This window comes from Streptomyces galbus, from assembly GCF_005280195.1.
GTDB lineage: Bacteria > Actinomycetota > Actinomycetes > Streptomycetales > Streptomycetaceae > Streptomyces > Streptomyces galbus.
Genome location: NZ_SZPR01000037.1, coordinates 1 through 51,052, shown reverse-complemented (window position 1 = coordinate 51,052; position 51,052 = coordinate 1). Strand labels below are relative to the sequence as shown.

General features: G+C 73.4%; 49 protein-coding genes. 29 read left to right on the top strand and 20 right to left on the bottom strand.

Annotation, left to right across the window (positions count from 1 at the left end; genetic code table 11):
- Positions 1-370 precede the first annotated feature (370 nt).
- Positions 371-976 carry an NAD(P)H:quinone oxidoreductase gene (gene wrbA / locus E4U92_RS34060; protein ID WP_067241447.1) on the bottom strand — a complete coding sequence of 202 codons (606 nt, stop codon included), beginning with the start codon at positions 974-976 and terminating at the stop codon, positions 371-373.
- A gap of 273 nt (positions 977-1,249) precedes the next feature.
- Here wrbA and E4U92_RS34055 point away from each other — a divergent pair, with 273 nt between their 5' ends.
- From E4U92_RS34055 to E4U92_RS34040, 4 genes are all read left to right on the top strand, one after another.
- The gene (locus E4U92_RS34055; protein WP_137304316.1) at positions 1,250-2,455 is read left to right on the top strand and encodes a cysteine desulfurase-like protein; all 1,206 of its coding nucleotides are present in this window, start codon (positions 1,250-1,252) and stop codon (positions 2,453-2,455) included.
- 213 nt (positions 2,456-2,668) lie between these two features.
- A complete protein-coding gene (locus tag E4U92_RS34050; RefSeq protein ID WP_137304315.1) occupies positions 2,669-3,496 on the top strand; it encodes an SDR family oxidoreductase in 828 nt (275 codons plus the stop codon).
- Between the two features lie 82 nt (positions 3,497-3,578).
- A complete protein-coding gene (locus tag E4U92_RS34045) occupies positions 3,579-3,842 on the top strand; it encodes an HU family DNA-binding protein (RefSeq protein ID WP_137304314.1) in 264 nt (87 codons plus the stop codon).
- 46 nt (positions 3,843-3,888) lie between these two features.
- Positions 3,889-4,275, top strand: a complete 387-nt coding sequence (locus tag E4U92_RS34040; protein WP_137304313.1) for an SRPBCC family protein — start codon at positions 3,889-3,891, stop codon at positions 4,273-4,275.
- A 12-nt stretch (positions 4,276-4,287) separates the two neighbouring features.
- Here E4U92_RS34040 and E4U92_RS34035 read toward each other — a convergent pair whose 3' ends face one another.
- Positions 4,288-4,764, bottom strand: a complete 477-nt coding sequence (locus E4U92_RS34035; protein WP_137304312.1) for a hypothetical protein — start codon at positions 4,762-4,764, stop codon at positions 4,288-4,290.
- Between the two features lie 132 nt (positions 4,765-4,896).
- Between E4U92_RS34035 and E4U92_RS34030 the strand changes: the two genes are divergently transcribed.
- Complete coding sequence (locus tag E4U92_RS34030; RefSeq protein ID WP_137304311.1) at positions 4,897-5,205, top strand: hypothetical protein; 309 nt, start codon at positions 4,897-4,899, stop codon at positions 5,203-5,205.
- A gap of 33 nt (positions 5,206-5,238) precedes the next feature.
- Entirely contained in the window at positions 5,239-6,180 is a 942-nt protein-coding gene (locus tag E4U92_RS34025; RefSeq protein WP_137304310.1) for an ADP-ribosylglycohydrolase family protein, read from the top strand.
- 88 nt (positions 6,181-6,268) lie between these two features.
- On the opposite strand, the gene E4U92_RS34020 is transcribed toward E4U92_RS34025, so the two are convergent.
- A complete protein-coding gene (locus tag E4U92_RS34020) occupies positions 6,269-7,489 on the bottom strand; it encodes a chitinase (protein ID WP_174864139.1) in 1,221 nt (406 codons plus the stop codon).
- A gap of 203 nt (positions 7,490-7,692) precedes the next feature.
- Between E4U92_RS34020 and E4U92_RS34015 the strand changes: the two genes are divergently transcribed.
- Positions 7,693-8,268, top strand: a complete 576-nt coding sequence (locus E4U92_RS34015) for a hypothetical protein (protein WP_137304309.1) — start codon at positions 7,693-7,695, stop codon at positions 8,266-8,268.
- 33 nt (positions 8,269-8,301) lie between these two features.
- Here E4U92_RS34015 and E4U92_RS34010 read toward each other — a convergent pair whose 3' ends face one another.
- From E4U92_RS34010 to E4U92_RS34000, 3 genes are read right to left on the bottom strand one after another with little or no spacing between them, the layout of a single operon-like run.
- On the bottom strand, positions 8,302-8,787 hold the full coding sequence (locus E4U92_RS34010; RefSeq protein ID WP_137304308.1) for a WapI family immunity protein: 486 nt from the start codon (positions 8,785-8,787) through the stop codon (positions 8,302-8,304).
- 35 nt (positions 8,788-8,822) lie between these two features.
- Entirely contained in the window at positions 8,823-9,500 is a 678-nt protein-coding gene (locus E4U92_RS34005; RefSeq protein ID WP_137304307.1) for a response regulator, read from the bottom strand.
- The gene (locus E4U92_RS34000; RefSeq protein WP_137304306.1) at positions 9,497-10,666 is read right to left on the bottom strand and encodes a sensor histidine kinase; all 1,170 of its coding nucleotides are present in this window, start codon (positions 10,664-10,666) and stop codon (positions 9,497-9,499) included. Before E4U92_RS34000 ends, E4U92_RS34005 begins: the two co-directional genes overlap by 4 nt.
- A 262-nt stretch (positions 10,667-10,928) precedes the next feature.
- Between E4U92_RS34000 and E4U92_RS33995 the strand changes: the two genes are divergently transcribed.
- From E4U92_RS33995 to E4U92_RS33985, 3 genes are all read left to right on the top strand, one after another.
- The gene (locus E4U92_RS33995; protein ID WP_137304305.1) at positions 10,929-11,393 is read left to right on the top strand and encodes a hypothetical protein; all 465 of its coding nucleotides are present in this window, start codon (positions 10,929-10,931) and stop codon (positions 11,391-11,393) included.
- A gap of 270 nt (positions 11,394-11,663) precedes the next feature.
- Complete coding sequence (locus E4U92_RS33990) at positions 11,664-12,269, top strand: RNA polymerase sigma factor (RefSeq protein ID WP_137304320.1); 606 nt, start codon at positions 11,664-11,666, stop codon at positions 12,267-12,269.
- Positions 12,266-13,303, top strand: coding sequence for a CU044_5270 family protein (locus E4U92_RS33985; protein ID WP_137304304.1), 1,038 nt, complete (start codon positions 12,266-12,268; stop codon positions 13,301-13,303). Before E4U92_RS33990 ends, E4U92_RS33985 begins: the two co-directional genes overlap by 4 nt.
- A gap of 47 nt (positions 13,304-13,350) precedes the next feature.
- Here the strand turns inward: E4U92_RS33985 and E4U92_RS33980 are convergent, their stop codons facing one another.
- A complete protein-coding gene (locus E4U92_RS33980) occupies positions 13,351-14,277 on the bottom strand; it encodes an aldo/keto reductase (protein WP_137304303.1) in 927 nt (308 codons plus the stop codon).
- Between the two features lie 126 nt (positions 14,278-14,403).
- Between E4U92_RS33980 and E4U92_RS33975 the strand changes: the two genes are divergently transcribed.
- Complete coding sequence (locus E4U92_RS33975) at positions 14,404-14,997, top strand: TetR/AcrR family transcriptional regulator (RefSeq protein ID WP_137304319.1); 594 nt, start codon at positions 14,404-14,406, stop codon at positions 14,995-14,997.
- Positions 14,998-15,125: 128 nt separating this feature from the next.
- Here the strand turns inward: E4U92_RS33975 and E4U92_RS33970 are convergent, their stop codons facing one another.
- Positions 15,126-15,329, bottom strand: a complete 204-nt coding sequence (locus E4U92_RS33970; protein ID WP_067241459.1) for a cold-shock protein — start codon at positions 15,327-15,329, stop codon at positions 15,126-15,128.
- Positions 15,330-15,536: 207 nt separating this feature from the next.
- Entirely contained in the window at positions 15,537-16,349 is an 813-nt protein-coding gene (locus tag E4U92_RS33965; protein WP_373311759.1) for a phytanoyl-CoA dioxygenase family protein, read from the bottom strand.
- A gap of 162 nt (positions 16,350-16,511) precedes the next feature.
- Between E4U92_RS33965 and E4U92_RS33960 the strand changes: the two genes are divergently transcribed.
- Entirely contained in the window at positions 16,512-17,522 is a 1,011-nt protein-coding gene (locus E4U92_RS33960) for a LacI family DNA-binding transcriptional regulator (RefSeq protein ID WP_137304301.1), read from the top strand.
- Positions 17,523-17,558: 36 nt separating this feature from the next.
- Here E4U92_RS33960 and E4U92_RS33955 read toward each other — a convergent pair whose 3' ends face one another.
- The 4 genes from E4U92_RS33955 to E4U92_RS33940 all read right to left on the bottom strand — a co-directional run bounded on the left by E4U92_RS33955 (position 17,559) and on the right by E4U92_RS33940 (position 21,903).
- On the bottom strand, positions 17,559-18,605 hold the full coding sequence (locus E4U92_RS33955; protein WP_137304300.1) for a YihY/virulence factor BrkB family protein: 1,047 nt from the start codon (positions 18,603-18,605) through the stop codon (positions 17,559-17,561).
- A 41-nt stretch (positions 18,606-18,646) separates the two neighbouring features.
- Complete coding sequence (locus E4U92_RS33950) at positions 18,647-20,293, bottom strand: glycoside hydrolase family 27 protein (protein ID WP_137304299.1); 1,647 nt, start codon at positions 20,291-20,293, stop codon at positions 18,647-18,649.
- A 153-nt stretch (positions 20,294-20,446) separates the two neighbouring features.
- A complete protein-coding gene (locus tag E4U92_RS33945) occupies positions 20,447-21,043 on the bottom strand; it encodes an NADPH-dependent F420 reductase (protein ID WP_137304298.1) in 597 nt (198 codons plus the stop codon).
- 41 nt (positions 21,044-21,084) lie between these two features.
- Complete coding sequence (locus tag E4U92_RS33940) at positions 21,085-21,903, bottom strand: inositol monophosphatase family protein (protein WP_137304297.1); 819 nt, start codon at positions 21,901-21,903, stop codon at positions 21,085-21,087.
- A gap of 136 nt (positions 21,904-22,039) precedes the next feature.
- Here E4U92_RS33940 and E4U92_RS33935 point away from each other — a divergent pair, with 136 nt between their 5' ends.
- Both E4U92_RS33935 and E4U92_RS33930 read left to right on the top strand, forming a co-directional pair.
- Positions 22,040-22,945 carry a LysR family transcriptional regulator gene (locus E4U92_RS33935; RefSeq protein WP_137304296.1) on the top strand — a complete coding sequence of 302 codons (906 nt, stop codon included), beginning with the start codon at positions 22,040-22,042 and terminating at the stop codon, positions 22,943-22,945.
- A 103-nt stretch (positions 22,946-23,048) separates the two neighbouring features.
- On the top strand, positions 23,049-23,894 hold the full coding sequence (locus tag E4U92_RS33930; protein WP_137304295.1) for an RNA polymerase sigma factor SigF: 846 nt from the start codon (positions 23,049-23,051) through the stop codon (positions 23,892-23,894).
- A gap of 61 nt (positions 23,895-23,955) precedes the next feature.
- Here the strand turns inward: E4U92_RS33930 and E4U92_RS33925 are convergent, their stop codons facing one another.
- Positions 23,956-24,492, bottom strand: coding sequence for a DUF3291 domain-containing protein (locus E4U92_RS33925; RefSeq protein ID WP_137304294.1), 537 nt, complete (start codon positions 24,490-24,492; stop codon positions 23,956-23,958).
- Between the two features lie 474 nt (positions 24,493-24,966).
- On the opposite strand from E4U92_RS33925, the gene E4U92_RS33920 reads away from it, so the two are divergent.
- The 3 genes from E4U92_RS33920 to E4U92_RS33910 all read left to right on the top strand — a co-directional run bounded on the left by E4U92_RS33920 (position 24,967) and on the right by E4U92_RS33910 (position 26,304).
- Positions 24,967-25,338: a DUF8129 domain-containing protein gene (locus E4U92_RS33920; protein ID WP_137304293.1), complete on the top strand. Its 372-nt coding sequence runs from the start codon at positions 24,967-24,969 to the stop codon at positions 25,336-25,338.
- 27 nt (positions 25,339-25,365) lie between these two features.
- Positions 25,366-25,638 (top strand): hypothetical protein, encoded by a 273-nt coding sequence (locus E4U92_RS33915; protein ID WP_137304292.1) that lies wholly within the window; start codon positions 25,366-25,368, stop codon positions 25,636-25,638.
- A 207-nt stretch (positions 25,639-25,845) separates the two neighbouring features.
- A complete protein-coding gene (locus E4U92_RS33910; protein ID WP_137304318.1) occupies positions 25,846-26,304 on the top strand; it encodes an SPW repeat protein in 459 nt (152 codons plus the stop codon).
- Positions 26,305-26,385: 81 nt separating this feature from the next.
- On the opposite strand, the gene E4U92_RS33905 is transcribed toward E4U92_RS33910, so the two are convergent.
- The 3 genes from E4U92_RS33905 to E4U92_RS33895 all read right to left on the bottom strand — a co-directional run bounded on the left by E4U92_RS33905 (position 26,386) and on the right by E4U92_RS33895 (position 30,925).
- Positions 26,386-27,783, bottom strand: a complete 1,398-nt coding sequence (locus tag E4U92_RS33905; protein WP_137304291.1) for a M20/M25/M40 family metallo-hydrolase — start codon at positions 27,781-27,783, stop codon at positions 26,386-26,388.
- A gap of 116 nt (positions 27,784-27,899) precedes the next feature.
- Entirely contained in the window at positions 27,900-28,361 is a 462-nt protein-coding gene (locus E4U92_RS33900) for a hypothetical protein (protein WP_137304290.1), read from the bottom strand.
- A gap of 5 nt (positions 28,362-28,366) precedes the next feature.
- Positions 28,367-30,925: a molybdopterin-dependent oxidoreductase gene (locus E4U92_RS33895; protein ID WP_137304289.1), complete on the bottom strand. Its 2,559-nt coding sequence runs from the start codon at positions 30,923-30,925 to the stop codon at positions 28,367-28,369.
- 255 nt (positions 30,926-31,180) lie between these two features.
- On the opposite strand from E4U92_RS33895, the gene E4U92_RS33890 reads away from it, so the two are divergent.
- Positions 31,181-32,275: a carboxylate-amine ligase gene (locus E4U92_RS33890; protein ID WP_137304288.1), complete on the top strand. Its 1,095-nt coding sequence runs from the start codon at positions 31,181-31,183 to the stop codon at positions 32,273-32,275.
- A gap of 20 nt (positions 32,276-32,295) precedes the next feature.
- On the opposite strand, the gene E4U92_RS33885 is transcribed toward E4U92_RS33890, so the two are convergent.
- The gene (locus E4U92_RS33885) at positions 32,296-33,756 is read right to left on the bottom strand and encodes an aminotransferase class I/II-fold pyridoxal phosphate-dependent enzyme (protein WP_137304287.1); all 1,461 of its coding nucleotides are present in this window, start codon (positions 33,754-33,756) and stop codon (positions 32,296-32,298) included.
- Between the two features lie 334 nt (positions 33,757-34,090).
- Here E4U92_RS33885 and E4U92_RS33880 point away from each other — a divergent pair, with 334 nt between their 5' ends.
- The 6 genes from E4U92_RS33880 (at position 34,091) to E4U92_RS33855 (ending at position 41,567) form a co-directional block, all read left to right on the top strand.
- The gene (locus tag E4U92_RS33880; protein WP_137304286.1) at positions 34,091-35,575 is read left to right on the top strand and encodes a mannitol dehydrogenase family protein; all 1,485 of its coding nucleotides are present in this window, start codon (positions 34,091-34,093) and stop codon (positions 35,573-35,575) included.
- Positions 35,572-36,321 carry an HAD family hydrolase gene (locus tag E4U92_RS33875; protein ID WP_137304285.1) on the top strand — a complete coding sequence of 250 codons (750 nt, stop codon included), beginning with the start codon at positions 35,572-35,574 and terminating at the stop codon, positions 36,319-36,321. Before E4U92_RS33880 ends, E4U92_RS33875 begins: the two co-directional genes overlap by 4 nt.
- Before the next feature lie 182 nt (positions 36,322-36,503).
- Positions 36,504-37,697, top strand: a complete 1,194-nt coding sequence (locus E4U92_RS33870; RefSeq protein ID WP_137304284.1) for a hypothetical protein — start codon at positions 36,504-36,506, stop codon at positions 37,695-37,697.
- Positions 37,684-38,487: an inositol monophosphatase family protein gene (locus E4U92_RS33865; RefSeq protein WP_168725260.1), complete on the top strand. Its 804-nt coding sequence runs from the start codon at positions 37,684-37,686 to the stop codon at positions 38,485-38,487. The genes E4U92_RS33870 and E4U92_RS33865 overlap by 14 nt, the downstream gene beginning before the upstream one ends.
- A gap of 112 nt (positions 38,488-38,599) precedes the next feature.
- Complete coding sequence (locus E4U92_RS33860) at positions 38,600-41,065, top strand: ATP-binding SpoIIE family protein phosphatase (RefSeq protein WP_168725259.1); 2,466 nt, start codon at positions 38,600-38,602, stop codon at positions 41,063-41,065.
- Positions 41,066-41,141: 76 nt separating this feature from the next.
- Positions 41,142-41,567 (top strand): STAS domain-containing protein, encoded by a 426-nt coding sequence (locus E4U92_RS33855; RefSeq protein ID WP_137304281.1) that lies wholly within the window; start codon positions 41,142-41,144, stop codon positions 41,565-41,567.
- Positions 41,568-41,648: 81 nt separating this feature from the next.
- On the opposite strand, the gene E4U92_RS33850 is transcribed toward E4U92_RS33855, so the two are convergent.
- A complete protein-coding gene (locus E4U92_RS33850) occupies positions 41,649-42,056 on the bottom strand; it encodes a nuclear transport factor 2 family protein (RefSeq protein ID WP_168374877.1) in 408 nt (135 codons plus the stop codon).
- Positions 42,057-42,357: 301 nt separating this feature from the next.
- Here E4U92_RS33850 and E4U92_RS33845 point away from each other — a divergent pair, with 301 nt between their 5' ends.
- Complete coding sequence (locus E4U92_RS33845) at positions 42,358-45,573, top strand: AfsR/SARP family transcriptional regulator (RefSeq protein ID WP_137304279.1); 3,216 nt, start codon at positions 42,358-42,360, stop codon at positions 45,571-45,573.
- A 404-nt stretch (positions 45,574-45,977) separates the two neighbouring features.
- Here E4U92_RS33845 and E4U92_RS33840 read toward each other — a convergent pair whose 3' ends face one another.
- Positions 45,978-46,187 (bottom strand): hypothetical protein, encoded by a 210-nt coding sequence (locus E4U92_RS33840; RefSeq protein ID WP_137304278.1) that lies wholly within the window; start codon positions 46,185-46,187, stop codon positions 45,978-45,980.
- Positions 46,188-46,466: 279 nt separating this feature from the next.
- Between E4U92_RS33840 and E4U92_RS33835 the strand changes: the two genes are divergently transcribed.
- The 4 genes from E4U92_RS33835 to E4U92_RS33820 form a co-directional block, all read left to right on the top strand.
- Positions 46,467-47,900, top strand: coding sequence for a helix-turn-helix domain-containing protein (locus E4U92_RS33835; protein ID WP_137304277.1), 1,434 nt, complete (start codon positions 46,467-46,469; stop codon positions 47,898-47,900).
- A 52-nt stretch (positions 47,901-47,952) separates the two neighbouring features.
- Entirely contained in the window at positions 47,953-48,996 is a 1,044-nt protein-coding gene (locus E4U92_RS33830; protein ID WP_308433330.1) for a beta-ketoacyl-ACP synthase III, read from the top strand.
- Between the two features lie 324 nt (positions 48,997-49,320).
- The gene (locus E4U92_RS33825) at positions 49,321-49,584 is read left to right on the top strand and encodes an acyl carrier protein (protein ID WP_137304276.1); all 264 of its coding nucleotides are present in this window, start codon (positions 49,321-49,323) and stop codon (positions 49,582-49,584) included.
- A 36-nt stretch (positions 49,585-49,620) separates the two neighbouring features.
- Positions 49,621-51,052: condensation domain-containing protein (locus E4U92_RS33820; RefSeq protein ID WP_241681793.1), on the top strand; the 1,432-nt coding region annotated here is incomplete at its 3' end.

Below are 51,052 nucleotides of genomic sequence, written 5' to 3'. Positions count from 1 at the left end.
AGACGCAGCCTCCCGGTCGGCGCCAGAGGGGCATTACGGTGGGACACGAGGGCCTCCTGGACGTCGGTGCAGACTTCGCAATCCACACCGAACCCAGAAGGCCCTCACCTGTTCAAGCACCCAGCACGCGTGTCACCAACGTCCCGGGACAACACACCTAGGTCGTGTCCGCAAAGTCCCGTCGTCCGCCCGGAGGGCGGGCCCTGCGGCGTCCGGTGCGTGCTCTCGGCGTGCCGGGCGGACGCCCGCGTACTGGCCGTACTCGGGTGTTCGCCCGGTGCGGCGGTGGGGGCACCTCCCGCGTGAGCGAAGCCGAGCGTGGGGGAGCGTGCCGGGCGTCGCAGGGCAGGCGGGACTTTGCGGACACGGCCTAGGACATGCGCAGGCGTTCGGCGATGTCGGCGAGGTGGCGGCCCTGGTAGCGGGCGGCCTCGAGGGTCGCCTCGTCCGGCGTCTCGCCGCCGCCGCTGGCCCAGCTGGTGCCGTAGGGGTTGCCGCCGGCGGCGAACAGCAGCGGGTCGGTGTAGCCGGGCGGCACGATGACACAGCCCCAGTGGTAGAGGACGTTGTTCATCGACAGGATGGTGGACTCCTGGCCGCCGTGGCGGTTCATGGCCGAGGTGAAGCTGGTGGCGGGCTTGTTGTGGAAGACGCCGGCCTGCCACAGGCCCCCGGTGAGGTCGATGAACTGCTTGAGCTGGGACGTGACGTTGCCGAACCGGGTCGGCGTGCCGAAGGCGTAGGCGGTCGCCCACTCCAGGTCCTCCAGCGTCGCCTCCTGCACCTCGTTCTTCGTGGAGTCGACGTGCGCGCGCCAGGCGGGGTTGGCGTCGACGGCCGTGTCGGGCGCGAGTTCGTGGACGCGCCGCAGACGGACCTCGGCGTCGCGTGAGGCCGCGCCTTCCGCCACCGCCTTGGCGAGTTGGTGGACGTTCCCGGTGGCGCTGTAGTAGATCACGGCGACACGCACACTCATGACACACTCCTGGACGCATGCGGAGGAGAAACGGGATTCCCACTGTCGCGCCGACGCCCCCGATCCGCGGACAACACGCCGCCGCGGGAGCCGCAGTCCGCCGAACGCACGAGTCGCCCGTCCCCGATCGAGGCCCGGGCGGACGACGGCCGGCACGCCATCGGAGGGCGGCCCACCGGTGGCCCGTGCGTGATCAGGGAGGCGGTCTCGTCGCAGCTCGGCCCATGAGGTTGACTCGTGCCACTGGTCCGGACCTCGACAGGAGCTGAGAAGTTGCCGTACGACATCGCCTCCCTGCGCTCGCTCTTCCCCGCACTCGAGGCAGGGACCGTGCACTTCGACGGGCCCGGGGGCACGCAGACGCCGCGGCCCGTCATCGACGCGATGGCCGACGTGCTGGCGCGGCCCCTGTCCAACCGGGGGCAGTACTCGCTCGGGGAACGCAACGCCGAGAGCATCGTCGCCGGTGCGCGGCAGGCCATGGCCGACCTGCTGGGTGCCGACCCGGCGGGGATCGTCTTCGGGCGCAGCGCCACCCAGCTCACCTACGACCTCGCCCGCACCCTCGCCGCCTCGTGGGGGCCCGGTGACGAGGTGGTCGTCACCCGCCTCGACCACGACGCCAACATCCGACCCTGGGTGCAGGTCGCGGAACGGGCCGGTGCCACCGTGCGCTGGGCCGGGTTCGACCCCGCCACCGGCGAGCTGACCGCCGACGACATCCGCGCCGTCCTGTCCGAACGCACCCGTCTCGTCGCGGTCACCGCCGCCTCCAACCTGATCGGCACCCGCCCGCCGGTCGCCGAGATCTGCCGCGTGGTCCATGACGCGGGGGCGCTCGCGCACGTCGACGGCGTCCACTACGCCGCGCACACCCTCGTCGACCTGCCGGCGCTGGGGGCGGACTTCGTCGTCTGCTCGCCGTACAAGTTCCTCGGCCCGCACCACGGGGTCCTGGCCGCCCGGCCCGCGCTGCTGGAGACCCTGCGCCCCGACAAGCTCCTGCCCTCCAGCGACGCGGTCCCGGAGCGGTTCGAACTGGGCACGCTGCCGTACGAGTTGCTGGCCGGCACCCGTGCCGCCGTGGACGTCCTGGCCGGGCTCGACACGAGCGCCACGGGCACCCGGCGCGAACGCCTGGCCGCCTCCTTCGCCGCGCTCGAAGGGCACGAGGCGACCTTGCGGGCCCGGCTCGAGAAGGGACTGGCCGAGCTCCCGGGCGTGACCGTCCACTCCCGGGCCGCCGACCGCACCCCCACCCTGCTGCTGACCTTCGCGCACCACGACACCGCCGACGCCTACCGCTTCCTCGCCGCGCGCGACATCCACGCACCGTCCAGCCACTTCTACGCCCTCGAAGCCTCCCGCCATCTGGGCCTGGGCGACAGCGGCGGCCTGCGCATCGGACTCGCCCCCTACAACGACGCGGAGGACGTCGACCGGCTGCTGGCCGCGCTGGCCGAGTTCCTGCAGGGCTGAGCACGGACGGACACCCGACGGGGCCGGGCGCAGGGGCACTTGATCCCCTGCGCCCGTGCAAGGCGCGCGAACCCGGGCCGCTCCGTCAACGCCCCGAGAACAACGGCGCACAGCTGTGCGAAACCCTCCCCTGCGTCGCCGGGACCGGGTTACCTTGCCGCACGACCGCCACCACCGGGAGGCGGCCCGGCCAGCAGCAGGGGGGACCACACCATGCAGCGCTACGACGACACCACCGCACCCTCGCCGAGGCAGGGGGCGGTGCAGGCCGACCCGGCGCGGCCGTTGGAGGGGAAGACCGCCCTGGTGACCGGCGCGAGCCGCGGGATAGGCCGGGCCATCGCCCGGCGCCTCGCCGCCGACGGCGCGCTCGTCGCCGTCCACTTCCACAGCAACGAGGCCGCCGCGCAGGAAACCGCCGACCGCATCACCAAGAGCGGCGGCCAGGCCTTCACCCTCCACGCTCCCCTCGGTGTCCCGGACGACGCCGAGACCCTCTTCGGCCGCTACGACCAGGCCCTCGCCCAGCTCGGCCGGCCGGCCGAGCTCGACATCCTCGTCAACAACGCCGGTCTCAACATCCGCGGCACCATCACCGACACCACGCCCCAGGACTTCGACCACCTCATCGCCGTCCTCGCCAAGGCGCCCCTGTTCCTGGTGCAGCAGGCCCTCCCCCGGCTCCGTCCCCACGGCCGGATCATCAACATCAGCTCCGCCGCCACCCGGGTCGCCCTGCCCACGGCCCTCGCCTACACGATGGCCAAGGCAGCCCTCGAAGCGCTCACCCGCACCCTCGCGCCCACGCTCGCCCCCCGGAACATCACCGTCAACGCCATCACACCCGGCTACACCAAGACCGACCTCAACCACCACCGCTGGGACACCCCGGAGAAGGAGGCCGCGCACGCCGCTCAGTCGCCGTTCAACCGCCTCGCCGACCCGAGCGACATCGCCGACATCGCGGCCTTCCTGGCCTCCCACCACTCCCGCTGGATCACCGGCCAGACCCTCGACGCCAGCGGCGGCGTCGGCCTCTGACGGGCCGAGGAGATGCGGACGGCACGGGCCGGCGCGAACCTGGAGGGACCGACGCCCTTCGCCTGCCGACCGGGAAGTGACCATGGACAAGACGCACCTCATCGACATCACGGCGCGCCGCGCCACCGAGAGCGCCGGGGGCAGGGAGCTCACCCCCGGGGACGTCGGCCGGGTCCTGGAGACCCTCTTCGGCACGGTGGAGCACCCCGGGACCATCGCGGAGGCCCTGAAGACCGACGAGACGGTCAGCCTGGGCAGCTTCGGCAGTTTCCAGAGCGAGGACGGCAGAGCGGCGTTCCGGCCCGGCAAGGCGCTGGCGGAGTACCTCCAGGGGCAGGTGGGGTGAGCCCCCGCCGCACCGCGGGCCGCACGCGTCGGCGCACGGGGCGCCCATGGGCCGGCTGAGGCTGCGGGCCACGGGGCCGGCGCGGCCGACGACGGTGTGGCAGCGCTACGCGGACCTCGACCAGTGGGCATCGTGGTCTCCGCAGATCCGTGCGGTTCACTCGGACGGCCGCACCCTCGTCCCCGGGCTGACCGGGACGGTCGAGTCGGTCGTCGGTCTCCGTGCCCCGTTCGCCGTGGAGTCCGTCGACCACCGCCGGCACCGCTGGACGTGGTGCGTCCGGCCGGGCCCCGTCCGGCTCCGGCTGCACCACGAGGTGCACGCGCACGCCCACGGCAGCCGGACGACCCTCCTCGTGGACGGCCCGACACCCGCGGCGGCTCTCTACGCCCCACTCGCACACCTGGCCCTCCGCCGCCTCGTACGCCCCTGACCCGACGGCGGGTCAAGGCAGCAGCCGCCTCGTCCCGGTCCAGGTGACCAGTTGCTCACGCAGCGGACCTGGTGGCAGGTGGCCGACCAGCCGCTCCAGGTGCGCCGTCAGGTTCTTGTGCCGCCGGAGCCGGAGGATGTCCTCGACCGGAAGGTCGCGCCAGCCGTCGGCGAGCGCGGCCGCGCGCTCGGGCGTGAGGGTCAGCGCCGCGAGGGTGTCGGCGGCCAGCGCCCGCGGACTCCAGTCGGGGTCCGCGTCGTCGGGGCCCAGCCGGTCGATCACCCACATGCGCAACATGAAGTCCTGGTGGGCCACCCGGGTCAGCTCCGCCTCGGTGCCGTCGAGCATCCGCCGGTTCGCGAGCAACGACAGCTTGGCCCATGCGCGACGCTCCTCCTGGGGAAGGCCGCACGAGTAGGCGTGCCCCTGTGCCACGACCCGCGCCGTCTCGAGCACCATGCCGGACGTCGCGAGGACGAAGCTCCGCATCTGGTCGAGCGTCCACGTGCTGCAGGCATGACCTGGCCCGTCCTCGTACGCATCACCGCTCAAGGGACACCCCCATGTCTCCGGCCGGTACCGCAGTTGCCAAGCATTGTCGCAGTACAGCAGGATCGGGCCATGTCCCGTTCCGTCGGCCCGCGCACTGCTGATCCGTGTCCTCGGTGCTTCGTCGAAGCGGTTCGTCCGGGTGTCCCGGTGACGGTCGAGGGGTGCGACGTCGTCGGCTACCACTGCGAGCAGTGCACGCACGCGTGGAACCGGCCCGTCGAAAGCGATCTGGGAGTCCACGACATCGTCAGGGCGGACCTCCCCGACGTCACGCTCTACGGCAGTGTTCGGCAGGTGGAGGGAGACCGTGTCCAGGTCCTCGTCTCGGACAGTCGGCGGCTGCTGTGGATCGAGCGTTGGCGACTCATCGCCTACTGACCGACGGCCGACGTGCGTGACAGGGGTGTCCCGGTGAAGCGTGCTCAGCGGGCCGCTGGGGCGGTGGTCGGTTCGGCGGTGGGTGACGCCCTGGGTGCGCCCTTCGAGTTCGGCCCCGAGGGGGCGTTCTCCGCCCGGTTTCCCGTCCCGGGCGCCGGCGGGGAGATGTGCGGAGGGGGCGGCTGGGACCCCGGCGAGGCCACGGACGACACGCAGATGGCCGTCCTGGTCGCGGAGTCCCTGCTGGAGCGGGGCGGGCTGGACCTGCCGGACATCTTCGCCCGCTTCCAGCGGTGGGCGGCGGCAGACCCGAAGGACATCGGCCTGCAGACCGAGGACGTGCTGACGAACGGCATGCCCTGGGACCTCGCGGCCGCGGTCCACTTCCAGGTGAACCTACGAGCAGCGGGGAACGGCGCGTTGATGCGGGCCTCGACGTCCGCCGTCCACTTCGCCGCCGCCGGCCGGGAGGCCACCATGGACGCGGCCCGCCGGATCGCCGCCCTGACCCACGGCGACCGCGCGGCCTGGGAAGGCACCGCGATCTTCCACGAACTCATCCGCGTCACGTTCGAGGACAGCGACCCCCTGGCCGCGCTCCCGGACATCCTGGCCCAGGTCCACCCCGACCACCGCGACCGCTACGCCACGGTCCTCTCGCCCGACTGGCACCCCGACCGGGCGACCGAGTTCAACGGTGCCGTGTGGCCCTGCCTGGGCTCCGCCGTCTGGGCGTTGCGCACCACCGCCGGCTTCGAGGACGCGGTACGCGCGGCAATCGACCTGGGCGGGGACACGGACACGGTCGCCGCGGTGACGGGAGGTCTCGCGGGCGCGTACTACGGGCTGGACGCCGTCCCCGCCCGCTGGAGCGAGCCGCTCCACGTCCCCCTGCCGGGCTTCGACGGACGGGTGCTGCGCCTGGCGGATCTGCTCCACCTCGCGGGCCGTCTCCTGCAGGAGGGCCGGCGATGAGACCCGGGCGGCGATCCACGGGAACGGCGAGGGCGGTCCGGGAGCCGGGCCGCCCTCGCGCGCCACAGAGGATGCAGCGGCGTTTCGCTCAGCAGGCGCCCTCGTCCTGCCACGGACCCCACTGCGAGGCGCCGGGCACCTCGTTCTGGGTCCACCACTTGGCCTTCCAGTTGTGCTTGCCGTAGGAGACCTCGTTCCCCGCGGTGTACGCCGTCGAGGGACTCCACGCCGTCTTGCAGGAGGCGGGGGTCGGCGTCGGTGTCGGGGCGGGCGGGGTGGTCGGCGGCGTACTCGGCGGAGTGGCACCCGCGAACTTCACGGAGTACGCGGCGAAGGCCCAGGGGTTCTGGGCGACGCTGGAGCACGTTCCGGACGTACGGCCGCCGTTGTCCGGCGGGTTGCACTGCCGGTCGCGGTTCAGCGACCAGAACGTGAACCGGTCCATGTGGTGGCTGGTGGCGTAGTCAAGCACCGTCTGGAAGTCGGCCTGGGTGAAGATCTCGCCCGTGTCGCTGCGGCCGTTCATGCCGGAGAAGCCCTCGTGGGCGTAGGCGGTCGCCTGGTCCCAGCCGAAGGTCGACTGCAGGATCGAGTTGAAGTTCGTCAGCGCACTGGTCTGGCTCGCCGCGCCGTTGAAGCCGCCGTCGAACGGCATGATGGAGAAGTTGTTCGGCGTGAATCCCTGGGACTTGGCCTCCAGCAGCATCTGCTTGCCGAACCAGCCGGTGCCGTCCGCGGTGCCGGCCGTCGTCACGGAGACGTACAGCCCGGGGTTGTTCTGCTGGAGGATCTTGGCGGCGCCGATCTCGTTGTGGATGGCCGCGGTGTTCTCGTACTCCGGCTCCTCCAGGTCGAAGTCGATGGCGTGCAGGCCGTACTTGGTGATGACCTGCTGGTAGGCCGCCGCCGTGGACGCGGGGTCCGAGCAGGCCTGGCCGAGCTTGGTGCCGCCGTAGCCGCCGATGGAGACCGAGACGTCGCCGCCCTTGGCCCGGATCGTGTTGATCACCGACTGCACGGCCGTGTCGGAGGAGACGGGTGCGGTGCCGTCCCAGGTGGGCGAGCAGCCACCGCCGTTCGGGGCCAGGACGAAGGCCAGTTGGAAGGCCTTCAGCCCGGTCGCGTCCATGATGGCGGCCGGGTCCGGCGGGTCGTTGTCCAGCGGCATCAGGTACGGGGCGGCGGCGTACCAGCGGTTGCCGAGCGCGGTGGTCGCGCCCGAGGCACTGTTGGCGACGAGGGCGGTCGCGCCGGCGGCGGCCAGCGTGACGGCCGCCGCCGCGCCCAGACAGGCCCGAAGGGATCTCATGAAGTGCCTTCCGGAGGGGGTGGGGCGGGGAGTTGCCCCAGGCTCCGGGAGATGTTGGGGTCACGTCAATGAGTTGGACTAGACCAACCGCCACTTTGGACTAGACCATACGATGCCTTTACCTCCTGTCGACCAGTCGCGCAGCCGCAGAGGGCAACGCCGGGGGTGGGTGCGTTGTCGGTGGCGACCGCTATGTTGCGATCATGGGTGTCTATCTGGTGAGTGTCGCTGCGCAGGACTGGTCGCAACCGGGCGAGGACGGGTACGGGGACGTCGCCGCCGCACTGAACGCCGAGTTGGAGCGGCGCGGGCTGCCCCCTTACGCGTTTCCGCAGGCGGCGCGGGAGGAGCGGGGCTGGTTCGAGGAGAAGGTCAGCCCGTCCATGGACGGTTTCCTGGAGCTGTGCACCACGCACCTGACCGACGAGGAACTGTCCACGCTCCTCGACTGGAACATGCTGGTGCCGTTCGCACTGGACGAGGAGATCGTGCTCCCCGTCGGCACCGCGTACTCCGAGGAGACGACGGTCGCCGGGGCCCCGCGCGTACTCGCCCTGGCCGAGCGGCTGGCCCGTGCCGTCGCCCTGCCCGTGGACGCGATACCGGCCGGCGAGAACCTCGCCCTGAGCCTGTGGTTCCTCGAGGGCGAGGCCGGGCGGACCGCCCAGGCACGCCCTGGGCCGTGGGCGGAGGACCTGGAAGCGTCCTTCTACGTGGCGTTCTACCTGCGCGCCGCGCAGTACTCCCTGCGGCACGGCTGCCCGATGACCTACTCCTGAGCCGGACGGCGGTTCGGCGCGGCAGGTGGTCGGTCAGCGGGTCGGGAACGAGGACAGGGAGAGGTCCCACTCGTCCGCCGCGTGCCGGAGCGCCGCGGTGTCCGCCTCGACCTCGACGGCGTACTGGTAGATGTCAGGCATGTCTTCACCCTGCTGCCACGGGGGTGCCGCCTCCAGGGACAGGTGGACGCGGACCACCGCGGTCCCGGCCTCGCTCCGGCCGGCGAGGCTCAGAGCCACGACCGGCTCGATGAAGCACGTGTCCGGTGTCAGCTCGCCCTCAGCGTCGGGTTCCGTGACCGCCACCGTCCCCGCGGCCACCGCGCGCAGCCACGCGGACACCTCGCGGGCCTCGTCGACGAGCAGACACGGATCCGTGAAGGACCACGTTCCCTCGGGCGTCGCCACCGTGCCTTCGACGACCAGCCAGTTGTCGTCGAAGGCGTCACCGGAGGCGGTGGCGAACTGGTAGCGCACCGGGCGGAGGTCGACGCCGCTGGAGAGGTCGTTCAGGAGCACGGGGCCAGGATGTCATGCGCCGGCAGGCCGGTCGGTCAGCCCGCGCACCCCGGGGTGACCAGGCCGGTCTCGTACGCCACCACCACGGCCTGTGCCCTGCTGCTCAGGTCCAGCTTGGTCATCGTGCGGTTGAGGTGCGTCTTGACGGTCGCCTCGCTGATGAACAACTCGCCCGCGATCTCCAGGTTGGACATGCCCCTGGCGGTCAGCTTGAGCACCTCCCTCTCTCGCGCGGTCAGCGTGCCGAGGTCGGGCGGCGGTTCGTCCGCCCTCCCGGTGTTCCCGCCGTGGCGGGCGAACGCCTCGACCAGGCGGCGCGTGACGCTGGGCGCGAAGAGCGTGTCTCCCGCGCCGACCGCCGCCACCGCGGCGAGCAGCCGCTCGGGCCCCGAGTCCTTGAGCAGGAAGCCGCAGGCACCGGCGCGCAGGGCGCCGTAGACGTACTCGTCCAGGTCGAAGGTAGTCAGGACGAGGACCCGGGGCAGCGGGTCCGGCGCGTCGGCGAGGATCTTTTCGGTGGCCGCGATGCCGCTCATGCCGGGCATCCGGATGTCCATCAGGATCACGTCGGGACGGGTCTGTGCGGCCAGGGCGACGGCCTCCTCGCCGTCCCCCGCCTCGCCGACCACCTCGATGCCGGGCGCCGCGCGCAGCAGCCCGGCGAGTCCGGCACGGATCAGGAACTGGTCGTCGACGACTAGCACCCTGGTCATCCCGATAAGTCTTCTCCCTCGCCTGCGGCCTGCGCGGAGGTGGGCAGGGTCAGGCGCACCGCGAATCCCCCCTCGCTCCGTGGGCCGATGTCGACCTGCCCACCGTAGAGCTTTGCCCTTTCCCGCATGCCGATCAACCCGTGCCCGCCGCCCGGACGCACCTTGTCCGAAACCGCCCCCTGTCCGTCGTCCGCGACGGTCACCTCCAACTGGCGTGTTCCGTAACGCAGTTGCACACTCGCGCTGGCCCCGGGTGCATGCTTGAGCACGTTGGTCAGCGCCTCCTGCACGACGCGGTACGCGCACAGCTCGACGCCGGGCGCGAGCGGACGGACCGCGCCCTCCGTCCGCAGGTCGACCCGCACGCCACCGGACCGTACGCGCTCGACCATCTCCCCCAGACGCGCCAGGCCCGGCATGGGCGCGGCCGGAAGGCCGTCCTCGTCCGGGGTCCGCAACACCCGCAGCATGCGGCGGAGTTCGTCGAGGGCCTCCGCGCTGGTGCCCGAGATCGTGGAGAGCGCGGCACGCGCCGTGTCGCGGTCGGAGTCGAAGACGAATCCGGCCAGGCCCGCCTGCACCGATATGACCGACATGTGGTGGGCCACCACGTCGTGCAGCTCGCGCGCGATCCTGCCGCGCTCCTCGGCCAGTTCCCGGCGGGTCCGTTCGGCCTGCTCCTCCCGCAGCCTGCGGGCGAGTTCGGCGGCACGGCGGGCTGTGAGGCCGAAGCGCCACAGCACCGCGGGGAAGACCAGGGCCTGGCCGACGACGGACGCCATGGAGTCGCTGCGGCTGACCACCCCCGCGTAGATCCAGATCGCGGCCATCGAGGCGGCGCAGGTGACGGACGTGCGCACGGAACGCAGCGAGGCGACCGTGTAGACGGCGAGCATCGGCCCGAAGGTGTTCACGACGGGCCAGTAGCCGGCGGTGACGTAGCAGACCCACACGACGTGGACGAAGGCGCAGACCGCGACCGGCGTCCTGCTGCGCAGCGCGAGCGGCAGGTTGACCAGGCCGACGAGCGCGTACGCGGGCGCGTCGAGCGCGGACCAGCCCTGACGTGTGGCCTCCTGCCCGAGGAGCACGGCCACGGTGGTGAGCGCCACGGCGATCACCGCGTCGGCGGCCGGACCGGCACGGTTCAGGGGGCGGATCCGCATCACCGCAGCGTAGCCGCGGGGCGCGCGGCGTCACGTCGAACTGCCGCGGTACCGCGGAAGGTTGAGGGAGCGGGCTCCTACCGCCGTGGGTCCGGCGGGAGTTCCATCCGTCGCCGGACGCGGCCGCGGACGGGCCGCCCGTAGCTTCTTGGACCAGCACGACGGCCCGGCGGCCGACCGCCGGACGCCGCGCCGCGGACACGGTCGACACGGGGTGCCCAACGGGGGGACCCGGCCGTGCTCCGGGAAAGGATGCGACACGATGACGGCACGAAAGAGCCTCGCCCTGGCGACGGCTTCGCTTGCGCTGGGCACCGGCTTCGCGGTGGCCGCTCCGGCCGCCCAGGCGTCGCCGGCGGTGCACAGCGCACCGGGCACCGCCGTTTCGCGGACCGACGCTTCGGCCGCGAGCGGCAGCTGGCACCGGATCTGGGGTCCGAAGAGCCACCGCCCCACCAAGTACTGGGCGACGCCCGACTTCGTCCCGCGCAGCAGCACGCTCGGCGTCAACGCGCGCTGCTGGAACGGCGGTGACGGCACCAAGTACAAGATCGACGTGGTGCGGACCCGCGACAAGAAGGTCGTCAAGAAGGGCGGCTGGGGCTACTGCAACGGCGGCTGGATGACGGTGAAGGCGAACGCGTCGTCCGGCACGTCGTACTACATGCGCATCTACCTGCGCGGCAAGGCGCACACGATCGAGGCGAAGGCCTACTACTACCGCTGAGACGCGGAGCGGCCGCCGCCGGCAACCGTGCGGCGAAGAGTGGAGCAGCGCCCGGTCCTCCCCGGTGGGAGGGCCGGGCGTTGCCGCAGTGCGGCCACCCTGTCGAGCCGTCGCCGACCGGCCTGGTGATAGGACGTCCGAGTACGAGGTGCCCTCAGGGCGGCGCGTGCCGGTCGGGCCGGGCGAGCGGACGAGCGGAGCGTGACGCGGGCCACAGGAACTCCTCGGCTGTCGCGGAGAGAAGTGGTCGTGAGGGACTCAGAGAACGATGTGCGCCGCCGTGTGCGCGAGGGGGACCGCGAGGCGTTCGCCCAGCTGTACGAGGATTTCGCCCGTGCCGTCTACAACCACGCGTTGCGGCTGACGGGCGACTGGTCGACAGCCGAAGAGATCATGTCCGACACCTTCCTGGCCGCGTGGCGCACCCGCACGCGGGTGCACGAGGACGGCGGCTCCCTGCTGCCCTGGCTGCTGGGGATCGCCACCCACAAGGCCGACAACGCCCGCCGGGCGCAGCGCAGACGACGTCTGTTCCTGGCGCGCCAGCCGCAGCCGCCGGCGCAGGAGGACTTCGCGCCCCGGACCATCGGGCGCATCGACGACGCGCGACGCCTGCTGGCCGTGCACGCCGCACTGGGCCGGCTGCGGCGCCAGGAACAGGAGGTCCTGGCGCTGTGCGTGTGGTCCGGCCTGGACTACCGGCAGACGGCGGAAGCGCTCGGCATCGCCGTCGGCACCGTACGGTCCCGCCTCTCGCGGGCCCGCAAGAAGCTCGCCCGGTTCGCGGAGGAGGACCGGGAACCACCCACCGCCCGCGGAGAGATGACAAGTGCGGCCGCGATCGCGGCCCTGCCCGTACGGGAGGAGCTCACATGAACGACGAGACCACCGGTGCTTCCCCGCAGCCGAACGGCGACCGTGAGGAGATCGCCCGCCTGCTGCCGGCCCCGGCCGACTGGGACCTCCCGCGCGAGCAGCACCTCCGTCACAAGGAACTGCTGATGCACCACATCGAACGGGACCGGTCGACACGTTCCCGCCCGGCCCGCCGACTGCTGCGGCCCGCGCTCCTGGCGCCGGCGACGGCGCTGACCCTGGCCGGCGTGCTGGCCGTGGGCGTGGCCCTGCACGACGGTGGCCGGGAGCCCTCCGGCACCGCCTCGCACCGCGCGGCCACGGACATGCGGCCCGCCGCGGCCCTGCTGGGCCGCATCTCCGACGCCGCCGAGGGGCGCACCACTCCCCCGGTGCGCGACGACCAGTTCGTCTACACCCGGGAGAAGACCCGCGGGGCCGACCTCACCAGCGGGAAGGCCGTCGTCGGCCCCCTGACGGACCGGGAGACGTGGCTCGCGCAGGAGCCGGGACCGCTGCGCAAGCTCGGTCTGGTCCGGGAGAACGGCCGGATCTCGCCGATCAACGCCGAGTTCGGCGACACCGACGGCACCCCGGCCGGGCTGAGCAGGCCGACCTACCGCTGGCTCAGCTCCCTGCCCACCGATCCGGACGACCTGCTGGCGTACCTGTACGCCAGGACGCCGCAGGCGGAGGCCCGCGAACGGGACCAGGCGGTGTTCGAGGAGATCGGGTCCCTGCTCGGCCGGATGATGCCGCCCCGTACGGCCGCCGCACTCTACCGGGCCGCCGCGAGGATCCCCGGCGTCGCCCCGGCCCCGCGGGCCCACGACGCGATCGGCCGCCGCGGTCTCGGCATCGCCCGCGACGACGTGCGCCACGGCGTGCGGACCGAGTGGGTCTTCGACACCGAGGACTACTCCTTCCTCGGCTCCCGCAGCTACCTCGTCAAGGACACCTCGTACGGGAAGGCCGGGACGCTGCTGTCCGGCGAGGCGGAGCTGGAACTCGCCGTCGTCGACGAGGCCGGTCGACGGCCCGCCGGGCGGGGGTGAGCCGCGGGTCACGACGAGCGACCGTCGGCTGACGGTACCGGGGGTCGTCAGCCGATCGGGACGTCGTACGAGCGGGACGTGACGGCGTCCAGGGCGGCCAGGGCCGTGGCATCGAGGGCGATGTCGCCCACCGCGATGTTCTCCGCGAGGTGGGCGGCGTCGGCGGTGCCGGGGATGAGCAGCACGTGGGGGGCGTGGTGAAGCAGCCAGGCGAGGCCGACCTGGGACGGAGTGACGCCCAGGGACGCGGCCACGGCGTGCACCGCCGGCTCGTCGGTCGCCTTGGGCAGGCCGGGGAAGGCCCCGCCGAGGGGGAAGAACGGCACCCAGGCGATGTCCTCGGCCGCGCAGAGCTCCAGCAGGTCCTCGTCGTCACGGGCGACGACGGCGTAGGCGTTCTGCACGCAGGCGATGCCGGCGGGCAGGGCGCGGCGCAGGGTGTCGAGGCCGACGTTGCTCAGGCCGATCGCGCCGATCTTGCCCTCGTCGCGCAGGGCGGTCATCGCCGCGAGCTGGTCGTCGAGGCCGACGACCTGGTCGCCCTCGGGCCGCAGTCCGGGTCCGGTGTCCAGGCGGCGCAGGTTGACGACGTCCAGCCGCTCGACGCCGAGGCTGCGCAGGTTGTCCTCGACACTGGCGCGCAGTTCCTCGGGCCGCTGGGCCGGGCGCAGGGGGATGCGCCCGCCCGGATTCGGGTCGGCCCCCACCTTGGTGACGACCATGACGTCGTCCGCGGGGCGCAGGGCCTCGCGGATCACGTCGTTGACGAATCCGGCGCCGTAGAACTCGGCGGTGTCCACGTGGTCGACGCCCAGTTCGACGGCGCGGCGCAGCAGGGCGACGGCCTCGTCGCGGCGGTCGCGCAGGCGCTCGAGCTGCATCGCGCCGTACCCGATGCGGGAGACCGTGCGGCCTGCGAGCCGGGCGGTCCCTCCGGGGCGCGGAGCGGGGGCGGGAGTGCTTCCGGGGGTCATGGCTGCCTGCTCTCGTGAAAGACTGGAGAGATACGGAGGAGCCTCCGTTACGTCAACCGTAGCAGTACCGGAGGTGCCTCCGTTTTGTTCGCGTCACATTCCCCTGCCCCCGACCCGACCGATCCCATCGATGCCACGGGTGGTGCCGACCCGGCCGTTCCCCCGGGCCGGCCGGTCCGGCGGGACGCGCGGCGCAACCGGGAAAAGCTGATCGCCGTCGCGCAGGCCGCGTTCGCCGCGGCCGAGGGCCCGGTCACGCTGGAGGCCATCGCCCGGGCGGCCGGCGTGGGCATCGGCACCCTCTACCGGCACTTCCCCACCCGCGAGGACCTCGTCGACGCCGTCTACGCGAGCGAGCTCGACGCCGTCACCGCGAGCGCGCCGGAACTGCTGGCGGAGCACCCCGCCGACATCGCGCTCCGCGCCTGGACGGGCCGGTACGCCGCGTTCGTCGCCACCAAGCGCGGGATGATGGACACCTTGCGCACCGCGCTCGCCTCCGGGCGCATCGCCGCCCCCTCGCGGGAGCGCGTCACCGCGACGGTCGGCACGATCCTCGAACGGGGCGCGGCCGCCGGCACGCTGCGCGCCGACGTCGACCCGGACGACGTGGCCACACTGCTCGTCGGGGTGTTCGCCGCGATCATGGACGGCGCGCCGCAGCAGCGCACGGACCGCCTGCTCGACCTCCTCGTCGACGCGCTCCGGCCGAGGCCGTGAGCGCGGACGGACCGATGGCCGGGAACGGTCCGGCAGAGGGCCCCGAGGCGAGCCGACCGCCTCTCCCCCGGAACGCCGTCGGCCCCTTCGACGGGGTGTCGAAGGGGCCGACGGGAAAGTTCGGAACGTCAGCCGCGGACGATGTTCTCCGCCTGCGGGCCCTTCTGGCCCTGGGTGACGTCGAACGTGACCGCCTCACCCTCGACCAGCTCGCGGTACCCGGTGCCGGAGATGTTGGAGTAGTGGGCGAAGACGTCCGGTCCTCCGCCGTCCTGGGCGATGAAGCCGAAGCCCTTTTCGGAGTTGAACCACTTCACGGTGCCGCTGGCCATACTGCGTCCTTCGATCTTGCCGGGGGTGCCGGCAGGGGTGAGTAACCGGGGTCCCTCCCTCGCGGGAAGGGCCCCGGCGTCCGTTCTACCCCGACCGGGCCCCCGTCATACGATCATTCGGCCACGAGTCGGAGCCATTCTGCTCCGACAGGGTGTCATCCCGTCGCGGACGCCGGCCGGGCCGTCGCGCCGGCGTGGGCGCTCGGGTCAGGCGTCGCCCATGACGAGGCCCTCGATGGTGTGCTTCTGCGTGACGGGGACCAGTTCGTCCACGACCGGGCAGTCGAGGTGGCGGCGGACCCGCTCGGGCAGCCGCTCCCAGTAGCCGCGGGTGACGGCGAGGTCGTGCCGCTCCCCGTTGCTCGCCTCGGGGCCGTCGACGCCCAGGACCAGGACGGGCCGGGAGAGCCGGGAGCGGTTGGTGGTGCCGCGGTGGATCGTCAGGGCGGTCCGCGCGGAGATGTCGCCGCGCTGCGGGTACTTGCGCACGGCACGCTCCTCGTAGCGGCCGTAGTGCGCCCTGGGCGGGAACATGCCGTGGTCGAACTCGGGGCTGTCGTCCCACTGGGTGCCCGGCGCGATCTCGAAGGGGCCCATGTCCTCGGTGGTGTCCACGGTGGTGACGTTGAACGCCAGCGAGGTCAGGCGCCGTTCCCTGCGGGTCTCCTCGGGCATCGGGAAGTCCCGGTGCCAGGGCTGGTTCACGGCTCCCTCCAGCGGCACGTCGAAGCCGATCTCCACGATGCGGTAGTCGGGGCCCAGCACGGCGGCGCACACGGAGCGCACCCACGGGTGGTCCACGAGTTCCACGAAGCCCCTGATCTGCTCGGGGTGGATCTCGACGTAGTAGCGGTTCGGGCCGCGGCCCACCGCGCCGCCGGGCCGGGACAGCGCCTCCTCGAAGGCGCGGTCGACGTCCGCGCGCAGCGCGTCGGCCCAGTCCACCCCGAAGGCGCCCTTGCGGGCGGTGATGCCGTCCGAGTAGAGGGCCTCCACGTCGGCCGTGACGTCGACGTCCAGGGCGGAGGGCGTGGTGTCGGGATGCAGGGGTGCACTCACAGGGCGGCTCCTCGGGTGGGTTCACTCCATGATGCAACGTTGCATTCCACGTCGCAAGGATGCGTGCGGGGGCGATCCCCACGCCGGCTGGTCCGTTCCGGAGGTCGTGCGAAGATGTCCGGCGTGACCAGCCGCCTCAAGGACGTCGCCGCCCTCGCCGGGGTGTCGATCAGGACCGTCTCGAACGTCGTCAGCGGCTCCGGTGCCGTCGCCGAGCACACCCGCGTCAAGGTGCAGGCCGCGCTGGACGAGCTCGGTTACCGCCCCAACGTCGCCGCCCGCAACCTGCGCGCCGGCCGGACGGGGCTGATCGGCCTGGCCATCCCGGAGCTCCACTCGCCGTACTTCAGTGAGCTGGCCGGCCTGCTCGTGCAGGCCGCGCAGCAGCGCTCCTGGACCGTCGTGATCGACCAGACCTTCGGTGACGCCGACGCCGAGCGGCGCCTGCTGGAGGGCACCGGCGGACGGGTCGTCGACGGGCTGATCATCAGCCCGTGGGCCCTCAGCCCGGAGGACCTCGCCGCGCACGCCCGGGGGGTGCCCCTCGTCTTCCTGGGCGAGCGCAGTCCCGGCGGCCTCGCCGACCGGGTGGCCGTGGACAACGTGCCGGCGGCCGACGAGGCGACCACGCACCTGCTCGGCCTGGGCCGCCGGCGCATCGCCGCCCTCGGGCTCCAGCCGCACCTGCACAACGGCACCGCCCGTCAGCGCCACGAGGGCTACACCGCGGCGCTGCGCCGCGCCGGCATCGCCCCCGACCCCGCGCTGGAGCGGACCGTCGCGACCCTGCACCGCGAGGACGGGTACGCGGCGATGTCGGCCCTGCTCGACGAGGGCGTGGAGGTCGACGCCGTGTTCGCCTTCAGCGACGAACTCGCCCTGGGCGCGCTGCACTGCGCCCATCAACGGGGTCTGCGCGTCCCCGGGGACCTGGCGGTCGTCGGCTTCGACGGCATCGACGACGCCCGCTGGGCCCATCCGGCCCTGACGACGGTCGTCCCGGACAAGCGGCAGATCACGGAACGTGCCCTGCAGTGCCTCGCCGACCGTATCTACAGCCCCGCCCCGGCGGTCCCGCCGCAGGACATCGTCGTCCCGCACCGCCTGGAGATCCGCGCGAGCACCGTGGGCTGACGACGCACCGCGGGCTGACGGCCGTCGGACGCGCGGTCAGCCCTCCTCCATGCGGCGGCGGTCCTCCTCGTCCCACTTCCGGGTGTCGCGCGGCTGGGTGTACGGCTCGGCCTCCGGCGGGTGTCCCCCGGCGATGGCCCGTTGCCGGGCGGCCTCCGCGTCGAACTCCAGGCCCAGCAGGATGGCGAGGTTGCTGATCCACAGCCACACCAGGAAGACGATGACGCCGGCCATCGTGCCGTAGGTCTTGTTGTACGAGGCGAAGTTGGCGACGTAGAACGCGAACCCGGCGGAGGCGATCAGCCAGATCACCAGGGCCAGGAAGCTGCCCGGGGTGATCCACTTGAAGCCCTTCACCTTGGCGTTCGGGCTCGCCCAGTACAGGATCGCGATCATGATGGTGACCAGGACGACCAGCACCGGCCACTTGGCGATCGACCACACGGTCACGGCCGTGTCGCCGAGGCCGAGGGCGGTGCCGGCCCGGTGGGCCAGGCCGCCGGTGAAGACCACGATCACCGCGCTGACCACGGCCAGGATCAGGAGCGTGATCGTCACGCCGAGCCGCACGGGGAGGATCTTCCACACCGGGCGGCCCTCGGGCATGTCGTAGACGGCGTTCGCCGCGCGCATGAACGCCGCCACGTAGCCGGACGCCGACCAGATCGCGAGAACCAGGCCGACGACCGCCATGAGCGAGCCGACACCGGCGCTGCCCTGGAGCTGCTGCACCGCGTTGGTGAGGATGTCGCGGGCGGAGCCGGGTGCGAGCTGTTTGATGTTGTTCAGCAGCTTGTCCGTGGTCGACCTGCCGGTCAGGCCCAGCAAGGACACCAGGGCCAGCAGTGCGGGGAACACGGCCAGGATGCCGTAGTACGTCAGGGCCGCCGCGCGGTCGGTCAGCTCGTCGTCCTTGAACTCACGCAGGCTGCCCTTGAGCACCGCGCGCCACGCGCCCTTCGGCAGTTTCGTGGGAGCGTCCGGCGCGCGCCGCTCCACGTCGGGGCCCGGGCCCACGTCGTCCGGGTGGGGCCCGTCGTCCGTCGGATGGTCTTTTCGACCGGGTATGTGCAGCTTTGCCATGACGTCCGAGTGCCCCGACGCCCGTTCCTCTCACCCGGACCTCAGGCCCGGGTCCACTTCTGACTCGCCTGACCGGTGCAGGACCACAGGACCAGCGGGGTGCCGTTCGCGGTGCCGGCGCCGTCGACGTCGAGGCACAGGCCGGCGTGGACGTTGCGGACCGACCCGTCGGAGCCGACGGTCCACTTCTGGTTGGCCTGGCCGTTGCAGGGCCAGGTGATCACCCGGGTGCCGTTGGCGGTGCCCTGGTTGTAGGCGTCCAGGCACTTGTCGCCGAAGACGCGGATCTCGCCGCCGGCCCAGGTGGTCCAGAGCTGGTTGGCGGCCGTGTGGCAGTCCCAGACCAGGACGGTGGCCCCGGCGGCGGTGGAGGCCTTGTCGACGTCCGCGCAGCGGCCGGACGCGGTGCCGCGCAGGCGTGACGTGGTGGCGGCCAGCGGGCTGCCCCCGCTCATCCGGAACGCGGCCACGCCGTGCGCGGGGACGCCGGCGGAGACCTGCCCGGACGTGCTGGACGTGGCGCCGGTCCACAGGTCGGTGAGGGTGAAGGGCCCGCCGGTCAGGCCGACCTGGGCGGCGGTGGCGGTGACCGTGGCGGCGCTCTCCCCCCGGTTGAACAGGCCCACCGCGACCGAGCCGTCGGACAGCGGCTTGGCGAACACCTCGGTGCTGCCGTCGTCGCGCACCCTGCGCCCGCCCGCCCCGAGGGAGTCCTGGTCCACGGCCAGCAGGCGGGGGTTGCGCAGGATCGCGCTGACGTCGGCGGACATCGTGCGGATGTCGTTGCCGGCCATGAGCGGGGCGCCCAGCAGCGCCCACAGGGCGAAGTGGGAGCGGGACTCGGTGAGGGTCAGGCCGGGACGGCCGACGACCAGCATGTCGGGGTCGTTCCAGTGGCCGGGGCCCGACTGGGCGGCCAGCGGCGCGGTGACGTCCAGGACGTTGCCGACGCCCATCGGATAACTGTTGGTGTTGCCGTTCTGCCAGATGTCGAGCAGGTCCTCGGTCGTCCGCCACAGGTCGGCGACCTCGCCCCAGTTGTAGTCGGCGCCGGTGATGGCGTGGAAGCTGTTGGGGTTGATGCTGTAGACGATGGGCCGGCCGGTGGCGCGCAGGGCGTCACGCATCAGCGTGAACCGTGCGACCTGCTCGTCCCGGGTGCCGCTGGAGGAGCACCAGTCGTACTTCAGGTAGTCGACGCCCCAGGAGGCGAAGGTGGCGGCGTCCTGGGTCTCGTGGCCCCTGCTGCCCGTGGAGCCGGGATAGGCGCCGCTGGTCTGCGCGCAGGTGCGGTCACCGGGCACCTGGTAGATGCCGAACTTCAGGCCCTTGCCGTGGATGTAGTCGCCGAGCGCCTTCATGCCGCTCGGGAACTTGGTGGCGTTGGCGCGCAGGGTGCCGGACGCGTCGCGCTGCGGGTCGAACCAGCAGTCGTCGACCACCACGTACCGGTAGCCGGCGTCGCGCATCCCGGAGGACACCATAGCGTCGGCGGCCGCGCGCACCTGCGCCTCGGTGACCCCGCACCCGAAGCTGTTCCAGCTGTTCCAGCCCAGTGGCGGGGTGAGGGCCGGGCTGCCGGGGGCGGCGGAAGCGGTGGAGTGGGCGGCGGCCGTGAGCGACGCGGCGACCGTCAATGCGGTGGCCGCCAGGAGGTGGAGGAGTCGTCTGGCTGATCGTCGGTGCACCGGGGCTCCTAGGGCTGGTCGAAAAGTGCGTTCGGGATGCCGAACGTCGTTCGCACTGCCGGGCTCCACGGATGATTGGGGAGGGGTAGTGAGCATGTCAACACTCCGGACGCCGTCCGTCACCGCCGCCGGTACGACCCGGCCACCGCCGTCTCAGCGGGCGATCGAGATCGCGAACGGCGCGAACCCGTCGGCCCGTATCACGTGGGGCACGAAGAGGACCGCGGCCTCCGTGGCGCGCGCGGTCCGGATGCCACCCAGGTCGGTGATCCACTCGGGCCGCCACCCCAGGCCGACCAGCAGGTCCCGGACGGCCTGCTTGGCCTGCGGGTCGTCGCCGGACAGGAAGGCGTCGGGTGCGCGCGTGAGGGTGGCCGGTGCGGTCATCACCGGGAAGAGCATGGTGTTGAGGGTCTTCACGACGGCCGTGTCGGGCAGCGCCTCCTGGAGGTGCTCGGCGAGGCTCGAACCCGGGTAGACCAGGTCGGCGGGCAGGCCGTCCGGTCCGTCGACGGTGGCGTTGGAGACGTCGACGAGGATCTTGCCGAGCAGGTCCTCGCGCAGGGCGGCGAGCCGGTCCAGCGAGCCGGCGCCCGGCGTGGCGTTGATGACGATCCGCGCGGCGCGGGCGGCCTCCGCGGCGGCGCCCGGCGTGCGGTCGGCCACCCGCACCTCGTGGCCCGCCCGGGTGAGGGCCGCGGCAAGGCTGCCGCCGACGCGGCCGTTCCCGAGTACTGCGATCGTGGTCATGGTGATCCGGTCCCTTCAAGGGTGGGAGGGGGCAGTGCGGGTCAGCGCGAGAGGGTGGCGACGGCCTGGGCGTGGACGCCGGGCGCGGCGGCCAGGAAGCCCTCGCTCAGCGGGGTCCAGGGGCGGCCCTCGGCGTCGGAGACCCGTCCGCCGGCCTCCGTGACGAGCAGCGCCCCGGGCAGCAGATCGGCGCGGGCGCCGGCGAACTGCCAGAAGGCGTCGATCCGTCCGGCGGCCACGTTCACCAGGTGCAGGGTCGCGGGCACGGCGGTGCGGACCACGAGCGCGTCGGAGAGCATCGCGGTGATCGAGGAACCCACGCGCCGCACGACCTCGTCGTCCTCGTCCGGCCGCGCCTGACTGGTGGCCACGATGCCCAGGGCCAGGTCCTCGGTCGGGGAGACGTGCAGCGGCCGGCCGTCGAGGTGGGTGCCGGCGCCGCGGAGCGCGGTGTAGGTCTCGCCGGTGAGCGGCAGGTGCACTGCGGTGAGGACCGGCTGGTTGTCCCGTACGAGCGTGGCGGTCACCGCCCACTCCGGCAGGGCGTGCAGGTGGTTGACGTTGCCCTCGGCCGGGTCCACGACCCACCACTCGCCGGCCGGCAGCGCCCCGCCGTCGAGTTCCTCCTCCACCCAGCCGGCGTCCGGGCGCGCCTGCGTGAGGCGGGGGCGCAGGAGGTCGAGGGCCGTGTCGTCGTTGGCGGCGAGGGCGTGCATCAGCTCGTCGCGGGTCCCGTAGCGGACGACGTCGGCGAAGCGCCCGCGCAGCGCCGCGCCGGCCTCGCGCACGGCGGCCACCGTGGCGTCGAGCAGGGCGGTGTCCTCGGCGGCGACGTCAGGGGTGTGCAGTGTTCCGGGCATGGTGAACTCCCGCTCGTCCAGGGGGTGTTGTGGCCGTTCCGGCCGGTCCGTGCGCCTGTCCGGCGCCTCGTGATCGACGCTACCGAGCCCGGTGATTGACTTCAAATGCATGTCAGGCACGCCTAGGATGACTGTCGTGCAACTGGACCTGAACCTGCTGGCCGCGCTCGACGCACTCCTGGAGGAGGGCAGCGTGGCGGGAGCGGCCGCACGGCTGCACGTCACCGCGCCGGCCATGAGCCGCAGTCTGGGGCGCATCCGCCGCACCACCGGGGACCAGATCCTGGTGCGCACCGGCCGCACGATGACGCCGACGCCGTACGCGATCGCCGTCCGGGAGCAGGTGCACGAGCTGCTGCAGCAGGTGCAGGGGGTGCTGGCGCCGAGTCGTGAACTCGACCTGGCGACGCTGGAGCGCACCTTCACGCTCCGCTGGCACGACTCGCTGGTCGCCCTGAGCGGGCCCGCACTGCTCGCGGCCGTACGCGACCGGGCACCGGGGGTGCGTCTGCGTTTCGTGGGGGAAGCGAGCACCGACACGCCGGAGTTGCGGCGCGGCGAGGTGGACCTGGAGGCGAACGCCAACCATCCGGGAGCACGGGACGTGCGCGCCGAGAAGGTCGGCGCGTCCCGCCTCGTCGTCGTCGTACGGCAGGGGCATCCCCTCACCCGCGGCGCGGCCGTCACCGCGGAGCAGTACGCCGCCGCCGAACACGTCACCGTCTCACGGCGGGGCAACGTCGGCAACGCCCTCGACGACGCCCTGGCCCGCCTCGGCCTGACCCGCCGCGTGGTGGCGACCGTGCCGACGCAGGCGGCCGCGCTGGACTTCGTACGCGGCTCGGACCTCCTGGTCAGCGTCCCCGAGGCCGCGGCGCGCCCCGCGGCGGCGGACCTGCGGCTCGCCGTGCTGCCCCTCCCGCTCGACCTGCCCCTGGCCCCGGTGTACCTGTCGTGGCACCAGCGCTACGACACCGACCAGGCGCACCGGTGGCTGCGGGGACTGGCGCGCAGCGCCCTGACGACGGGCTGGGACACCTAGCCGGAATCGGATCTCGACTTCGGGGGAATGGGATGCGTGGGACGGGGTAAGCGCGCTTCGTCGGCTCGTAAGCGTCGGCATCGCTCAAAGGGAGGGACGCATCATGGTGGCACTGACGGCAGCCAAGACGGACACGGAGATATCCGCACTGCCGGAGGTCACGGACCCGTCCCGCCTCGCGCCGAAGGACGCCCGCGAACTGTCGCGCCTGTTCTTCGACCAGCTCGCGGTGCTGGAGGAGGGCACGCCCGAGTACGCCTACGCCCGCAACACGCTCATCGAGATGAACATGTCCCTCGTCCGCTACGCGGCCGGCCGCTTCCGCAGCCGTGGCCCGGAGGAGATGGAGGACATCGTCCAGGTCGGCATGATCGGCCTGATCAAGGCGATCGACCGGTTCGAGCTGACCCGCGAGGTGGAGTTCACCTCCTTCGCGATCCCCTACATCGTCGGGGAGATCAAGCGGTTCTTCCGCGACACCACCTGGGCGGTCCACGTCCCCCGGCGCCTGCAGGAGGCCCGCGTCCAGCTGGCCCGCGCCACCGAGGAACTCCGCAGCCGCCTGGGCCGCACCCCGACGGTCAAGGAACTGTCGGAGCTGATGAGCCTGCCCGAGGACGAGGTGCGCGAGGCGCGCCTGGCCGCCAACGGCTACAACTCCTCGTCCCTGGACGCCACGATCAACAACAGCGAGGACGGCGAGGCCGCCCTCCAGGACTTCATCGGCACCGAGGACGCCGCGCTGCAGCTCGTGGAGGACTTCCACTCCCTGGCCCCGCTGATCGCCGACCTCGACGAGCGCGACCGCCAGATCATCCACATGCGGTTCGTGGAGGAGCTGACCCAGGCCCAGATCGGCGAGCGCCTCGGCGTCTCGCAGATGCACGTCTCCCGCCTGCTGTCGCGCACCCTGGCCCGCCTGCGGGCCGGCCTGCTCACCAACGACTGACGGCTGCGCCGTCTCACCCGGCGCGAAGGAACGGGCGTCTGCTGCGGCAGACGCCCGTTCCTCATGTCGCCGCGCTGCTCGGCGCCCCCTCGGGGGTGAAGGGCCGCCGGAAGGTGAACGCGTGCGGCGCGCTGCCGTGGGCGTGCAGGTCCTCCAGTCCCCGGACCCCGTCCTCCCAGGTGGGTGTCGTGCCGTCGGTGACCCACCAGCACACGTGCGTCGGGTGCCCGGTCCGCTCGAACCAGTCGTGGCGCCTGGTGAGCGCCGCGCGGTGGTGGCCGGAGTAGACCCCGTCGACGGCGGAGGGCAGGTCGGTCCAGAGCGACAGGGTCGCGGCCAGGGCGGTGGTCCGCGGGGTGCGGCCGCGGTCGTACCAGGCCGGTACGGCGAACGTCCCCCACGCGCCCCAGTCCAGGTCGAACAGTGTGGTGCCGTCCCGCCCGGGGTCCGCCGGTTCGGCGTGGGCGAGGTAGCCCGGGTGCCGGGCGATCTGCGGGTAGACGTCCGCCCCACGGGCGTGGAACTCGCGCACGAGCGGGGCGGGGTCGGTGAGGGGTGCCTTGAGGACACCGAAGGTGTACAGGGCGAGGTGGGCCATGCGTCTCCCTGGATCGGGGCGGCGAGGGGGGCCGAGGCGCGCTCGGCTCGGCCTGACGGGAGCCCTTCCACGAGGTGGGGGCGCCGCCGGACGACAGGAACCGTAGCCACCTCGGCAGGGCTTGTCGACGTTGCGTTTTCCCTGCTCATGTGGCCTCCGAGGAGGGGCTCCGGCTGCCCGCGTCGTGCCCGGCCACCTAGGGGCCGGCTCCCCGTGCCCGTGGCGCGGGAAGCATGCCGGAGTGGACAGGCGCTCCGGAGGCCTGGTCGTTCGGGTGGTCCCCACCCGGGATGGTCGCAGACCCGGCCGGCGCCCTCGGTGCCGCGTCCCGTCCGCGGGACGCGGGCGGTCGCCGCCGGCCCGTTTGGGCGGCCCCCCGCGCGGGACTCGGTGTGACGTTCGAGGCAACGGCGTACGCGAGTGCCCCTCGCGACGGCCGTGAGCGCCATCGGCGTACGACGGAAGGGCGTCTTCATGTCCGAGGAGAAAGCTGAGCCGCGCGTGCCCCCGCACGAGGCACTGCCATTGCCGGACTACGACCACCTTCCGGTGGGCAGTCTGGAGCACCGCATCCGCACGCTGGACGAGGCGGGTGTACGCGACGTCCTCGCCTACGAGGAGGCGCACGCCCACCGGCTCCCCGTGCTGGAGATCCTGCGCAACCGCCTGGGGCGACTCGGAGAAGGGGCCGAGCCGTCGGGTGGCTCCCCCCTCGCACCCGCGCCGGAACGGGCACCCGCGCCCGACGCCGCACCGGCGGTCTCCCCCGCCACGTCGGGCCCGGCGATGAACCCGCCGTCCCACGGCACGCCGGAGAATCCGGCCCAGCCCCGGACCACGGGCTGACACGGACCGCACCGGAAGGGGGCCGACATGGCCGACCAGGAAGAGCACCGCGAGGACCGTGCGGCGGACTACGCCCGGGCCCGGGACCCAGAGGAGCCGGGGGCCCACTCGGGCGCGGAGAGCCAGGCCCGGGACCGGTCCGTGCCGGGCACGGCGAGCAGCAAGGAGGGGTACCAGCCCGACCACGGCACGACGGCGGGCCGCCCGCTCGAAGGCGTCGAGGTGCCGGAGGGCACCGCCGGCGCGGCCGCCGGCACACCGGACGGCGAGGACGACGGCGGGTCCACGGACCGCGGCTGACCCGCCGGTGCCGGACGCCCCGCGGGCTCCCGCAGAATTCCGCCGCCAGTCCCCGCACAGAGGTGTAAAAGCCGCATAAGGAGTTACCCGGCCCAGCGAGGACACCACGACAGCTCGGGGCCGCAGCGAGAGGTGAGCAGCTCACCGCCACCGCGGGCCAGAGAGAAAGAAGCAACAGCCATGTCCACTTCCGCTTCACGGCCTTCCATGGAGACCCACCCGGACATCATCGACATGCGTCAGCGCCACGAGGTGGCCGAGCGCGCGACCAGCACGCCGCAGGGACAGGCCCTCGGGACACTGGCCTTCCTCACCGGCATCTACCTGGCGGCCTCCCCGTGGATCGCCGGGTTCAACGGTCTGTCGCGGCTGGCCGTCACCAACCTGCTCGTGGGGCTGGCCTACGCGCTGCTCATGAGCGGAGGGTTCGGCCGGGCCTACGAGCGCACCCACAGCATGGCGTGGGGCGCCTGCGCCCTGGGTCTGTGGACGATCGTCGCCCCGTGGGTGGTCGCGGGCGACGTGAGCACCACCCGGACCGTCGTCAACAACGTCATCACCGGGGCGCTCGCCGCGCTGCTGGCGATGGCCGCCAGCGCCGCGACCCGCGCCGCCGAGTCCGGCAAGGCGCCGGCCGGCATGGGGGCGGCGTACCCGGAGCGCTGACCGTCACCACCCGCTCAGGGCCGGCCGGACACTGTCCGGCCGGCCCTCACGCGTGACGCGCGCCCCCCTCTCGGTACCCGTTCAGGCGCGCAGCCGGCGCGGGAGGTCCTCCAACAGGTACGCGAGGGTCTCGGCGCCCTGGACCAGCGCCTGCACCTCCGCCTTCTCGTCGGAGTCGTGCCAGTGGTCCTCGGGCAGGCCGGTGCCGAAGAACAGCGCCGGGGCGCCCAGGACCTCGGCGAGCAGCGCGGCCGGGGCGCCACCGCCGTTGCGGATGCGGTAGGCCGGGCGCTGCAGGGTGCGGCTCATGGCGTCCTCCAGCGACGCCAGCGCCGGGTGGCCGGGGGGTGTGACGTAGGGGTCCTGGTTGGTCGGTGACGTGGTCAGCTCGTACGCGAAGCCGTCCCGGATCTGCTCCGCCACCCACGTGCGCAGCTGCGCCATGACCGTGTCGGCCTTCTGGTCGGGCACCAGGCGCAGGGTGAGGTCCGCGGAGGCGACCGCGGGGACGACACCGCGGGCCGGATCGTCGGGGTCGCCGCCGAGCAGCGTGACGACCTCGGCGGCGGGCCGGGTCCACACCCGCTCCAGGACGCCGAACCCGGCCTCCCCCTGCACGCTGCGGCTGCGGGTGCGGTCCAGCCAGTCGTCGGTGTCGAAGGGGACCGCGGCCATGCCGCGGCGTTCCTCGGCGGTCGGTTCCGCGACGCTGTCGTAGAAGCCGGGCAGGGTGATCCGGCCCTGGTCGTCGTGGAGCAGGCCGGCCAGGCGGCACAACTCGGTCAAGGGGTTGGGGGCGGCCCCGGCGACGACGCCGCTGTGGACGTCCCGGCGCGGTCCGCGGACCTCCAGGTGGGCGTTGAGCGAGCCGCGCACACCGGTGCAGACGGCGGGTTCCTCCAGCGACCACAGCATGGTGTCCGAGACGACCACGACGTCGGCGGCCAGCCGGTCGGCGTGTTCCCGCACCACGTCGGCCAGGTGGGGCGAGCCGACCTCCTCCTCGCCCTCGATCAGGTACTTGAGGGTGACGGCGGGCGCGCCGCGCCCGGTGGCCTCCAGGTGGGCGCGCAGGGCCCAGACGTGGGCGAGCACCTGCCCCTTGGCGTCCGAGGTGCCGCGCCCGTACATGCGGCCCTGCCGCAGCGCCGGTGCGAAGGGCGCCACTTCCTGCCACTCCTGGTCCTTGACCGCCCGGACGTCGTGGTGACTGTAGACGAGCAGGGTGGGCGCGTCCGGGTCCTCGGCCGGCCAGCAGCCGAACACCGTCTGCAGGCCGTCGGAGTCCCACTCCTCCACCTCGGGGAAGCCGGTCTCCCGCAGGTGGGCCTGGAGCCAGCGGGCCGATCGGGTCACGTCCCGTTCGTGGGCGGGGTCGGCGGACACCGACGGGACGCGGACCCAGGCGGCCAGGCCGTCGAGCAGGGTGCCGACGCGGTCGTGCAGGTAGTCGTGGACAGCGGGATCGGCGTCCTGCATCGCGATCCTCCTTCGGGGTCGGCGGGCGTGGCCGTGCCGTGCGGGCGCGCCAGGTGACACGGGTACCCCTGTGCCGGAGTCCCAGCAGCGGGCCGGGACCGGGCGCGTGCCCCGCTTCAGTGCGCGGAAGCGATCAGTGCCTGGGGGGCGGCCTGTTTGATGCGGGTGTTGAGCCACTTGAGCTGGCGTCGGGTGTCGGTCTTGCAGGTCTCCACGACGTCCAGCAGCTCGCGGTCACGCGTGCCCTGGGCGGCCTGGCCGAGCACGGTCCAGGTGATGTCGACGAAGGACGCCAGGGTGTAGAGGTCCTGGAGGTCGCGCAGCAGGCCGACCCCGCCGGAGCGGGTGTCGGACAGGCCGTCGGCGTGCAGGCGCTCGGGCTCGTCCGCGTCCTGTTCGCCGTACCGCTCGGCGACAGGCGCGAGCCGCTCGACGTGGGCGTCGCACATCCGGGCGAGGGTGTGGCAGAGGTGGTGCACGTCCGGTTCGCCGCCGTGGCCGTCGGCGACCTGGCGGAAGGAGTCGGCGAGCGTGCGGGACGCGGTGTGCTGCAGTCCGACGTAGGTGGCGAGGTGCATGCGGGTCAGTCCTTCGGGCCGGTGGCGGACGTCGTGGTCCCTCCGGAGCCGGGCTGCTCGCCGGAGGTCTCCGGCTGCCGCGCGGGCTGCGGGGGCTCGGCGGCGTACGGCTCCTCGCGCACCTCGGCCTCCGGGCCGCCGACCGTGGGCGGGACGCCGTCCGGGTCGGCGGGCGCGGACGCCGTCGTGGTGGGCGCGGGCGAGGGACCGGTGGCGTCGGCGATCCTGGTGACCCGCACCGCCGCCGTCTTGAACATCGGCTGCTTGGAGACCGGGTCCCACTCGGTGAGCGTCAGTTCGTTCGCCGCGCGGGGCGCGTCGCCGGGTTCGGCCCCGTCGGTGCCGGGCTGGTCCCAGTAGCCGTAGTGGAACGGCACGAACACCACGCCGTCCCGGCCGCGGCCGATCCGCGCCGGCCCCTGCATCGCCCCCCGCCGCGACTCCACCCGTACGACGTCGCCCTCCCCCACGCCGAGCCGTGCCGCGTCGCCGGCCGACAGCTCCACCCACACACCGGGGGCCGCGCGGCGCAGGGGGCGGGAGCGGCCGGTCTTGGTGCGGGTGTGGAAGTGGTAGGCCGTGCGGCCGGTGGTGAGGACGAACGGGTACTCCTCCTCCGGGGCCTCCGGCGGCGGGACGTAGGCGGCCGCCTTGAGGAACGCCCGCCCGTCGGGGCGCAGGGCGCGGTACTCCTGCTCGCTCAGCACCCCTCCGGTGAGCAGGTCGTGGCCGTAGGTCTCGCACACGTCCGGGTGGGTGGGGAACCGCGCGTCGGAGTACAGGCGGTCGGTGCCCTCGGGGGCCTCCTCGTTCACCGGCCAGGGGATGCCGGTGCCGCCGCGCAGCTTGTCGTAGGTCAGGCCCGTGTAGTCCACGAGGCGGCCGCGGGTGCACTCCTTCCACGCCTCGAACGCCCCTTGCGGGTCGGACCACTTGATGAGCGGGGCGCCGTCGCGGTCGCGGAAGTCCATGCGGCGGGCGTAGTCCAGCCAGATGTCCAGGTCGCTGCGGGCCTCGCCGGGCGGTTCGATCGCCTGGTCCGACAGGTGCACGGTGCGGTTGACGTTGGTGAACGTGCCCTGCTTCTCGCCCCACAGGGCGGCCGGCAGGACGACGTCGGCGTAGCGGGCGGTCTCGGTGAGGAAGCCGTCCTGCACGACGGTGAAGAGGGAGTCCTGCTGCAGGATCCGGCGGATGCGGGGCAGGTCGGGCATCGACACCGCGGGGTTGGTGCCGGAGATCCACAGCAGTCCGATCGAGCCCTGTTCGCAGTAGCGCCAGATCTGCAGGGCGTGGGTCGGCGGGGACCAGTGCGGGATGGTCAGCGGGTCCACGTTCCACAACTCGGCCAGTTCCCGCACGTGCTCGGGGTTGTCCCAGTTGCGGAAGGCCGGGAGGTCCCCGTCGGCGCCGCACTCGCGGTTGTTCTGGGCGGTGGGCTGGCCGTTCATCTGCAGGATGCCGCAGCCGGGGCGCCCGAGCAGCCCGCGCAGCAGGTGCAGGTTGTTCACCGCGCACGAGGCGGCGGTCGCCTGGTGGGACTGGTAGAAGCCCTGCAGCACGGTGGACAGCACCCGTTCGCTGGTGCCGAAGATCTCCGCGGCGCGGCGGATGTCGTCGGCCGGGACCCGGCAGATCCCGGCGGCGTGCTCCGGGGTGTACGGCTCGACGGTGGTCCTGAGCTCGTCGAGGCCGAGGGTGTGTGCCCGGACGTATTCCTCGTCCAGCCAGCCGTTGTGGATCACCTCCCGGACCAGCGCGTTCATCAGGGCCTGGTTGGTGCCCGGGAGCGGCGCCAGGTGCACCCCGCCGGTGGCCCGCGCCGCCTCGGCGACCGGGGTGGTGCGCGGGTCGACCGCGACGATCCTCGGCGGGTTCGGTCCGTGGACGCGGTCCAGGATGCGCATCCACAGGACCGTCTGCGTCTCGGCCATGTTGTGCCCGTACAGGAACACCGCGTCGGTGGCCTCGATGTCGCTGTAGCTGCCGGGCTGGCCGTCCGAGCCGAAGCTCTCCTTCATCGCCGCCGCCGCGGTCGCCGTGCACAGCCGGGTGTTGCCGTCCATGTGCGGCGTGCCCAGCCCGGCCTTCCCGATCACGCCGAGGGTGTAGTACTCCTCCAGGAAGAGCTGTCCCGAGGTGTAGAAGCCGTGGCTGAGCGCCCCCGCGTCGGTGGCCAGCAACTGGCGCGAACGCTCGACGATGCGGCCCATCGCCGTGTCCCAGTCGGTCTCCACCAGGTTCCCGCCCGCGTCCCGGACCAGCGGGCGGGTCAGCCGGTCGGTGCGGCTCCACTGCCACGAGCCGTAGAGACCCTTGGGACCCAGCCGGCCGTGGTTGACGGTGTCCACCGCGCGGCCGCGGACGCCGACCATGCGGCCGTCCTTGACCGCGATGTCGCAGCCGCAGCCGTTGCTGCACAGCACGCACGCCGACTGCACCCACCGGTCCACGTCCTGCTCGGACACGGAGGGGTCGAGGTGGCTGTCGACGCGGACCGGCCAGGGCGTGTCCCTCCCGTGCGGGGTACGGGCACCCCAGATGTCGGCGATCCGGTCGGTCACGGGAGCCTCATTTCAGGTCGGAGCGCGCGGGCTGACCACCAGTACCCGCCCGGCGGCGGCTGCTATCCCCAGAGGACGTAAAGCAACCCGCCGACCGCACGGCACGTTGTGTACCGGCCCGTCATGGTTTGCCGTGAAAGGGTTGCGGCACTCGGCCGCTGCGAGGCGTCCCCTCCCCCGGCGGCGCCCGCCCCGAGGTGCACCGGCCGGGCGCGTCACGGCCCGGCCCGGCACCCAGCGAAGCGAAGGCGCTCGATGACGACGATCGGTGTGGAAGAGGAGTACCTGCTGCTCGACCCCGCCACGGGCCTGCCGGTACCGCTGGGCGACAAGGTGCGCGCCACCGCGGGCCTGGGGAATCTGGTGGCCGACCGGGAGGTGCAGTGCGAACTGCTGCAGGCACAGATCGAGGCGGCGACGCCTGTGTGCGGCACGCTGGACGAGGTCGGGGGACACCTGCTGCGCCTGCGGCACGCCCTCGCCGCGGCCGCCGAGACGCACGGTTGCCGCATCGCCCCCTGCGCGACGCCCCCGCTGCGCCGCCCTGACCCCGTGGCCGTCACCGACCAGGCCCGCTACCGGGCCATGCTCGCCCAGGCACCCCAGCTCGTGGCGGAGCACCTGGTCAACGGCATGCACGTGCACGTCGGGGTGCCCGGCCGCGAAAGCGGCGTGCACGTCCTGAACCGCATCCGGGTCTGGCTGCCGACCCTGACCGCCCTGTCGGCGAACTCCCCGCTGTGGGACGGGCAGGACACCGGGTTCGCCAGCTGGCGCACGGTCGTCTTCAGCCGCTGGCCGGTCAGCGGCCCTCCCCCGCGGTTCGCGGGCGTCGCCGACCACGAACGGCGCGTGCGGCACCTGCTCGACGCCGGCCTGATCTCGGACACCGGCCAGGTGTACTGGCAGGCCCGGCTGTCGGAGCGCTACCCCACCGTCGAGGTCCGCTGCTGCGACGTACAGCTGGGCGTGGACGACGCGGTGATGCTGGCGGGACTGGTACGGGGCCTCGTGGAGACCGCGCTGGCGGAGGCCGCCCACGGCGTTCCGGTGCCCGAGTGCGCGCAGGAGCTGCTGCAGGCGAGCATGTGGCACGCGGCCCGGCACGGACTGGGCGGCACACTGGTCGCTCCGGCCGGCGGGCAGCGTCCGGCCGGGGAGGTGGTGGACGCACTGCTGCGCCACGTGGCGCCGGCGCTCGAGGCGTCCGGCGACGACCGGACGGTGACGGCCCTGCTCCGGCGGCTGCGCCGGCACGGCACCGGCGCGGAGCGGCAGCGCGCCGCCCTGGGCGAGGGCGGGATCGCCGCGGTGACCGGCCTGATCCTCTCCCGGAGCACGATGCCCTGACCGCAGGGCAGGACGGTGGCCTAGCGGGCGGTCACGCGCAGGGTCTCGGCGGTGGGGTCGGAGGCGTCGGGGATGAGCATGCCGGCGGCGACGCCGCTGGTCAGGTAGTCGACGACCTCCCGGGTGATGACCTCGCCCGGGGCGACGACGGGGACGCCGGGCGGGTAGGGGCTGATCGTCTCGGCGGCGACGCGTCCCACGGCCCGGTCGGCCGGGACGTGCTCGGCGCTCGCGAAGAAGGCGTCGCGGGGCAGCACGGCCTGTTCGAGCTGGAGCGCCCGGGGCTCGGGCAGGCGCACCGCGGGCTGCTTCTCCAGGGTGTCGGCCTGCTCGACGAGGCGCTGCAGGGACTCGACGAGGAGGTTCTCGGTCCGGTCGTCGTCGGCGTGGGTGATCTGGGCGCTGATCCGGCAGGTGTCGGAGGAGCCGACGTCGACGTGGCAGTGGGCGCGGAGCCACTCGGTGGCCTGCATGCCGCTGATGCCGAGCTCCCGTACGTCGACTGTGATCTTCAGCAGGTCCAGCTCCGTCGTGAGACCCTCCTCGACGACTTCCTGGCCCATCAGCCGCAGGCCGGGCAGGGCGGTGACGGCCTTGCGGATGCGTCCGGCGCGCTGGAGCGCCGTGTCCAGCAGACCGTGCCCCTGCTGGACCATGTGGCGCCGCCAGCCGTCGAGCGTGGCGTACACCAGGGAGGAGGAGCTGGTGGTGCCCAGCAGGTCCTCGCGCTGCTTGAGCACCCCGGGTGAGACCCGGTCGCCCTGCAGGTGGAAGACGGAACTCTGCTCGATGGCGCCGCCCATCTTGTGGACGCTGGTGACGACGAGGTCCGCGTCGGCGTTCATGCCCCAGGCGGGCAGGTCCGGGTGGAAGGGCAGGTGGGCCCCCCAGGCCTCGTCGACGATCAGCGGGATGTCGTGGTCGTGGCAGACCGCCGCGATGCCGCGGATGTCGGCGCACGAGCCCCAGTCCGTCGGCGTGATCAGCAGCATCCCCTTGACGTCCGGGTGGTCGCGCAGCGCGCGCCGTACGTCGTCGGGCTCGGGCGGGTGGGCCAGGTGCCGCTCGCCGTCGAACTTCGGGTGCACCCAGACGGGGTGCACCCCGTTGACGATGATGCCGGCGATCACGGACTTGTGGGCGTTGCGCGAGACGAGCAGCTTCTCCCCGGGCCCGGCCACCGCCAGCATGGCGGTCTTCACGGACAGGGAGCTGCCGCAGGTGGAGAAGAAGGCCTGTTCGGCACCGACGGCGTCGGCCATCAGCTCCTCGGCCTGGGTGAGCACGCCCTGGGACTCTCGGCGGTCGTCGAGGCCGTTCAGGGACAGTACGTCGGAGGCGAAGACGCCTTCACCGACGATGTCGAGCACCCGGGGATCGGCTCCCAGTCCCTGCTTGTGACCGGGGGGCCCGTACACCACGTCGCCGCGGCGCCGGAACTCCTGCAGTGCCTCCAGCACAGGGACACGAGAGTGATCCATCACTGTCCTCCACCATGGGTGTCTCATCGGTGACCGGCGGGAACGTCCCGCTGCCGGTCGTGTCGGGACCGAGTAGCACGGGGGGCGGGGCCGAAACGGCGGGGTGACGGACAGCGGGCACCCATACGGAGAAATGCGGACGAAGTATCCGTTTCACCTGTACAGGCGGAGGTACCCCGACAGTCCACCGTCATCAGGACGGAGTTCCGGTTCCCTCCCTGACCACACCTTTTCGTGGCACGTCGGTGCACGAGGGTCACTCCCGCGACGGACGAACCAGCGGCGAGGTCAGCACGAAGTCGGACCCCTCGACACGAGCGCACGAAGGATCACCATGTCGGATTCACCGCCTGTACCCGCTCTCAACAACCGCAGCCTCGACGCGTGTCCCGGCAGCCAGCTGGAAACACCCGGATACGACCGGGCACGCATCGAGCCGGCCGTCGTGCACTTCGGGGTCGGTGGTTTCCACCGGGCCCATCAGGCGGTCTATTTCGACCAGTTGGCCGAACTGGGCTTCACCCGGTGGGGCGTGGTCGGCGTGGGGATGCGGCGGCCCGAGATGGGCGAGGTCCTGGACGCCCAGGACAACCTCTTCACCGTGGTCCAGCGCGGGGGCGACGACAGCACGGCCAAGGTCATCGGGAGCATGGTCGAGTACTTCCTGCTGACCGAGGACCGGGCGGAAGTGGCACGGCGCCTCGCCGATCCGCGCACACGCCTGGTGACCCTGACGATCACCGCGGACGGCTACGTCCTCCCCGACGACGCCGGGGAGTCCGGCGACTCGGTGTTCGGCCTGATCGTCGACGCCCTCGACCAGCGCCGCCGTGACCAGCGGGCCCCGTTCACGGTGCTGTCGTGCGACAACCTGCCCGACAGCGCCGCCGCGACGCGCGAGGCCGTCATGTCGCTGGCCGGCCGCAGGGACCCGGCACTGGCCCGGTGGATCGAGGAGCGGGTCTCCTTCCCCGGCAGCATGGTCGACCGCATCACCCCCGCGACCACGCCTGGGGACCGCGACGAGGTCGAGGACGACTTCCAGGTGGGCGACCGCTGGCCGGTGATCACCGAGCCGTTCACCCAGTGGGTGATCGAGGACGACTTCTGCAACGACCGGCCCCCGCTGGACCGGGTGGGAGCCCTGTTCGTCGGCGACGTCGCCCCGTACAAGCTCATCAAGAGCCGCCTCCTCAACGGCGTCCACTCGGCCCTCGGGTACGTGGGACACCTGGCCGGCCACCGCAGCACCGACGAGGCGATGGCGGACCCGGTGGTGGCCGACTTCGTCGAACGGCTGATGCGCGAGGAGATCGCCCCGCTGCTGCCCGCGGACGTCCCCGGCATGGACCTCGACGCCTACTGCGACAGCGTGCTGGAGCGCCTGCACAACCCCAGCATCGGGGACCGGTTGGCGCGGCTGTGCCGGCGCGGCTCGACCAAGATGCCCGACTACCTGCTGCCCTCGCTGCACGACGCGCACGCCGGGGACCGGCCCCGCACCCGGCTCGCGTTCGCCGTCGCCGCCTGGATGCGGTACCTGCGGGGGGTGGACCTGGACGGCGCTGCGATCGACGTGCAGGACGCCCGCGCCGACGAGCTGCGGGAAGCGGCCCTGCGGGGCGGCGACGACCCCGGCCCGCTGCTGGCCTACACGGACGTCTTCGGCGACCTCGCCGACGACACCGACAGTGTGGCGGTGCTGCGCGCGTCCCTGGCCGGCTCCTTCGGCAACGGCGAGAGCCTGCGCGCCGCGCTGGCCTCGCCGCCGGAGCCATCCCGGCGGTCCGCCACCCCTTCGACCGCAGGAGCCTCATGAACATCCCCGATCTGACCGGTGTGACGACGCTGCTGCTGGACGCGGACGGCACGCTGTTCCCGTCGGAGGAGCCCGCGTTCGTCGCCTCCGCGACCGTCACCCAGGACTTCGCCCGCCGCTTCGGCCTGGAGGGGGACTTCTCCCCCGAGCACCTGCGGCTCACCACCACCGGGAGCAACTTCCGCACCACGGCCCGGACCCTCGCCGAGGCCCAGGGCGCCCGGCTGGCGCCCGAGGAGCTCGAGGAGTGGGTGGCGCGCGAGAAGGCCGAGGTGACGGCCTACCTGGGGAAGGTCCTGACGCCGCGTCCGGACGTGGTGGCGGCCGTGTCGGCGCTCGGCCGCCGTTACCGGCTCGCCGTGGTGAGCTCCAGTGCCCTCACGCGGCTCGCCGCGTGCTTCACCGCGAGCGGCCTGGACGACCTGCTCCCGCCGGACCGGCGGTTCAGCGCGGAGGACAGCCTTCCGGTGCCCACGAGCAAGCCGGACCCGGCCGTCTACCGGTTCGCCCTGGCCCGGCTCGGTCTCGGTCCGCAGCAGGCGCTCGCCCTGGAGGACTCCACCACCGGAGCCGCGTCCGCGGTGGCGGCGGGCATCACCACCGCGGGCCTGGTGCAGTTCGTGCCGGAGGAGGAACGACCCGGCCGGATCGAGCAGTTGCACCGGGCGGGGGCGTCCTGGACGCGGTCGAGCTGGGACGAGCTGGCCTCGGACCTCGTCGGCGACGCCGTCCGGGTCGCCACGTGAGCGGCGGGGAGGCGGCGCACGGCTCCGCCGTGTCGGCGTTCGAGGCACCGCGTCGGCCGGCCACCCCTCGGCGCGAGGTGCCCCCTCGGCCGGAGGAGCGGTCGGACGCGAAGGACCGGACCGGCCGGGCCACCGCTCCGGCGCGCGGGTCGCGACCCCGCTCGGTCTGCGGATACCTGGCGATGCCACGCCCCAAGGACGCCTTCAAAGCGCTCCTGATGCCGTTCACCTTCCTCCTGGCCCTGGCCGCGGGCGCGGACGTGACGGGACGGTCCCTGGTGCGGGCCCTGATCGTCTGGGGCGCCCTGGAACTGCTCGTCTATCCGGCTCGCTACCAGTGGAACGACATCCGCGGGTTCGTCGCCGACCAGCAGCACCCTGCCGAGCGTGACCGCGGTCGGCTGCCCGGACCGGTCGAGCGCGTGCGGGCCCGCGTCACCGCGAGCGGTACGGTCGCGGCGGCACGTCTGGGGATCGTCGCCGTCCTGGCACTGGCCCTGCCGGGCCTGCACCTGGGCAGTGTCCTGACGACGCTGACCGTGGCCGTCTTCGGCGTCGCCGTCGTGTACGAGGGCCTGCGTGCCCGGGGCACGGGCCGCACGGCGGCGGTCCCGCCCCCCGCCCGGCCCGCCGTGGTCGCGCTGTGGGTCGTGGTGGGCGCCGGGTACGTGGTGCGCGGCATGGCCGGACTGGCCCTCGCCGTCGACCTGGGCCGCCGCCCGGCCCTCGCGGTGTCGGCGGCCGTGGCGCTGTGGGCGTTCGGGACCGCCTTCGTCACCAGCAGGTGGCTCCTGGAGAGTCTGGCGTTCGCCACGTCCGACCGCGGCGAACCGGTCTGGTCGGCACGAGCCGACCAGGCACGGGAACACCTCCTGGCGCTGGTGCGCTGGCTCCCGCCGCACACGGGTGGTGCCGCGCCCGCCGACTGGTCACCGCTGCGCCGGCGCACCTCCTGGGCCGCCCCGTGGAACGTGGCGCTGCTGATCGCGGGCACGGCGGCGGCCGCGACCGGGTCCCTGCTGGTCACGCCCGCCTCGGCGGGGCGCGCCGCGCTCGCGGCCGCGCTGGGGGCCCTGACCACCGCGGCGGCGGTCCGCCTCGCGGGACGGCGTCCGGCAGCCGTGCTCGCCGGGGCCGTCCTGCAGGTACTGGTCCTCGTGTTCACCGCACAGCCGCGGCCCCTGGCGGCCCTGCTGCCCTGGCTGGCCGTCATGACCGCCTACCTCGTCTTCAGCAGCCGTTCCCCGAGCACGATGGGCGGGGTGTCCCGGCCGGTGCGCTCCCTCGCGACCGCCCTGTGCGCGCCCCTCGTCCGTGCCGTGGTGGGGCAGGCCACCTGGGACGCCCTGCGGAGGGACGCCGGTGGACGACGCTGACCTGCTGGGCCTGGCACGCGAGGCGGCCCGGGCAGGTGCCCGTACCGCCACCTCCTGGCTCGACCGCGCCCACCGGCTCCTCGTCGAGGAGAAGGCGGGCCCCGACGACCTGGTGAGCCAGGCCGACCGGGACACCGAGCGCGCCGTACGGGACGTCCTGGCCGCGCACCGCCCGCACGACGCGGTCCTGGGGGAAGAGGAGGGGACCACCGTCGGGGGAGGTCGCGTGCGGTGGGTCGTGGATCCGATCGACGGGACCACCAACTACCTGTACGGACGGCCGGACTGGGCGGTCAGCGTGGCCGCGGTCGACACCGACGGCGACCGGCTGCTCGCCGGCGTGGTGATCGAGCCCGCGCTCGGCCTGCTGACCGAGGCCCGGGCCGGCGCCCGTACTGTCGCCGACGGCACCCCCGTCGCACCGCTCCGCCAGCACGACCTCGGCAGGGCCCTGGTCGAGCTCAACTTCGGGCGGCCCGACCAGCGCCAGCGTGCCGGTCCCACGGTCGGCGCCCTCCTCCCCCGGGTGCGCGACCTGCGCCGCGGGGGCAGTGCGGCCGCCGCCCTCGCCCAGGTCGCCTCCGGTCGCGCCGACGCCCTGTGGGCGCCCGGGCTGCAGCCGTGGGACTGCGCGGCCGGTGTCCTGCTCGTCCAGCAGGCCGGGGGCACGGTCGGTGACCTGGGCGGTCCCACGCCCGGCACCTGGCCGCACAGCGGCGACGTCCTGGCGGCCCCGCCGGCCCTCTGGAGACCGCTGCGGGCCCTGCTCGGCCGGCACCATGAACCGTGACCCGTCGTCCGGCACCCCGGGGGGTGACGCCGGGACCACCGGGCAGGGGGCCGTCCCGTCGTGGATTAAGGTGACCCGCATGGTTCCACCGTCTCCGGGCACGAGACGCAGCATGGCGCAACACGGCACGCGGTTCGACGTGTCCGCTTTCGACCTTGCCGAAACCGTCGCCGCCGGCACGCACCTGCGGCAGGCGGTCGACGGCGCCGGATCGACGCATGCCGCCGCCCAGCGCCTCGCGGACTTCTTCCGCACCAGCCTCGTCGACCGGCACGGCGAGCCGGCGTGCGCGCAGGCGCGTGTGTTCCTCGCCCGCCCCGCCGACCGGCCCGGCGGCCAGGCCGACCCGGGGTGGCCGTCGACGGGCGACGGGCCGCTCGCGGTGTGGGAGTTCGGGGGCGCCGACGAGGGTCCTCGGACCGCCGGGCCGGCAGCGCCCCATGGTTCCGCGCCGGGCGTCGCCGGGCCGTTCGACTCCTCACTCCTGCTGCGGTCCCTGCGGGACGCCGGGCTGTGGCCCGCCGACGGTGCCGGCGACCCGGCCGGCGAGATCGACGTCGCCCTGCTCGACCCGGACGGGGAGCGGACCGTACAGCGGGACGGGACGTCCGCGGCGGTCGCGTCCTCGGCGCCGTCCGTGCCGGAGGGGGCGGGCCGTCTCCTGGCCTTCGCCGGGCCCGTGCACGCCGGCCACTGGTTCGCGGTGGCCCTCGTCGTCGACCAGGAGCTGCCGGCCCGGATCACCGAGTTCTTCCGCCCCCTCGCGCACAGCGTGCGCCTCGCCCTGCTGTCGGCCGGCGAGCACTCCGCCGAGGCCCGGCTCGAGGCGGCCGGTGCCCTGACCGCGAGCACGGAGGCCCTGGTGACGCGGCGCGCCTCCCAGCTGCAGTCGGCCGTCACGGAACTGCGCTCCACCAGCGCGCAGTTGCGGCGCTCCGAGGACGAGCTGCGGCGCCGCGAGAGCGAACTGCGGGAGGAGGCCGCCGTCGTCGAGCTGCTCCAGGAGGTGGGCAGCGCGCTGGCCGCGGAACTCGACCTCGACACCCTCGTCCAGCACGCCTCCGACGCCGCCACCCGCCTGTCGGGAGCCGCTTTCGGCGCCTTCTTCTACAACGTGCTGGGCGAGACCGGCGAGTCCTACCTGCTGTACGTGATCTCGGGGGTCGACCGCTCGGCGTTCGACAAGTTCCCCATGCCGCGCAACACCCAGGTGTTCGAGTACACGTTCCGCGGCCTGGGGGTCGTACGCTCGGACGACATCACCACCGACCCGCGCTACGGGCACAACGCCCCGCACCACGGGATGCCGGAGGGGCACCTGCCCGTGCGCAGCTACCTCGCCGTGCCCGTCGTCTCCCGCGGCACCGTGCTCGGCGGGTTCTTCTTCGGCCACCCGGAGCCCGGCCGGTTCACCGAGCGGCACGAGCGCCTGGTCACCGGCATCGCGTCGCAGGCCGCCATCGCCCTGCAGAACGCGCAGACGTACCGCCAGGAGCGGGAAGCGGCCATGGAGCTGCAACGGCGCCTGCTGCCGACGCTGCCGAAGGTCGACGGGATCGTCACCACGTCGCGCTACCTGCCCGCGGCCCGCAGCCGCGGCGCCGGCGGCGACTGGATGGACCTCATACCGCTGCCCGACGGCGAGGTGGCCCTGGTCGTCGGTGACGTCATGGGCAAGGGCGTCCGGGCGGCAGCGATCATGGGCCAGATCCGTACCGCCTGCCGGGCCTACGCCCAACTCGGCCTCGCGCCGTCCGAGGTGCTGGAGCAGTTGAGCGTCATCGTCGACGACATCGCACCGGGATGCATCACCACCTGCGCCTACGCGGTGCTGGACAGGCACCGCTCCCGCCTCCGGCTCGCGGTGGCGGGCCACCTCCCGCCGGTCCTGCGCGACGCTCAGGGCAGCGTGCGGTTCCTGGACGAGGAGATCGGCCCGCCCCTCGGGGTAGGGCGCCGCGCCTACCCGGAGCAGGAGGCGCACCTGGCACCGGGGGCGCGGCTGCTGCTGTACACCGACGGTCTGGTCGAGCGCCGGTCCCGGCCGATCGACGAGGGGCTGCGCCAACTGCGCAAGCTGCTGGCCGGCCCGGTCGGCGAGATCGAGGCCGACTGCGACTCCTGGCTGGACACCCTGGCCGGCGGGCAGCACGACGACGACATCGCGATGCTGTACCTGTACCGGCCCGAGGACTCCGCCCACCAGACGCTCGCCGTGGTCCGCGAGTACCCGCCGGTCTCCGGCGCCGTCCCCGACGCCCGTGACCTCGTCTCGCGCACCATGCGTGAATGGGGGCTGGGGCACCTGGCGAACGACCTCATGCTGGTGACCGACGAGATAGTGGCCAACGCCGTGCGCCACGCCCGGACGCCCCTGCGGGTCGAGCTGCGGCGCAGCGCCGACCGTGTCGTCCTGGAGGTCACCGACAGCAGTACGCGCCAGCCCCGTCTCATCGTCTCGCGGCCCGAGGAGTTCGGGCACCGGGGCATCTTCCTGGTGGACGCGATCGCGGCACGGTGGGGCACCCGACTGATCGACGGCGGCAAGGTCGTGTGGGCGGAGGTCAGCACCTCATGAGGACCCGCCCCGGCCGGTGTCCGGCCGCACCACACCGCACACCCCGCCCCCCTCGGACCTCCGGGAGCTGAGCCCCATGACCGTGCCCCACGACCACGAGGCCGCGGAGCCCCGCGGCACCGCTCCGTCCGACGCCGCCCTCCTGCCCACCCCGACCGGTCCGACGCTCTCGCTCGTCTCGCGCCGGGGCGCGCGGCACGCCGTCGTCGTGGTGGAGGGCCCGATCGACTACCACACCACCCCGCAGCTCCTGGGGCACCTCACCACCAAGGAGATGCAGGAAGTCCCGCTGCTCGTGCTCGACCTGAGCAAGGTCGACTTCTGCGATTCGAGCGCCCTGGGGGCCTTCGTCGACCTCCATCGCCGCCGCACGGACGCGGGGCGCGCCTTCGGGCTCGCCGGGACCCAGCCGGAGGTCCACCGCATCCTGGAACTCACCCGGCTGACCACCGTCCTGCCCCTGTACGCCACCACGCAGCAGGCACTCGCCGAGTCGCAGTAGCCGGGGACGTGGCGGCAGCCGTACCCGCAGCGGGCCGGGAACGCCCCGCGTGCCGGCGGCGGGTGGGCCCGTCCGCCCGGGTCAGGACGGGGCGGTGAAGTAGTAGCGGCGGTAGCCCCGCAGCATGCTGTCGTCGGTCAGCGTGAACCAGTCCACGAACTCCAGGTCGCGGGCCGTGCCGTCCGGGCGGGAGGCGGCGGGCGGGGTCAGGCGTCCCGTCACCACCACGCTGTGGCCCTGGGCGACGATCTCCTCGATGTGGTGGGTGCCGGGCGGTACCAGGGCGTCCTGGTGGAGGCTCAGCACCTCCTCCCGGCCGGCCCGCAGCGGCGCGTCGGGGCGCACCACGCGGATGTCGTCGGCGAGGAGCGAGCCGTAGCCGTCGATGTCACCGATGTCCAGGTAGTGGTAGGAGAGCCGCACGTGGTCGATGCCGGCCGCCGTCACGGCGCCGCTGACCGCACCCCCGGTCATGTCGCGCGTCGTCATGCTGCACATCCTTTCCCGGGCCCGGCCGCGAGCCCTGGGCCACCCTCCCGCTCCAGCGCATCGGGAAGCTATCGCGTCACTATCACGCACCGTCACTGCTTCACCGGACCTCCCCCGTCCCCGCTCATGCACCATGCAACAAGTTGCTGTTGAGGGAGGCCCTGGCTCCATGGACAAGGCGCTGTCCGGTCAGTGACACTGTGGTCCGTCGCGGTGACCCGTCGAAGTCGGACATGGGTGCCATGACTGATGTCTGCATACGGCTGCATCCCGCACGGGCCGCGTCTGAGCTGGGAGACACATGATCGATGCGTTGGTCCCGGACCGGTCCGAACTCCAGCGGACGGTGTTCAACATCCTGGGCCCGGTCGAGGTGCGGGGTCCCGGCGGCGATGTGCGGATCCCTCCGGGCCGCCAGGAGATCGTCCTGGCGGCGCTGCTGCTGGAGTCCAACCGCGTCGTCGGGACGGACCAACTGGTCGACCTCATCTGGGGGGACGACCCGCCGGGCACGGCCCGCACCCAGGTGCAGATCTGCGTGTCACGGCTGCGCCGGACCATCACCGACGCCGGGGTCGAGGCCCCCATCACGACGCGTGCGCCCGGCTACGTCCTGAACGCGCCGGACGAGCTGCTGGACGTACGCCTCTTCGGCTCCCGGGTGACCGAGGCGCGCGGCCTGGTGCGTGCGGGCCGCTGCGCCGAGGCCGCCGACCTGTTGCGCTCGGCGGTGTCCCTGTGGCGCGGACCGTGCCTGGACGGGGTGCCCAGCGAGGCGCTGCGCGGTCGCGCGCTGCAGTTGGACGAAGAGCGGCTGACCGCTGTGGAAACGTATCTGCAACTGGAGCTGGACCTCGGCCGGCACCACCAACTGGTGGGTGAGATCAGCCGCCTGGTCCACGAGCACCCGCTGCGCGAGCGGCTGCGCGGTCACCTGATGCTCGCCCTGTACCGGTCGGGGCGGCAGGCCGAGGCGCTCGAGGCGTACCGCACGGCGCGGGCCCTGCTGCTGGAGGAGCTGGGCCTCGAGCCCGGCGAGGAGCTGAAGCGGCTGGAGTCGGCGATCCTCACCGGCGACGCGACGCTCAGCGCGGCCCCCGAGGCGGCCGAGGCCCCGCGAAGACCCGCCGGCTCGTCCCGGCCGGACGGCCGGGAGCAGCAGGAGGAGGCGGAGTCCGGCGCGGACGCCGCCTCCGCCGCTCCCGCCCGCGAGCGCGTCCCGCACCAGCTTCCCGCGGACACCGCCGACTTCGTCGGGGACGAGGGGCTGATCGGGACCGTCACCTCGCTGCTCGCCGAGGGCGGCACCCGCAGCGCCGTCGGGATCGCCGTGATCATCGGCAAGCCCGGCATCGGCAAGAGCACCTTCGCCACGCACGTGGCGCACCGGCTCAGCGCCGCGCACTTCCCGGACGGCCAGCTCTACTGCGACCTGCGGGGCACCGGCCTGGTCCCGGTCTCCGCGCAGGACGTGCTGGGCCGTTTCCTGCGGGCCCTCGGCATCCCCGGCCCGGTGCTGCCCGACTCCCTCGACGAGCGGGCCGAGATGTACCGGACGCTGCTCGCCACCCGCCGGGTGCTGGTGGTCCTCGACGACGCGGCGAGCGAGAGCCAGATCCGCCCGCTGCTGCCCGGCACCAGCACCTGCGCGGTGATCGTGACGAGCCGCACCCGGATCACCGGGGTGCCCGGGGCGCGCCGCATCGAACTCGACGTCCTCGACACCGGCCAGGCGCAGGAACTCCTCGGGCGGATCATCGGGCCCGAGCGGGTCGCGGCCGAGGGCGAGGCGGCGCAGGCGCTGGTGCGCACGGTGGGCGGCCTGCCGCTGGCCCTGCGGATCGTCGCCGCCCGGCTGGCCGCGCGCCCGCACTGGTCGCTGGCCTCGATGCTGCACCGGCTCGCCAACGAGCGGAACCGGCTGGACGAACTCACCCACGGTGAGATGACCATGCGCGCCAGCCTGTCCCTCACCCACGACGGGCTCGGCGCCACCGAGCAGCGCCTGCTGCGCCTGCTCTCCCTCGCCCACGGCCCGGCGCTGCCCGGCTGGCTGGCGGGCGCACTGCTCGACGACAACCGCCCCTACCCGTCCGACCTGCTGGAACCCCTCGTCGACGTGCAGATGCTCGACGTGGTCGGCGTGGAGCACACCGGGGAGTTCCGGTACCGCTTCCACGAGATCATCCGGGTGTTCGCCCGGGACCTGCTCGTCGCGCACGGCGACGAGCAGGAGCGCACGGCCGCCGTCGAACGCATGCTGGGCGGCTGGCTGGCGCTGGCCGAACGCGCGCACAGCAAGATCTACGGCGGCGACTACACGGTGCTGCACGGCCGCGCCCGCCGCTGGCACCCGCCCGCCGCGTACGTCGACGCGCTGCTCGCCGATCCGCTGGAGTGGATGGACCAGGAGCAGGCCAACCTGTGCCACGCCGTGGAGCACGCGGCCCAGGAGGGGCTGGACGAGCTGGCCTGGGACCTGGCGACGACGCTGGTGACCCTGTTCGAGGCCCGCGGCTACCTCGACCAGTGGGAGCGCACGCACACCGTCGCACTGGAGGCGGCGCGCCGCGCGGGCAACCTGCGCGGCACGGCGGCGCTGCTCACCTCGATGGGCACCCTCTACCTGAGCCGCCGTCAGGCCGCGCAGAGTCAGGCCTCGTTGACGTCGGCCCTGGACCTCTTCGACCGGCTGGGGGACGCGAGCGGCCGGGCGCTGTGCCGCCGCGACCTGGCGCTGCTCGCCCGCTTCCAGGGTGACGACGACCAGGCGCTCGACCTGTACGCGCACGCCCTGCGCGACTTCGAGCGCGGCGGCGACGTGGTGGGGCGGGCGATCGTGCTGACCCAGCGGGCCCACATCTGGATGCGCCGGGGCCGCACCGCGGAGGCGCACATGCAACTGGAGGAGGCGCTGGAGGTGTTCCGCTCCGTCGGCTACACCGGCGGACAGGCCCGCGCCTTACGCCGGGTCGGCCAGGTGCTCGTGCAGCGGGGCGAACACGAGCGGGCGGCGCAGACGTTCAGCGAGGTCCTGCACATGGTGCGGGAGAGCGGGGACGTCATCGGCGAGGGGCACCTGCTGCGGGACCTCGGTGACGCACACGTGCGGATGGGACGCCTGCCCCAGGCGCGGGAGCTGCTGGAGCGGGCCCTCGCGGTGCGGGAGCAGATCATGGACGTCGGCGGCGCGGCCGTGGTCCGCCTGGACCTGGCGCGCCTCGGCGACGGCCCGGGCGGTACGGGCGCCACCGCGGACCTGCTTCAGGCGGCCGTGGCGACCTTCCGGGACCGGGGGATGTCCCGCGAACTGCAGGAGGCGGAGGCTCTGTTGGCGCCGGTCGAGCAGGGGGCGGCCGGGGTGCCGGCACCGCGGCACCGGACGGACCTCGCGGCCACCGCGCCGGTCGCGCGCCTCACGCCTCAGGACTTCACGACGCCCGCACCGTCCTTGCCGTTGCCGGCCGGGTCGTACGGTCAGGCGTCCTCGTTGCTTCCGGGGGACGGGCCGGCCTGACAGCAGGGCCGACTGGAGGGCGGCTGACGGGGGGCTTCGGCGACGCCCGGAGGGGCGGCTGGCGGGGGGGTCGGCAGGCCCGGTCGGGGCGGCTGACGGGGGTGATCGGCGACCCCAAGAGGGGAGCCGGCTCACGGGGGCCGGTCGGCGGCTTCCAGAGAGGCGCCTGACGGGGGTCGGTCGGCGGCTCCTAGAGAGGCTCCTGACGGGGGGCGGTCGGCGGCTCCTGCAGGGGCGCCTGATGTGGCCCAGCCCGACGACGTTCGGAGATCGGCCGGGTGGAGGCCTCGGCCCGATCGGGGCGTCTGCTCGAGGGACGCCCGATGGCTGGCTCCTGGCCCGGTGGGGCCCTGTCGAGGGCGGCCAGGAGGCGGTCGGTCGAAGATGGCGGCCCTACGGCCGGGTCAGTCCCAGGGGTTGTTGCCCGTGGTGGCCGTGGGCGAGGGGGTGGCGACGGAGTCGGCGGTGCCCCCGGTGCCCGGGGTGGTGGTGGAGACCCCCGTGTGCGTCGGCGCGGCCGGGTCGTCGGCGTGGGCGATCTGCGCGCCCAGCAGCAGCGTGCCGGCCAGGGCGGTGGTGGCGACGGTGATCCGGAGAGCCTGGGCGATGCGCATGGGAGGTGTCCCTTCATCGGTCCTTCGGGGGCTTCGCAGTTCCGTTCGCTGCGATGACTTCAACTTAGGAAGCAGCGGAATTCCGGCACCGTCCCCGCGCCTATCCCGGCGCTATCACCGGCCGCTATCACGTCTCCCCGCGCTAACTCGGGCCCGTCCGCACGGTGATGTCGGCCGGATAGCGCCCCCCGAATGATGGGTGAGGAGACCGAACGGCCACCGGCACGGCGGTCGTCCGCCGGCCTCGCACGACGAACCAGAGGGGACAGGGACCGAGACATGACCACGAGCGCCGCACCCGGAACCGCCGACGTTCCGCCGCAGTTCGGAAGCCTCATGCGCCGCCACCGCCTGCGGATCGGTCTGACCCAGCGCGAGCTGGCCGACCTGTCGACGATCAGCGTCCGGGCCATCCGGGACCTGGAGCAGGGGCGCGCCACCCGGCCGCGCACGGACACCGTACGGCTGATAGCCGACGGTCTGCGGCTGGGGCCCAAGGCCCGGGCCGACCTGGAGTCCGCGGCGCACCAGGGCCGCCGCTCGGCCGCGTTGCACGAGCGGTTCGTGACCGCGCCGCCCGTGCCCCCGCAGGCGACGCACCCGCTGTTCGGGCGGGACGCCGAGGCGCGGGTGCTCACCGATGAACTCGTCTCCGGCGCCGAACGCCTCGTGACGGTGGTGGGGTTGAGCGGTGTGGGCAAGACGCGGCTGGCCCTGGAGGTCGCGGCCCGGCTGCACGGGGAGGCGGAGCTGCCCGTGCTCTGGCACGCCGTGCCCGGGACCGCCGGCGAGTACCGGTCCGACCCGGACGGGGAGGAGTACGCCGGGCCCGTGCGCGCCCTCGTGGAGCACCTGCTGGCCACGGCGGACGCCGATCCCGCGCCCTTCCTGGAGCTGGTCGGCGACCACCCGACGGTGCTGGTGGTCGACGGCGCCCCCGACCGGCCCCACTCCGACCGGCTCACCCGCCTCCTGCGCCAGTGCCCGCACCTGCGGGTGCTGATCACCTCGGACCGCCCGTCGGAGGCCCCCGGCGAGCGGGTGTTCCTGCTGGCCCCACTCACCACGCCGGACGACGCCGCAGACAGTGCGGCGGCCGACGCCGAGGAGCTGGCGGGCATGCCGGCCGTCCAGCTCTTCGTGGCCCAAGCGCGCCGGGTACAACCGGACTTCGTCCTGGACGCGGGGACCGCGGGCGCGGTCGCCGACATCTGCCGGCACCTCGACGGACTGCCTCTGGCGCTGCGCGCGGCCGCCGACTGGCTGGTCGTCTACGACGTGGAGACCCTGCGCGAGTGCCTGGCGAGCGACCCCGGCGCCCTGCTCGACCACCTCACGGACGCCCGGGAGGGCGCCCGGCTGCGCGCCTGCCTGGAACGGGGCCTGCGGGACCTGGACCCCGGCCGGCGCGACCTGCTGGACGCGGTGTGCGCCGGGGACGGCGAGTTCGGCCTGGAGGACGTGATGGCGCTCACCGGGCGCACGCTGCCCGAGTGCGGGCGCCTGGTGCGCGACCTGCTGCTGAGGGGCGTGGTGCGGCCCGGTCACCGGCCGGGCCGCTCCCGGTTCCAGGTGCTGCAGCTGGTCCGGGCGGTGTGGCGGGACGGGGTCGAGCGGCCCGCCGCCACAGCTGCTCCCGGAGTGCCGGAGGAACTGCCGCTGGGGGCCGCGGCGCCGGTATTCGATGGGCTTCCACGGTCTTCGGCCCACTGACGGCAACGCGTCGGGCCCGGCCGGAAGAACGCCTCAGGCCCAAGGAGGACCCTTGTCCCAAGACATGCGCTCCGGCACGGGCGGCGTCACGGCCGTCATCGCCGGCATCGGAGCCGTCACGGCCGACCGCCTGGTCAAGAACGACGAACTGGCCCGGCGTCTGGACGTCACCCCCGACTGGATCCGCGTCCGCACCGGGATCGAGCAGCGGTACGTGCTGGCCCCCGGCGAAGCCACCTCCGACCTGGCCGTCCGGGCCGGGCGGCGGGCGCTGGCCGCGTGCGGCGACCCGGACGTCGACTTCGTCATCCTGGCGACCTGCACCCCCGACCACACGTTCCCGTCCACCGCCCCGTCGGTGGCGACCCGGCTGGGCCTCGGCACCGTCACCGCCTTCGACCTCAACGCCGCGTGCTCCGGCTTCGTCTACGGCCTGTCGGCGGGCACCGGGCTGATCGCCTCGGGCGCGTTCCGCAGCGGCCTGGTCATCGGTGCCGACGCCATCTCCACCATCGTCGACCACGACGACCCGGTGACGGCCCCGATCTTCGGCGACGGCGCCGGCGCGGTCGTCCTGCGCGCCGGGTCGCCCGACGAACCGGGCGGGCTGCTCGCCCAGACCACCGGCAGCGACGGGTCTCTCCTGGACACGCTGATCACCCCGTCCGGCGGCTCGCGGCAGCGCGCCGCGGGGGTGGCGCCGGACCCGGTCGCGAGCTATCTGCGCATGGAGGGCCGGCTCGTCTTCCGGCACGCGGTGCAACGGATGGCACAGGCCGCCCGGGACGTCGTCGCCCGCACCGGGTGGACCGTGGACGACGTGGACCTGCTGGTGGCGCACCAGGCCAACGAGCGGATCCTCACCGCGACCGCGGGCGAGGTCGGCCTGCCGCCCGAGAAGGCGTTCAGCAACGTCGACCGGGTGGCCAACACCTCGGCCGCTTCCATCCCCCTCGCGCTCGTCGACGCGCTGGAAAGCGGTGCGCTGCGGCCCGGCGCCAAGGTGGTCCTGGCCGGCTTCGGCGGCGGGGCGACCTGGGGCGCCACGACCCTGGTCTGGCCCGACATCGCGGTGGGCACGGAAGCCACCGCCTGAGCCGTCCGCCCGACAACCGACGGCAGCCACGACCTGCGCCGACCACCTGACCACTCACGGAAGCCGCGGCTCGCGCCGACCACCTGACCCCACCTGACCGCTGTCTCACCACCACCTGAACCTCCCGGCCCGCCCGGCAGCCGCTCGTAGGGCCGTCGGACAACCCCGTCCGCGGGACGCCGGGCGAAACCCTTCCGCCCTCGTCCCACAGGCCACCGCACGCAGCGCACCCGCGCCGCGTCGGCGTCCCGCACGCCCCACCCCGTCCACGCACCCCTCCCCCGCCGGGCGACCCCGCCCGGCGAGAACCGACAGGAGAGACCCATGACCACCGCCGAAGCCCCCGCCGCCGACACCTCCGCCGTCCTCGAGCAGATCAGCACGACGATCCAGGAGGCGGTCGCGGAGACCGACGCCCCCATCACCCTGGACGCCGCCCTCGGCGCCGACCTCGGCATCGACTCGATGTCCGTCGTGGAGATCCTCGTGCAGGTCGAGAAGCGCTTCGGCTTCCAGCTGAAGGACGCCGAGGTCACCGGCATCACCACGGTGCGGGACATCCTCGACGCCGTCCTGCGGCGGCAGTGACCCGGGCCCATCCACCGAAGCACAGGGAGAACTCCTATGTCCGCTCCGGCAGCCGGAGTACGACGGCCGCTCAGTCCCGCTCAGGCGGGCGTGTGGTACGCCCAGCGCCTCGACCCCGCCAACCCCGTCTTCAACATGGGCGGTTACCTGGACATCCTGGGTCCCGCCGACCCGGAGCTGCTCCGGGCGACGGTCGCGGCCCTGGTGGCCGAGGACGAGACCACCCGGCTGCGGTTCACCGAGGCCGACGGCGTCCCGCAGCAGTACTTCGCCGCCGAGGCGGACTTCACCCCGCGCCTGTACGACGTCAGCGGGGAGCCCGATCCCGCCGCGGCGGCGATGCGCACGATGCGGGCCGACCTCGCGTCCCCGCCGGACCTCGAACTCGGCCCGCTCTTCACCCACTTGCTCTTCCGCCTCGGCGACGAGCACTTCATCTGGTACCACCGCGTGCACCACCTGGTGCACGACGGGTACAGCGCCTCGATCCAGCGCCGGCGGGCCGCCGAGATCTACACCGCCCTGGCCGCCGGCGGCGACGGGGGCACGCCGTACGGGTCGTTCGCCGTACTGCTGGACGAACAGGCCGCGTACGCCGGTTCGGCGGCCCGGCGCAGGGACCGGGCGTACTGGGCCCGCCTCATGGAGGGTGCCGAACCGCCCGGCGGACCGGCCGCCTCCGCGGCCTCAGCCACGGCGGGCGGCACCGGCGACACTCCGGCGCGGGACTCGGCGTCCGACGGGACCGCCGCGCACGGCCCGGCCTCCGGGATCGTGCGGGACGTCTCCGAGGTCGACCGGCGGCTGCGCGACGCCCTGGACGGCTTCGCGGAGCGGTCCCGGGTGACCTGGCAACAGGCGCTGCTGGCGGTGGCGGTGCTGCACCGCGGGCTGTGGGCGGGCGGCTCCGACGTGCTGCTGGGGCTGCCGGTACCGGGCCGGGTGACGCCGGGCTCGCACCGCACCCCGGGCATGGCGGCCAACACCGTGCCGCTGCGCTGTGGGATCGACCCGCGGGAGACGTGCGAGGACCTGGCCGCCCGGGTGGCCGCACAGAGCCTGCGCGCGCAGTGGCACCAGCGGTACGCCGACACCGACCTGCTGCGTGACCTGGGCTGGCCGGCGCGCGGCCGCAGCCGGTTCGGTCCGGTGGTCAACATCGTGCCGTTGGACGAGCGCACCACGTTCGCCGGTCTGCCCGCGGTGAGCCACCTGCTGTCGACCGGGGGCACGGCGGACGATCTGACGTTGTCCGTGACGATCGGCGACGGCGGAGGTCTGCGCTTCGACTTCACGCTGGACGCCGCGCAGGCCGGGTCCGTGGACCTGGCGGCCTACCGCAGGTCGTTCGTGCACCTGCTGTCGGCCGTGGTGACCGGACCCGCGGGACGGACGGTCGCGGAGCTGGACGTGTGCGACGCGGAGGAGCGGGTGCGGGTGGTGGAACGGTGGAACGACACCGCCGCCC

Coding starts and splice junctions, on each gene's coding strand:
- wrbA (WP_067241447.1), bottom strand. CDS start 976: ATGAGTGTGCGTGTCGCCGTGATCTACTACAGCGCCACCGGGAACGTC.
- E4U92_RS34050 (WP_137304315.1), top strand. CDS start 2,669: ATGCAGCGCTACGACGACACCACCGCACCCTCGCCGAGGCAGGGGGCG.
- E4U92_RS34045 (WP_137304314.1), top strand. CDS start 3,579: ATGGACAAGACGCACCTCATCGACATCACGGCGCGCCGCGCCACCGAG.
- E4U92_RS34040 (WP_137304313.1), top strand. CDS start 3,889: ATGGGCCGGCTGAGGCTGCGGGCCACGGGGCCGGCGCGGCCGACGACG.
- E4U92_RS34035 (WP_137304312.1), bottom strand. CDS start 4,764: ATGCGGAGCTTCGTCCTCGCGACGTCCGGCATGGTGCTCGAGACGGCG.
- E4U92_RS34030 (WP_137304311.1), top strand. CDS start 4,897: ATGTCCCGTTCCGTCGGCCCGCGCACTGCTGATCCGTGTCCTCGGTGC.
- E4U92_RS34020 (WP_174864139.1), bottom strand. CDS start 7,489: ATGAGATCCCTTCGGGCCTGTCTGGGCGCGGCGGCGGCCGTCACGCTG.
- E4U92_RS34015 (WP_137304309.1), top strand. CDS start 7,693: ATGGGTGTCTATCTGGTGAGTGTCGCTGCGCAGGACTGGTCGCAACCG.
- E4U92_RS34005 (WP_137304307.1), bottom strand. CDS start 9,500: ATGACCAGGGTGCTAGTCGTCGACGACCAGTTCCTGATCCGTGCCGGA.
- E4U92_RS34000 (WP_137304306.1), bottom strand. CDS start 10,666: ATGCGGATCCGCCCCCTGAACCGTGCCGGTCCGGCCGCCGACGCGGTG.
- E4U92_RS33995 (WP_137304305.1), top strand. CDS start 10,929: ATGACGGCACGAAAGAGCCTCGCCCTGGCGACGGCTTCGCTTGCGCTG.
- E4U92_RS33985 (WP_137304304.1), top strand. CDS start 12,266: ATGAACGACGAGACCACCGGTGCTTCCCCGCAGCCGAACGGCGACCGT.
- E4U92_RS33980 (WP_137304303.1), bottom strand. CDS start 14,277: ATGACCCCCGGAAGCACTCCCGCCCCCGCTCCGCGCCCCGGAGGGACC.
- E4U92_RS33970 (WP_067241459.1), bottom strand. CDS start 15,329: ATGGCCAGCGGCACCGTGAAGTGGTTCAACTCCGAAAAGGGCTTCGGC.
- E4U92_RS33955 (WP_137304300.1), bottom strand. CDS start 18,605: ATGGCAAAGCTGCACATACCCGGTCGAAAAGACCATCCGACGGACGAC.
- E4U92_RS33945 (WP_137304298.1), bottom strand. CDS start 21,043: ATGACCACGATCGCAGTACTCGGGAACGGCCGCGTCGGCGGCAGCCTT.
- E4U92_RS33940 (WP_137304297.1), bottom strand. CDS start 21,903: ATGCCCGGAACACTGCACACCCCTGACGTCGCCGCCGAGGACACCGCC.
- E4U92_RS33930 (WP_137304295.1), top strand. CDS start 23,049: ATGGTGGCACTGACGGCAGCCAAGACGGACACGGAGATATCCGCACTG.
- E4U92_RS33925 (WP_137304294.1), bottom strand. CDS start 24,492: ATGGCCCACCTCGCCCTGTACACCTTCGGTGTCCTCAAGGCACCCCTC.
- E4U92_RS33920 (WP_137304293.1), top strand. CDS start 24,967: ATGTCCGAGGAGAAAGCTGAGCCGCGCGTGCCCCCGCACGAGGCACTG.
- E4U92_RS33915 (WP_137304292.1), top strand. CDS start 25,366: ATGGCCGACCAGGAAGAGCACCGCGAGGACCGTGCGGCGGACTACGCC.
- E4U92_RS33910 (WP_137304318.1), top strand. CDS start 25,846: ATGGAGACCCACCCGGACATCATCGACATGCGTCAGCGCCACGAGGTG.
- E4U92_RS33905 (WP_137304291.1), bottom strand. CDS start 27,783: ATGCAGGACGCCGATCCCGCTGTCCACGACTACCTGCACGACCGCGTC.
- E4U92_RS33900 (WP_137304290.1), bottom strand. CDS start 28,361: ATGCACCTCGCCACCTACGTCGGACTGCAGCACACCGCGTCCCGCACG.
- E4U92_RS33890 (WP_137304288.1), top strand. CDS start 31,181: ATGACGACGATCGGTGTGGAAGAGGAGTACCTGCTGCTCGACCCCGCC.
- E4U92_RS33885 (WP_137304287.1), bottom strand. CDS start 33,756: ATGGATCACTCTCGTGTCCCTGTGCTGGAGGCACTGCAGGAGTTCCGG.
- E4U92_RS33880 (WP_137304286.1), top strand. CDS start 34,091: ATGTCGGATTCACCGCCTGTACCCGCTCTCAACAACCGCAGCCTCGAC.
- E4U92_RS33875 (WP_137304285.1), top strand. CDS start 35,572: ATGAACATCCCCGATCTGACCGGTGTGACGACGCTGCTGCTGGACGCG.
- E4U92_RS33870 (WP_137304284.1), top strand. CDS start 36,504: ATGCCACGCCCCAAGGACGCCTTCAAAGCGCTCCTGATGCCGTTCACC.
- E4U92_RS33860 (WP_168725259.1), top strand. CDS start 38,600: ATGGCGCAACACGGCACGCGGTTCGACGTGTCCGCTTTCGACCTTGCC.
- E4U92_RS33855 (WP_137304281.1), top strand. CDS start 41,142: ATGACCGTGCCCCACGACCACGAGGCCGCGGAGCCCCGCGGCACCGCT.
- E4U92_RS33850 (WP_168374877.1), bottom strand. CDS start 42,056: ATGACGACGCGCGACATGACCGGGGGTGCGGTCAGCGGCGCCGTGACG.
- E4U92_RS33845 (WP_137304279.1), top strand. CDS start 42,358: ATGATCGATGCGTTGGTCCCGGACCGGTCCGAACTCCAGCGGACGGTG.
- E4U92_RS33840 (WP_137304278.1), bottom strand. CDS start 46,187: ATGCGCATCGCCCAGGCTCTCCGGATCACCGTCGCCACCACCGCCCTG.
- E4U92_RS33835 (WP_137304277.1), top strand. CDS start 46,467: ATGACCACGAGCGCCGCACCCGGAACCGCCGACGTTCCGCCGCAGTTC.
- E4U92_RS33825 (WP_137304276.1), top strand. CDS start 49,321: ATGACCACCGCCGAAGCCCCCGCCGCCGACACCTCCGCCGTCCTCGAG.